Origin of the sequence: Anaerosporomusa subterranea, from assembly GCF_001611555.1 — a bacterium.
In the GTDB taxonomy this organism is placed as follows: domain Bacteria; phylum Bacillota; class Negativicutes; order Sporomusales; family Acetonemataceae; genus Anaerosporomusa; species Anaerosporomusa subterranea.
In genome coordinates this window covers 1-57671 of record NZ_LSGP01000005.1, presented here as the reverse complement: position 1 = coordinate 57671, position 57671 = coordinate 1, and the positions used below count along the sequence as shown (strand labels likewise).

General features: G+C 47.5%; 53 protein-coding genes, 6 tRNA genes and 1 other annotated feature (1 of these 60 running past the window's edge). Of the genes, 54 read left to right on the top strand and 5 right to left on the bottom strand.

Annotation, left to right across the window (positions count from 1 at the left end):
* From AXX12_RS02070 to AXX12_RS02020, 11 genes are all read left to right on the top strand, one after another.
* Positions 1 to 683, top strand: the 3' end of a protein-coding gene (locus AXX12_RS02070; RefSeq protein WP_066237469.1) for a tripartite tricarboxylate transporter permease. It extends 829 nt beyond the left edge of the window; only the last 683 of its 1512 coding nucleotides appear in the window; its start codon lies beyond the left edge, outside the window; the stop codon is at positions 681 to 683.
* A 65-nt stretch (positions 684 to 748) separates the two neighbouring features.
* Positions 749 to 1756, top strand: a complete 1008-nt coding sequence (locus tag AXX12_RS02065; protein WP_066237466.1) for a tripartite tricarboxylate transporter substrate binding protein — start codon at positions 749 to 751, stop codon at positions 1754 to 1756.
* Between the two features lie 25 nt (positions 1757 to 1781).
* Entirely contained in the window at positions 1782 to 3140 is a 1359-nt protein-coding gene (gene gudD, locus AXX12_RS02060) for a glucarate dehydratase (RefSeq protein ID WP_066237463.1), read from the top strand.
* A 107-nt stretch (positions 3141 to 3247) separates the two neighbouring features.
* Positions 3248 to 5650 (top strand): ASKHA domain-containing protein, encoded by a 2403-nt coding sequence (locus AXX12_RS02055; protein WP_066237458.1) that lies wholly within the window; start codon positions 3248 to 3250, stop codon positions 5648 to 5650.
* Between the two features lie 53 nt (positions 5651 to 5703).
* Complete coding sequence (locus tag AXX12_RS02050; RefSeq protein WP_082816653.1) at positions 5704 to 6900, top strand: uroporphyrinogen decarboxylase family protein; 1197 nt, start codon at positions 5704 to 5706, stop codon at positions 6898 to 6900.
* 13 nt (positions 6901 to 6913) lie between these two features.
* Positions 6914 to 7708 carry an IclR family transcriptional regulator gene (locus AXX12_RS02045; RefSeq protein ID WP_231881756.1) on the top strand — a complete coding sequence of 265 codons (795 nt, stop codon included), beginning with the start codon at positions 6914 to 6916 and terminating at the stop codon, positions 7706 to 7708.
* Between the two features lie 20 nt (positions 7709 to 7728).
* Entirely contained in the window at positions 7729 to 8646 is a 918-nt protein-coding gene (gene dapA / locus AXX12_RS02040; protein ID WP_066237451.1) for a 4-hydroxy-tetrahydrodipicolinate synthase, read from the top strand.
* Complete coding sequence (locus AXX12_RS02035; protein WP_066237445.1) at positions 8646 to 9959, top strand: nickel pincer cofactor-dependent isomerase, group 22; 1314 nt, start codon at positions 8646 to 8648, stop codon at positions 9957 to 9959. The genes dapA and AXX12_RS02035 overlap by 1 nt, the downstream gene beginning before the upstream one ends.
* A complete protein-coding gene (locus AXX12_RS02030) occupies positions 9949 to 11043 on the top strand; it encodes an iron-containing alcohol dehydrogenase family protein (RefSeq protein ID WP_066237443.1) in 1095 nt (364 codons plus the stop codon). Before AXX12_RS02035 ends, AXX12_RS02030 begins: the two co-directional genes overlap by 11 nt.
* A 187-nt stretch (positions 11044 to 11230) precedes the next feature.
* Entirely contained in the window at positions 11231 to 12076 is an 846-nt protein-coding gene (locus AXX12_RS19950) for a methyl-accepting chemotaxis protein (protein WP_066237441.1), read from the top strand.
* 555 nt (positions 12077 to 12631) lie between these two features.
* Positions 12632 to 13231, top strand: coding sequence for a hypothetical protein (locus tag AXX12_RS02020; RefSeq protein ID WP_066237440.1), 600 nt, complete (start codon positions 12632 to 12634; stop codon positions 13229 to 13231).
* A 386-nt stretch (positions 13232 to 13617) separates the two neighbouring features.
* Here AXX12_RS02020 and AXX12_RS02015 read toward each other — a convergent pair whose 3' ends face one another.
* Complete coding sequence (locus tag AXX12_RS02015) at positions 13618 to 14553, bottom strand: AEC family transporter (protein WP_066237437.1); 936 nt, start codon at positions 14551 to 14553, stop codon at positions 13618 to 13620.
* An 87-nt stretch (positions 14554 to 14640) separates the two neighbouring features.
* On the opposite strand from AXX12_RS02015, the gene AXX12_RS02010 reads away from it, so the two are divergent.
* From AXX12_RS02010 to AXX12_RS01985, 6 genes are all read left to right on the top strand, one after another.
* Entirely contained in the window at positions 14641 to 15078 is a 438-nt protein-coding gene (locus AXX12_RS02010; RefSeq protein WP_066237432.1) for a YaiI/YqxD family protein, read from the top strand.
* Between the two features lie 69 nt (positions 15079 to 15147).
* Entirely contained in the window at positions 15148 to 15795 is a 648-nt protein-coding gene (locus AXX12_RS02005) for an HAD family hydrolase (protein WP_066237429.1), read from the top strand.
* A gap of 378 nt (positions 15796 to 16173) precedes the next feature.
* Complete coding sequence (locus tag AXX12_RS02000; RefSeq protein WP_066237426.1) at positions 16174 to 16965, top strand: FAD binding domain-containing protein; 792 nt, start codon at positions 16174 to 16176, stop codon at positions 16963 to 16965.
* A complete protein-coding gene (locus AXX12_RS01995; RefSeq protein ID WP_066237423.1) occupies positions 16962 to 17417 on the top strand; it encodes a (2Fe-2S)-binding protein in 456 nt (151 codons plus the stop codon). The genes AXX12_RS02000 and AXX12_RS01995 overlap by 4 nt, the downstream gene beginning before the upstream one ends.
* Complete coding sequence (locus AXX12_RS01990) at positions 17414 to 19729, top strand: xanthine dehydrogenase family protein molybdopterin-binding subunit (RefSeq protein WP_066237420.1); 2316 nt, start codon at positions 17414 to 17416, stop codon at positions 19727 to 19729. Before AXX12_RS01995 ends, AXX12_RS01990 begins: the two co-directional genes overlap by 4 nt.
* A gap of 2 nt (positions 19730 to 19731) precedes the next feature.
* On the top strand, positions 19732 to 21072 hold the full coding sequence (locus AXX12_RS01985) for a nucleobase:cation symporter-2 family protein (protein WP_066237416.1): 1341 nt from the start codon (positions 19732 to 19734) through the stop codon (positions 21070 to 21072).
* A gap of 128 nt (positions 21073 to 21200) precedes the next feature.
* Here AXX12_RS01985 and AXX12_RS01980 read toward each other — a convergent pair whose 3' ends face one another.
* Both AXX12_RS01980 and AXX12_RS01975 read right to left on the bottom strand, forming a co-directional pair.
* Positions 21201 to 22520, bottom strand: a complete 1320-nt coding sequence (locus AXX12_RS01980; protein ID WP_066237410.1) for a CitMHS family transporter — start codon at positions 22518 to 22520, stop codon at positions 21201 to 21203.
* Positions 22521 to 22808: 288 nt separating this feature from the next.
* Positions 22809 to 23678 (bottom strand): LysR family transcriptional regulator, encoded by an 870-nt coding sequence (locus AXX12_RS01975; protein WP_066237407.1) that lies wholly within the window; start codon positions 23676 to 23678, stop codon positions 22809 to 22811.
* Positions 23679 to 23913: 235 nt separating this feature from the next.
* On the opposite strand from AXX12_RS01975, the gene citD reads away from it, so the two are divergent.
* The 8 genes from citD (at position 23914) to AXX12_RS01935 (ending at position 34974) form a co-directional block, all read left to right on the top strand.
* On the top strand, positions 23914 to 24195 hold the full coding sequence (gene citD / locus AXX12_RS01970; protein WP_066237404.1) for a citrate lyase acyl carrier protein: 282 nt from the start codon (positions 23914 to 23916) through the stop codon (positions 24193 to 24195).
* A gap of 4 nt (positions 24196 to 24199) precedes the next feature.
* A complete protein-coding gene (locus AXX12_RS01965) occupies positions 24200 to 25075 on the top strand; it encodes an aldolase/citrate lyase family protein (RefSeq protein ID WP_066237398.1) in 876 nt (291 codons plus the stop codon).
* A gap of 17 nt (positions 25076 to 25092) precedes the next feature.
* Positions 25093 to 26631: a citrate lyase subunit alpha gene (gene citF, locus AXX12_RS01960; protein WP_066237392.1), complete on the top strand. Its 1539-nt coding sequence runs from the start codon at positions 25093 to 25095 to the stop codon at positions 26629 to 26631.
* Between the two features lie 31 nt (positions 26632 to 26662).
* Complete coding sequence (gene citX / locus AXX12_RS01955) at positions 26663 to 28060, top strand: citrate lyase holo-[acyl-carrier protein] synthase (protein WP_066237389.1); 1398 nt, start codon at positions 26663 to 26665, stop codon at positions 28058 to 28060.
* Positions 28061 to 28162: 102 nt separating this feature from the next.
* On the top strand, positions 28163 to 29206 hold the full coding sequence (citC, locus tag AXX12_RS01950) for a [citrate (pro-3S)-lyase] ligase (RefSeq protein WP_066237387.1): 1044 nt from the start codon (positions 28163 to 28165) through the stop codon (positions 29204 to 29206).
* A 349-nt stretch (positions 29207 to 29555) separates the two neighbouring features.
* Entirely contained in the window at positions 29556 to 31157 is a 1602-nt protein-coding gene (locus AXX12_RS01945; RefSeq protein ID WP_066237385.1) for an ABC-F family ATP-binding cassette domain-containing protein, read from the top strand.
* Between the two features lie 411 nt (positions 31158 to 31568).
* Entirely contained in the window at positions 31569 to 33638 is a 2070-nt protein-coding gene (locus tag AXX12_RS01940) for a heterodisulfide reductase-related iron-sulfur binding cluster (protein WP_231881755.1), read from the top strand.
* A gap of 136 nt (positions 33639 to 33774) precedes the next feature.
* Positions 33775 to 34974, top strand: a complete 1200-nt coding sequence (locus AXX12_RS01935; RefSeq protein ID WP_066237383.1) for an MFS transporter — start codon at positions 33775 to 33777, stop codon at positions 34972 to 34974.
* 36 nt (positions 34975 to 35010) lie between these two features.
* Here the strand turns inward: AXX12_RS01935 and AXX12_RS01930 are convergent, their stop codons facing one another.
* Positions 35011 to 35427: a hypothetical protein gene (locus AXX12_RS01930; protein WP_066237380.1), complete on the bottom strand. Its 417-nt coding sequence runs from the start codon at positions 35425 to 35427 to the stop codon at positions 35011 to 35013.
* A 358-nt stretch (positions 35428 to 35785) separates the two neighbouring features.
* On the opposite strand from AXX12_RS01930, the gene AXX12_RS01925 reads away from it, so the two are divergent.
* The 4 genes from AXX12_RS01925 to AXX12_RS01910 all read left to right on the top strand — a co-directional run bounded on the left by AXX12_RS01925 (position 35786) and on the right by AXX12_RS01910 (position 39374).
* The gene (locus tag AXX12_RS01925; RefSeq protein ID WP_066237377.1) at positions 35786 to 37447 is read left to right on the top strand and encodes a glutamine--tRNA ligase/YqeY domain fusion protein; all 1662 of its coding nucleotides are present in this window, start codon (positions 35786 to 35788) and stop codon (positions 37445 to 37447) included.
* A 431-nt stretch (positions 37448 to 37878) separates the two neighbouring features.
* Entirely contained in the window at positions 37879 to 38127 is a 249-nt protein-coding gene (locus AXX12_RS01920; protein ID WP_066237376.1) for a GlsB/YeaQ/YmgE family stress response membrane protein, read from the top strand.
* A gap of 261 nt (positions 38128 to 38388) precedes the next feature.
* Complete coding sequence (locus tag AXX12_RS01915) at positions 38389 to 39072, top strand: NAD(P)H-binding protein (protein ID WP_197470620.1); 684 nt, start codon at positions 38389 to 38391, stop codon at positions 39070 to 39072.
* Positions 39073 to 39074: 2 nt separating this feature from the next.
* Complete coding sequence (locus AXX12_RS01910; RefSeq protein WP_066237372.1) at positions 39075 to 39374, top strand: hypothetical protein; 300 nt, start codon at positions 39075 to 39077, stop codon at positions 39372 to 39374.
* 32 nt (positions 39375 to 39406) lie between these two features.
* Here the strand turns inward: AXX12_RS01910 and AXX12_RS01905 are convergent, their stop codons facing one another.
* Positions 39407 to 40498 (bottom strand): PRK06851 family protein, encoded by a 1092-nt coding sequence (locus AXX12_RS01905; protein ID WP_066237370.1) that lies wholly within the window; start codon positions 40496 to 40498, stop codon positions 39407 to 39409.
* Between the two features lie 313 nt (positions 40499 to 40811).
* Here AXX12_RS01905 and AXX12_RS01900 point away from each other — a divergent pair, with 313 nt between their 5' ends.
* The 25 genes from AXX12_RS01900 to AXX12_RS01785 all read left to right on the top strand — a co-directional run bounded on the left by AXX12_RS01900 (position 40812) and on the right by AXX12_RS01785 (position 57518).
* Entirely contained in the window at positions 40812 to 41924 is a 1113-nt protein-coding gene (locus AXX12_RS01900; RefSeq protein ID WP_066237368.1) for a PIN/TRAM domain-containing protein, read from the top strand.
* A 199-nt stretch (positions 41925 to 42123) separates the two neighbouring features.
* Positions 42124 to 42834: a 2-C-methyl-D-erythritol 4-phosphate cytidylyltransferase gene (ispD, locus tag AXX12_RS01895; protein WP_197470619.1), complete on the top strand. Its 711-nt coding sequence runs from the start codon at positions 42124 to 42126 to the stop codon at positions 42832 to 42834.
* Between the two features lie 11 nt (positions 42835 to 42845).
* Positions 42846 to 43325: a 2-C-methyl-D-erythritol 2,4-cyclodiphosphate synthase gene (gene ispF / locus AXX12_RS01890; protein WP_082816655.1), complete on the top strand. Its 480-nt coding sequence runs from the start codon at positions 42846 to 42848 to the stop codon at positions 43323 to 43325.
* A gap of 87 nt (positions 43326 to 43412) precedes the next feature.
* The gene (locus tag AXX12_RS01885; RefSeq protein WP_066237359.1) at positions 43413 to 43682 is read left to right on the top strand and encodes a hypothetical protein; all 270 of its coding nucleotides are present in this window, start codon (positions 43413 to 43415) and stop codon (positions 43680 to 43682) included.
* A gap of 74 nt (positions 43683 to 43756) precedes the next feature.
* Positions 43757 to 45226, top strand: coding sequence for a glutamate--tRNA ligase (gene gltX, locus AXX12_RS01880; protein WP_066237356.1), 1470 nt, complete (start codon positions 43757 to 43759; stop codon positions 45224 to 45226).
* Positions 45227 to 45287: 61 nt separating this feature from the next.
* Positions 45288 to 45498 (top strand) — a binding site (T-box leader).
* Between the two features lie 65 nt (positions 45499 to 45563).
* Entirely contained in the window at positions 45564 to 46223 is a 660-nt protein-coding gene (gene cysE, locus AXX12_RS01875) for a serine O-acetyltransferase (RefSeq protein ID WP_066237353.1), read from the top strand.
* Entirely contained in the window at positions 46204 to 47643 is a 1440-nt protein-coding gene (gene cysS, locus AXX12_RS01870) for a cysteine--tRNA ligase (protein WP_066237348.1), read from the top strand. The genes cysE and cysS overlap by 20 nt, the downstream gene beginning before the upstream one ends.
* Positions 47640 to 48128, top strand: coding sequence for a Mini-ribonuclease 3 (locus AXX12_RS01865; protein ID WP_066237345.1), 489 nt, complete (start codon positions 47640 to 47642; stop codon positions 48126 to 48128). The genes cysS and AXX12_RS01865 overlap by 4 nt, the downstream gene beginning before the upstream one ends.
* Positions 48125 to 48823 carry an FAD-dependent thymidylate synthase gene (gene thyX, locus AXX12_RS01860; RefSeq protein ID WP_066237342.1) on the top strand — a complete coding sequence of 233 codons (699 nt, stop codon included), beginning with the start codon at positions 48125 to 48127 and terminating at the stop codon, positions 48821 to 48823. The genes AXX12_RS01865 and thyX overlap by 4 nt, the downstream gene beginning before the upstream one ends.
* 150 nt (positions 48824 to 48973) lie before the next feature.
* Entirely contained in the window at positions 48974 to 49720 is a 747-nt protein-coding gene (gene rlmB / locus AXX12_RS01855; RefSeq protein ID WP_066237339.1) for a 23S rRNA (guanosine(2251)-2'-O)-methyltransferase RlmB, read from the top strand.
* On the top strand, positions 49717 to 51090 hold the full coding sequence (locus tag AXX12_RS01850; protein ID WP_082816649.1) for a VanW family protein: 1374 nt from the start codon (positions 49717 to 49719) through the stop codon (positions 51088 to 51090). Before rlmB ends, AXX12_RS01850 begins: the two co-directional genes overlap by 4 nt.
* A gap of 16 nt (positions 51091 to 51106) precedes the next feature.
* Complete coding sequence (locus AXX12_RS01845; RefSeq protein WP_066237336.1) at positions 51107 to 51613, top strand: NYN domain-containing protein; 507 nt, start codon at positions 51107 to 51109, stop codon at positions 51611 to 51613.
* Positions 51614 to 51762: 149 nt separating this feature from the next.
* Positions 51763 to 52497, top strand: a complete 735-nt coding sequence (gene sigH, locus AXX12_RS01840; RefSeq protein WP_066237333.1) for an RNA polymerase sporulation sigma factor SigH — start codon at positions 51763 to 51765, stop codon at positions 52495 to 52497.
* A 378-nt stretch (positions 52498 to 52875) separates the two neighbouring features.
* Positions 52876 to 53334, top strand: coding sequence for a BREX-3 system P-loop-containing protein BrxF (brxF, locus tag AXX12_RS01835; RefSeq protein WP_082816648.1), 459 nt, complete (start codon positions 52876 to 52878; stop codon positions 53332 to 53334).
* Between the two features lie 89 nt (positions 53335 to 53423).
* Positions 53424 to 54512 carry a 6-phosphofructokinase gene (locus AXX12_RS01830; RefSeq protein ID WP_066237330.1) on the top strand — a complete coding sequence of 363 codons (1089 nt, stop codon included), beginning with the start codon at positions 53424 to 53426 and terminating at the stop codon, positions 54510 to 54512.
* Positions 54513 to 54581: 69 nt separating this feature from the next.
* Positions 54582 to 55118 (top strand): peroxiredoxin, encoded by a 537-nt coding sequence (locus tag AXX12_RS01825; RefSeq protein WP_066237327.1) that lies wholly within the window; start codon positions 54582 to 54584, stop codon positions 55116 to 55118.
* Positions 55119 to 55242: 124 nt separating this feature from the next.
* Positions 55243 to 55404, top strand: a complete 162-nt coding sequence (locus tag AXX12_RS19135) for a hypothetical protein (RefSeq protein ID WP_156478568.1) — start codon at positions 55243 to 55245, stop codon at positions 55402 to 55404.
* A gap of 56 nt (positions 55405 to 55460) precedes the next feature.
* On the top strand, positions 55461 to 55967 hold the full coding sequence (locus tag AXX12_RS01820) for an NUDIX hydrolase (RefSeq protein ID WP_066237325.1): 507 nt from the start codon (positions 55461 to 55463) through the stop codon (positions 55965 to 55967).
* 33 nt (positions 55968 to 56000) lie between these two features.
* Positions 56001 to 56795 (top strand): undecaprenyl-diphosphate phosphatase, encoded by a 795-nt coding sequence (locus tag AXX12_RS01815; RefSeq protein WP_066237323.1) that lies wholly within the window; start codon positions 56001 to 56003, stop codon positions 56793 to 56795.
* Positions 56796 to 56904: 109 nt separating this feature from the next.
* A tRNA-Thr gene (locus tag AXX12_RS01810) sits at positions 56905 to 56980 on the top strand.
* A 12-nt stretch (positions 56981 to 56992) separates the two neighbouring features.
* Positions 56993 to 57077, top strand: a tRNA-Tyr gene (locus AXX12_RS01805).
* 9 nt (positions 57078 to 57086) lie between these two features.
* Positions 57087 to 57162 (top strand) — tRNA-Met (locus tag AXX12_RS01800).
* Positions 57163 to 57270: 108 nt separating this feature from the next.
* Positions 57271 to 57346: transfer RNA gene (locus AXX12_RS01795), tRNA-Met, on the top strand.
* 9 nt (positions 57347 to 57355) lie between these two features.
* Positions 57356 to 57431 (top strand) — tRNA-Thr (locus AXX12_RS01790).
* A gap of 10 nt (positions 57432 to 57441) precedes the next feature.
* A tRNA-Met gene (locus AXX12_RS01785) sits at positions 57442 to 57518 on the top strand.
* Positions 57519 to 57671: the final 153 nt, after the last annotated feature.

The window sequence follows — 57671 nt, the reverse complement described above, 5'->3', positions numbered from 1 at the left end:
TGACGTCATATGCCTTGGAAAAGCGAGTGTCGAAGCACCCCGAAGAGTTTGGCGAGGGTGCGATAGCCGGAGTGGCCGGCCCCGAATCAGCCAATAACGGTGCTTCCAGTTCGTCGTTTATCCCGCTGCTGACATTAGGAATACCATGCAACGCGGCCATTTCGATGATTTTTGCGGCACTCCTAGTGCAAGGTATTACACCTGGTCCGTTTTTGATCAGCGAACACCCCGATATCTTCTGGGGCGTTATTGCGTCCATGTATATCGGCAATGTGATTTTATTGATCTTGAATTTACCGTTAGTCGGTCTTTGGGTGCAATTATTAAAAGTGCCTTTTGGTATTTTGGGCCCGGTCATCGTGCTGTTTACCGCCGTGGGTTGCTATAGCTTGAACAATGATACCTTCAATGTTTATGTATTCATTGCCTTCGGCGTGCTGGGGTATTTTCTCCGTAAAATGTGTTTTGATCCAGGTCCTATGATTATGGCTTTTATTCTTGCCCCACTTATTGAAAATGCTCTGCGTCAATCTCTATTGATGTCTGCTGGAAGTTTTACGATTTTTGTGTCACGGCCCATTTCCGGAAGCATCATGGCACTATTCTTCATTATCCTCATCGGTCAGATCTATGCTGCGTACAAGAGCAGGAAGAAAGCCCGTTGCGTGGTTACTGAGGAGTAAATCAGTAATTTCACACAGTAATTAAAGCGTGCTTTATCGAAAAAAGAAAACGAGGAGGAAAAAGAATGTTTCGCAAGAACTACTGGAAAGCCTTTATCGCGGTTCTGGTCGTACTGTCCATGCTGGTGATTGTGAGTGGCTGCGGCGGCGAGAAAAAAGCAGACGCTCCGAAAGCATTTAAACCTGATAAGCCCATTACGTTTGTTGTTCCAATGGCTGCCGGCGGATCTACCGACATGCTGGCTCGCGCAATCGAGAAGGTATGGTCCAAATATTGTCCCCAACCTTTACAGTTTGTCAATAAGCCTGGCGGCGGCGGTGTTGAAGGCTCGGCCTTTGTCGCCCGCGCTAAACCGGATGGCTATACTCTGCTAGTCGGTACCGGATCGGGTCATGATCTAGTTATGCCTCATATCCAAAAGGTTGAATACAATCCGTTCACCGATCTCACCTTTATTTCTCGGATGTCGATACATACTGTAGTGGTGTTAGCTCCGGCGAATTCTCCGTTTAACTCAGTTAAAGATGTTATCGACTGGGCGAAGAAAGAAAATAAACCAGTGACTGCTTCGGTATCAACCAAGGCTGGCGCTGTAGACCTTGTTATGCGCGGAATCGGTAAGGCGGCTAATATTACTGTTACTCCTGTGCCGCATGCCGGTGGTAATCAGGCAATGACTACTCTAATGGGCGCTCAGACTCTTATTGGCGGCGCTCATCCTGCTGAAGCTATTTCACAGCTAAAAGCCAATAGAGTAAAACCGCTTGGCATAGCCACACCTGACAGAGACCCGGCCCTTCCTAATGTCCCAACTCTTAAAGAGCAGGGAATCAATTTCCATACCTGGGGCTCAGTTAAGGGGATAGCGGCTCCCAAAGGCACGCCTAAAGAAGTAGTAGACTATTATGCTGACGTCCTTAAGAAGATATCAGAAGATCCTGACTTCAAAAAGGCTATGGGCGATATGATGCAGCCTGTTATGTATCAAGGTCCGGAAGACTTTGGCAAGTTCATGAAACAAGCTAGTGACGACTATGCCAAGCTGATCAAGGAACTGGGTCTCGATAAATAATAACGCGTTAAGTGGGAGAAACACTATGAATCATGAATTAATCGCAGCAGGTTTTTCCGGCGCACCGGTTGTTACCAAAATGTTAGTCATCCCGGTAGCAGGACAGGATAGCATGTTGCTCAATCTGAGCGGCGCACACAGCCCGTTTTTTACCCGCAATATCGTAATTTTGACAGATAGCTCAGGTCACACCGGAGTTGGCGAGGTTCCGGGCGGCGAACGTATCCGCCAAACGCTCGAAGATGCTAAAGAACTGGTCATTGGTCAATCCATCGGCAACTATAATAACATCTTGAACCGGGTAAGAACGAGTTTTGCCGACAGAGACTCTAGCGGACGCGGTCTCCAGACATTTGATTTGCGGATTGCCATCCATGCCGTGACCGCGCTCGAGGCGGCATTGCTCGATCTCTTGGGTCAGTTTCTTGGCGTGCCGGTTGCCGCTCTGCTTGGTGAAGGTCAACAGCGTAGCGAAGTGGAAATGTTAGGATATCTGTTCTATGTTGGCGACCGCAAGAAAACTGACTTGCCCTATCTCAGCGCTCCGGATGCAGATGACGAATGGTTGCGTCTACGCCATGAGGAAGCATTGACGGCGGAGAGTGTCGTACGGCTTGCGGAAGCGGCGCAGGAGCGCTATGGGTTTAATGACTTCAAACTCAAGGGCGGGGTCTTAAGCGGTGATGAAGAAATCGAAGCCGTAACTGCTTTGGCGGAGAGGTTCCCCGAGGCTCGTATTACGCTTGATCCTAATGGCGCGTGGTCTCTGGCTGAAGCGATCAGACTATGCAGCAATAAGCACCTTGTGCTGGCCTATGCCGAAGATCCCTGCGGTGCGGAAAACGGCTATTCCGGCCGTGAGGTCATGGCCGAATTCCGACGGGCAACCGGTTTGCCGACTGCTACCAATATGATCGCCACCGATTGGCGTCAGATGGGTCATACCATTCAACTGCATTCAGTCGACATCCCGTTGGCTGATCCGCATTTCTGGACTATGCAAGGCTCGGTGCGGGTGGCGCAAATGTGTCATGAATGGGGTTTGACCTGGGGTTCTCACTCCAATAATCATTTCGATATTTCCCTGGCAATGTTCACTCAGGTTGGGGCTGCTGCGCCTGGCAAGATTACTGCGCTTGATACGCATTGGATTTGGCAGGAAGAGCAGGAGCGCCTGACAAAAGAACCGCTGCAGATTGTTGGTGGCAAGATCGCCGTGCCCGATCGGCCTGGGCTTGGTATCGAGGTTGATATGGCGCAGGTGGAAAAAGCGAATAAAGTCTATGCTTCCATGTCGTTAAGCGGGCGTGACGATGCGATGGCAATGCAGTATTTGATTCCGGGGTGGAAGTTTGATAACAAGCGTCCATGCCTGGTTAGGTAGAATTGGGTAAAGCCTCTTATCCATGGATATCCATGGATAAGAGGCTTTACTAAAAACCGAATAATCAAGTATAGTAAGTGTAAGTGTTTTGGCTAGGTGGTGTTCATATGAAGCATAAACAAATAACTGTTGTAACAGATTTTCTATTCAGACCTGACAAAAAGACAATCATGGAGTCGTTGGATTGCTATGAACATAGCTCAGCCTATGGAGAAATGTCCAAGATTTACGACAAGATGACTGAAATAGCTGCAAGGGCGATTACGGCTAAAGCCGCTTATGTTTTAGATGAGAAGCTAGGGGGCTTTAATCCTAGCGGGGCAAACGGCTGCAATCAGCTAATTTATTGCTTACTTACTATCGGCAATACCTTAGCTGATGAAAGCGCCGCATGTTTTCAATCAGGCATGTACGCCGAAGGGCTAGTTTTGGACGCTATCGCCAATTTTGCATTATTTGATTGTTCTCGACAGTTATATCAAAAAGTCGTCTGTGAGGCGCAGACGGCTGGTTTGGGGCTAACCAGACGCCTGTCACCTGGCGAAGGTGATTTTGATGTGACCTGCCAGCAGTCTATACTCGAGCGCTTTACTGCAGAGGATGCGTTAGGTATTACGATGACTGGCGGCTGTATGCTTGATCCGGTAAAATCGTTAGCTTATGTTTACGGCGCAGATGTGGATCTGCCGATCAATCCGGTGGATCATGATTGTTCGACTTGCGGCAGGTCAGACTGCAAACTGCGAAAGTTTGATGGCCGGGAACAAACGGTTAGCCTGACTGTTGTAGACGGTGAGCGGCGACATACAATAAGCGCCAAAACCTCGCAGTCGATTATGACCGCATTGTCAGCACAGGGCTTACGCGTACATTCGCCCTGTGGCGGGCGTGGGACATGCGGTAAGTGTAGGATCAGCCTCATCAGCGGCAAGACAACTCAAGACGGGCTTGTCAATGATGGCATATATTTAGCCTGCCGTACTTATCCATTGACTGACTGTGAAGTTGATATTAGGCTATCGCAAGAAACGTCATATCAAACCGTTACCGAATTCCAGGCTAGCGCCTTCGTGCCAGACAGTGGCTTTCGAATTATGGGAGTGGACCTCGCGGCTGCGGATTGGAGAAATGGTGATAGCGTGACAAAGCTTATCCATCGCCAGCTGGGAAATGAGTATTCTTATTCGCTAAAGGCATTGCGCAAGTTGTCGCTGCTGAAAAACGAGGCCAAGGGTGAAGCGACTCAAATGAAACTTCTCGTCGATGGCAACAAGATTGTTGATTTGCTGCCGCCGAGCGCGAAACGAGTCTTCGGATTGGCGATTGATATCGGTACGACCACGCTGGTTTTAAGTCTGGTGGACTTATTGAATGGCGAGGTTGTCCAAACACACTCCTTGCTCAACAATCAGCGACGCTATGGTGCGGATGTGATTTCCCGCATCCAGTACAGTACAGGGAACAATGGCGCAGCTCTACGTTCGAGCATTTGCACAGATATCGTCAATTGTGTCCGTGGTTTCGACGCCCAGACCCGAGCTTTAATCGTCCATGTCGCCATTGCGGGCAATACCACAATGCTACATTTCTTGTTGGGACTGTCTGCGGAATCACTTGGCCGCTATCCTTTCCAACCGGTTACGACAGAATCTCAGCAATTTTCCTTTACGGAGCTGTTCGGCGATACCTCTCTGGATTGTCAGACAACAGTCCTACCTGGAGTGTCTGCTTTTGTGGGAGCCGATGTGGTGGCAGGCATGCTGCAGTGCGGGTTTGCAACCACTACTGAAATTGCCATGCTTATCGATATCGGAACCAATGGTGAGATAGTCATTGGCAATAGAGATAAAATACTCTGTCTGGCAACTGCTGCCGGGCCTGCCTTTGAAGGGGCTAACATAAGCTGCGGAACAGGCAGTATCAGCGGAGCAATAGCCAGTTTCCAGATGTCTGACGGTCAGCCAAGTTATACAACGATTGATGGCGGCGAACCTGTCGGCATTTGTGGTTCAGGTATCATTGACATTATGGCGGCTTGCGTGCGGGAACGAGTGGTAAATGCAACCGGCAAATTTGATCTAGAGCGATTTCCCAATGGAACCCTAGCTATCGCCCAGACGGCGCAGGGAGATTGGATTCATTTTACCCAGAAAGATGTGAGAGAACTGCAACTGGCGAAGGCTGCCATGCGCGCCGGAGCAGAGGTTTTGTTGGAAACTTACGGCTGTCGCTATGACGAGGTTGGTGCAGTGTATTTGGCAGGTAGTTTCGGCAGCCATGTTAACATTGACAGTGCGGTAGCTATCGGCCTTTTGCCTAAAGAACTGCAAACAAAAGTCAAAAGAGTGGGCAACAGTTCGTTGGGCGGAACAATTCAGTATCTCTTAGAACAGTCGAGTCAGCAAACAATTCGCGACTTGCTGGCAGTGTCTACCCATCTCGATTTAGCTGCAGATTCACGCTTCAATGAACAATTTATCGAGCAGATGATGTTCCCTAACCTTGAGTAAACCCTGTGCCGCAGGTCACGGTCTTAAATACGCTATCTGGAGGACGAATAGAAATGATGACTTATCGGGAAAGAATGCTGGCAACTTTGCAAGGTCGTCCGACTGACTGTATCCCGTTTGTGCCGCGCTTGGATTTATGGTATAAAGCGAACAAATATAAGGGAACTCTGCCGGATAAATATCGTAATGCTACTCTAATTCAAATCCTCGACGATTTAGATGTGGGTTATCATTCGGTGACTGCAGACCGTGATCTATTTGACGACTCGACAGATATTGTTGATCGGGCGTTGGGCATTTGGCGTTGCCGCACAAAACCGCATCATCCTAAATTCCGCAACATCAAACGTAACATTTCGTACCAAGGCGATGCGACTATTGTTGAATACTTGACCCCTTATGGCAACATTCGAACAAAGGTTATTTATGATGAATCAATGCGTAAAGCTGGCATAACCCTATCACATGTCAGCGAGCATGCTATTAAGAGCGTCAATGACTATGAGGCAGTTGCCTACATTTTTGAAAACGCGGAGGTTCACCCCAATTACGAAGGTATTGCCCGGCTAAAGGAAGAAGTTGGCGATCGCGCTTTAGTTGTCGGCACCGCCAGCATGGGGGCTTCAGCCATGCACCATATTCTGCACGAGCTCTTGCCTTATGATCTATTCTTCTGTGAGTATCATGACCACTATGATGAATTAGTGCGCCTTGCTGAACGCATGACGCCATATATAAACAAAGTTATTGATGTTGCCATCAATAGCCCGGCGGATATTATCCAGTCAGGAACCAACTATGATGTACAGTTAACCTGGCCGCCATTTGTGAAGAAACACATTGTTCCGTCTTTGGCTGAAACGGCGATGAAATGTCGTGCTGCTGGTAAGTTTCTTCTGAGTCACACTGACGGCGAGAACAAGGGGCTGCTACCCCATTTTCTTGCCGGTCAGATCGACATTGCGGATTCTGTCTGCCCGGCGCCCATGACTTCGCTGACACTGAAAGAGATCAGAACAGTATTTGATGGTAAGATAACCATCTGGGGCGGCATTCCGTCAGTCTCGGTATTGGAAAATTCCATGACCGACTACGAGTTTGATGCATTCTTGGATGATTTGTTTGTGCAGATAGGAGCCGGTGATCACTTGATTCTGAGCATTGCCGATACGGCGCCGCCTGGCATGAAGTTCTCCCGGCTAGAACGAATCGCTAAATTGGCTAAAGAATTCGGTCCGGTAAATCAGTAATGGTGATGCGACTATGTTACGGTTGGTGGTGATTTTAATGACAGATACCAATAAAGATATGTTAAACGGCAGTATTACTAAAGCAATTACGATTCTTAACTGCTTTTCCTATGATAAGACGAGACTGCGGCTAAAGGATATCAGCCAGATGACAGGAATTAACCAGGCGACCGCCCACCGCATGCTCAACACATTAAAAGAGTTTAATTTGGTTGAACAAAATGAATCTAGCTACTCGCTGGGCAGAGGATTTCTAAAGTATGAAGGCATTGTTCTCAACTCCATCGAAATTCGACGCATCGGGTTGCCATATCTGGAGGAATTATCGAACTCGCTGCGCGTCAACGTGAATCTGGCTATCCTCGATGAGAAGGAAGTGGTATATGTAGCTAGAGCCGAGACCCCGTACTCTTCTTACGCTTATTTTCACATCGGTATGAGACGGCCGATCCATTGTACGGCGTTAGGCAAGGTTTTGACCTGCAAGTCGCCTGAGATCGCCAGGGAAGTGATTCGCCAAGGAGTAACTCGTTTGACTATGAACACGTTTACTGACGAGGTCGAGTTCCTGGAAGAACTGGAGAAGGTGCGTTTGCAAGGCTACGCAGTTGACTTTGAAGAATTGAGCAACGGGATTAACTGTGTAGCTGTGCCGATTCGTAATGCCAGTGGCGAGATTGTTGCTGCGATTAGTATCTCAGGGCCAACTAGCAAATACCCTCGCGAAAAAATTTTAGAATATGTGCCAGGCTTAATGAATTGTGCGAATCGGATATCAGCCCGCATGGGCGCCCGGGGTAATTGGTAGAGTGAAAAGGAGAGTTGAAGATGAGTAAAGCAACAGCAAATAAGACCATGTTTAAGCCTTACGGAATTATTCCGGCAGTTGTTACTCCGCTTACTCAGGAAGGGAATTTTAGCGAACCTGCCATGCGAAAGTTAGTTAACTTTTTGATTGACGGCGGGGTGCATGGGCTTTTCATCACTGGAACGACCGGTGAGTTCTACGGACTAACGCCAGAAGAAAAACGGGAGATTTTTTCAGTTACTCTCGACGCGGCAAACGGCAGGGTGCCAGTGTATGCCGGAACGAATGGAATCACAACCCGGGAGAGTATCATACTGACCCAATTGGCCGAGGACTGCGGCATTGATGCGGTATCTGTTCTAACGCCGATGTTCATTACTCCGAACCAGGATCAGCTTATCGAACACTACAAAGCCGTTGCAGCCAGCACGTCGCTTCCTGTGCTGCTCTACAACAATCCTCCCAAAACTGGTGTGAATCTTGCCGCGCCAACAGTAGCGAAACTGGCGGAAGTCCCTAATATCGTCAGTATCAAAGACTCGTGTGGCGACTTGACCCTAACAGCCGAGTATATTCGCCTGACGCAGGGTCGGGATGACTTTAATGTACTGATGGGGCGCGACACGCTGATTTATGGCGCGCTATGCTATGGAGCGGCTGGTTCGATCGCATCCTGCGCTAACGTCGCCCCTCGGCTATGCGCCGATATCTATGATAAATTCATGGCAGGCGATTTGAAAGGATCATTAGAAGCACAGTTCACTCTGGCGCCTTTACGCCATGCCTTTGCCATCGGCACATTCCCGGCGGTTATTAAAGAGTCGTTGGCTCTGCTTGGCATTGATGTAGGACCTTGCATGGCGCCGGTAGGTCCGATGACACAGGAAGAGCGTAGTAAACTCCGTCAGGTACTGATTGGAATGGGACTGTTACAGTAATGAGCATTGTCAAAGAAATATTGCAGAATGTGGCATTGCCGAAAATGATTCCTATTCGCCAGCGGTTTTCGGCGGTTGAACTTGCCGATCCGGCTGCAACGCTCAGACAGCAGATTCGCCGACCGGATATCAGTAATCGCATCCGCAAAGGCATGAAGATCGCTGTGGCTGTCGGCAGCCGCGGCATGGCGGAAATTCCGTTAATTGCTCGGGTGGTTATTGAAGAGATCAGACGGCTTGGAGCCATTCCCTTTATTGTGCCAGCTATGGGCAGCCATGGCGGCGCCACCGCTGAAGGACAAAAACAGGTGCTGGCCAGTCTCGGCGTAACCGAGGAGACTGCTGGCTGTCCGATCATCTCCTCCATGGACGTTGTCGAACTTGGGGTTCTTGACAATGGTTTGGCGGTACTGATGGATAAACAAGCCAGCCAAGCGGATGGCATTATTGTGATCAATCGGGTTAAGGCGCACAATGCATTCAGCGGTCCGGTTGAGAGCGGCTTGACCAAGATCATCGCCATTGGTCTTGGCAAGCAAAAAGGCGCTGATTCCTGTCATACTTATGGCTTTAACCACATGGCTGACATGATTGTTGCAATGACCAAAATCAAACTAAAACGCATGCCGTTTTTGTTCGGTATTGGCACAGTCGAAAACGCCTATGACCGGATTGCTAAGATTGAAGTTGTACCTTCAGAAGCAATTATCGAGGCGGATAAGCGGCTACTGAGCGAAGCAAAAGCGAATATGCCCAAGTTACTGCTGCAACCAGTCGATGTGCTGATTGTCGACCAACTAGGAAAAGAATTCTCTGGCGGCGGCATGGATTCTCATACTATTGGGCGAGCTGCGACGACTTGCGTCTTTCCCGCCGCTCTGCCGCCCAAACGGCTGGTGGTGCTGGATATTACCAACAACAGTCACGGCAATGCCTGCGGCATGGGCTTAGCCGACCTAACTACACGCCGGCTGTTTGACAAAATTAATTTTGACTTTACATATGCTAACAACTTGACATCGACAGCGACCGAATCTGGCCGGATTCCATTAATCATGGATAACGACCAGCTTGCTATTCAGGGGGCGGTGAAAACATGCAATGTTCCAGATATCAGCAAACTCCGCATGATGCGAATTCCTAATAGTCTGCATCTGGAGCGAGCGTTCGTTTCTGAATCAATGCTAGCCGAGGCGCAAGCCTGCGCTGACATAACAATTGTCGGTCAAGCTGCCGAAATGGCGTTTGACGAAGCAGGCAATCTCGGCGACCTCGGATTTAATACTTGGAGGGCAGAAGACAATGAGCATTGACCGATTGCCATTCCCGGCTAAAGTATTTCGCGGTTCGGATGCTATTCGCCTACACTTAGGTGCGGCCTGTAAACCAAGCGGCACGAAAGGGTTTGTCATCGGCGGCAAAACGGCTTTGTCCAAGACGCAGGAAAATATTTTTGCCAGTCTTAAGGAGTCAGGCGTACAAACCATAGCAGTCGCATGGTATGGCGGCGAAGTTACTAAAGAGAACATTAGTAAACTGGCCAAACAGGCGGTTGAGCAGTCGGCTGACTTTATCCTTGCGGTAGGCGGCGGCAAAGCTCTCGACACAGGTAAGGCAGTTGCGGCGGAATGCCGCTTGCCGATAATCACTGTACCGACAATTGCCGCTACTTGTGCAGCAGCTACGCCTCTAACAGTGCTGTACAATGTAAAAGGCGAGTTTGCTGGCAATTTATTTTTGGAAGATTGCCCGGCCGCTATAGTCATTGACACAGAAGTTATTCTCGGTGCCCCAGCTATGTGGCTAATTGCAGGTATGGGCGACACCTTGGCGAAAATGTATGAATTACGGGCGGCTGCAGTGCGCCTGCCAGCTAACAGTATTACGATCTCGGCTGTTAGCAATGGGCAAATTTGCTATAATATCATCCAGCGCTTTGGTGGTGAAGCCCGTAAATCGGTAGAGAGAAAAACCCTTAGTAGTGAGTTTGCCTCTGTAGTGGATGCGATTATCCTGCTCGCCGGTTTATCTTCGATTTTTGGCGGTGATACATTGCGCAATGCCGCCGCCCACGCTATCTATAATGGTCTTACCAAAATTCCGGCTACCCACCAGGTTGCGCATGGTTCAATTGTCGGTTATGGGAACCTGTGTCTGCTGGCATTAGAAGACCGCTCAGACGACGAACTCATCGATGAGATCAAGCTTGCAGCCTGTTGCGGCATTCCGACGATGATTAGTCAGATTGCCGATCTTTCGGCAGATGAGCTGGCTATCGCCGCTCAGGCGGCTGTCGAGGCTAAAGCGATGTCGTGCATGCCCTTTGCAGTTAGCGCCGAAATGGTAATCAAGGCGATGCGCAGGGTTGACAAGCTAGCTGCTGCGTGTTTAGGGTAGGGAGATTAAGGGTCAGGCTAATAGAGTAAGAAGCTCGCTCCTGCATTTGGCGGAGGTGAGCTTCTTTGCTTTATACTTAAAGCTAACTATTTAATAATTCTAAATTGTATGTATATTAAACGATTGACGCTATATGTCTTGCATCTTATAATTGGTGTAAATTAATCTTTGTATTGGAGGCTCCACAATGCAAAATTCGGATCAGCAGATTTTGGAACAGTACGTCAATGTATTGTCCGGGTTAAATGATATGCAGATGGCCGATGTTGGAGTTTGCATTTCAAATCTAGAAACATATATTTTTTACCGGCCGTCCCGTACCCTGGATTTGCGGGTAAAACCAGGTGATGCTGTTAAACCTGGCAGTGCATTGTATCGCGCTATCCACGAAAAACGCCGGATTGTTGTCCAAATGGATGCCTCACTATACGGGGTTCCTTATGTGGGTATTGGCAGTCCAATTTATAATGAAGCGAAACAGGTTATTGGCGCTATTACTATATCTGAGGCCACCGCTCGTTATGAGTTGCTAAAAGAAGCTTCGGTACAGATTGGCTCGAACATCGCGACAATTGCTAGCACATCTGAGGAGATATCGGCTCAGACGGAAGAAATTGCCGCTGCTAGCCGTACTTTGACGGCAACGTTGGAAACCTCGCAAACGCGGGTTAAAGAGACCGACCAAGTGTTAGGGTTTATCAAGTCGATAGCCGGACAAACCAACTTGCTGGGATTAAATGCCGCCATTGAGGCCGCGCGGGTGGGTGATCAAGGGAGAGGCTTTGGAGTGGTTGCCGAAGAGATCCGAAAGCTGTCCGGGACGACGGCTGAATCGATAAAAAGCATCGAAAGTATCATTAAATCTGTGCAGGAAGACAATGCTTCAACCAGGACGCAAATGCTGCAAATCGCTTCGATGATTTCGCAAATTGCCAGCGCCATTACACAAGTAGCAGAGTCGACGCAAGAATTGAATGATATGTCGCGCAAATTAAACGGCCTAGCTGAAGAGTTAATCACGGTAGCTGGTTAAGAAAGTTTGTCAATAAAGAAAAGAGTCACCAGGCAATTAACCTAGTGACTCTTTTTGATGTGTAAATGTTGCGTCAAGGCTTATTACTTTTTCAAGAATAGATAAGCCCGGTGAGATAATGCAGCTACCCAAGCAATAGACGAAACGGCGAGAAACATAGCTACCTGATTATTCACTCGAATGCACCTCCAACAATATGAGGCGGACATCCGGTTAGTGAGAGTTTCGCGGGGCGGTATCAAAACCAGTCAAGATTTCTTGCAATTTTCTTTTTTCGAAAATTGCAGTCCTCCTGACAATGCCGTGAAGCCCATGCTGGTTGGTTGGCCGAGTATGTATACATTATACTCTGCACTGGAAAGATTATCAATAGAGCTTGATTATTTTTTCCGGAAATCCGCTAGAATCTTCGGGTTTAATCTTAGAAAGGACTGACGGTTACTTCATCTGAGGAATGGAATTCATATAAACTTTACCTGAATCAAGTCTTCTTTATCCTTCTAGCGGACATACTATTCGTGAGTCTCTTTGCGATTCGAAAGGAGTGTCCGGTTGGTGAATGTAGGCAGCCAGGGGGTAAACCAGAATTTGTTGAGGAAGATACTGGACGGTGTTTTTCTCGCCATACAGATAGCGTTGATGCTGGGGCTTGCGAACCAAGGATATCCTGCTTTTATCCGCAGCGTCGCGGCGACAACTGTTGCTTGGTTTGCTTACGTTTGGCTCGAGTCTAGGTGCTTTTTCTCCATAAGCAATTATGTACGGACAGCTGTTATGCTAACTATCGTTTTTGACAGCTTTTTTGGCTATTATCTTGGCTATTATGTTACGTCAACGATATTTGATAAACTGCTGCATATTTTTGGGGCCTATGCATTCTCTCTGTTTGCTTATGTATTAGTGGTACAGCGATTGAGTTCTCCGCTGCCGCACATTCTAAATTGTATTTTGATTATTTCACTAGGCATAAGCTTAGGCGCACTATATGAAATTGCGGAATTTCTGGTTGATAGCTTCGGTAATCCAGTATTACCAGGCCAACCAAGCCTGCTTGATACTGACTTGGATTTAATCTGTGATACAGTTGGCGCTATACTAGCTGCGATTCATTTTCAGTACGCAGAGTTTGTTAATAGGCATCCCTATCGCTTTTAAGTCTGGGGGGAAAAAAAGAGTCACTAGGTTGTCCTAGTGACTCTTTTGATGTACAATTGCTACGTCTAGTCTTGTTCTTTTTCGAGAAGTTTGTAAGCACGGCGAGATAATACAACCGTCCATACAATCGAGACGAGAGCGAGAAGAGAAATCTCTTGAACAGTCACTCGAATGCACCTCCATAAATTGAGGCGGACATCCGGTTAGTGAGAGCTTCTCGGGGCGGAATTAAATCCAGCCAAGATTTCTTGCCTCTTTCTTTTTTCTTCGAAAGATGCGGTCCTCCTGGCATCACCGTAAAGCCCATTCTGGTTGGTTGGCCGAGTATGTATACATTGTACTATCGGTCAACAGGAATTACAAGTATTTCTTTTGGAGAATGAGAGCTATAATAAAACCATATATACCGGAATTGCTAACATAGCGGCAAGAGTTGTCACCGAAGTCATTACTGCGGCGTACTCCGCATCGGCGTCATAGATTTTAGCGAGGATGGCGGTCTGTGTCATGGCAGGCATAGCTGATTGGATAACAAAGACCTTTTTCATTAAATCAGGGATAGGAAAAAAAGACGCAACCAAAAGAATGGCTAGCGGTGAAATAATGAATCGACCGATAAGCAAGGCGAACATGTCTTTGCTGAATTTAATTTCCCGCAAGTTAGAACTGTAGATGATGATGCCAATAAACAACATTGATAGAGGCGTTGTCATGCTACCTAGATTTTTAAACGTATGTGCCAAAACATCGGGTAACGGTATTTGCGCTAAAATCAAAATTGTAGCAATCGTAAATGCAGTTAATGGGGGAGAAAATAGGTTTTTCAGCGTAGTTAAACTAAAAATAGGGGTTCCCGATAGTTTTCCGTCTGTGCTGATCGAATAGGCGCCTAAGGTCCAGAAGAGAGCCGCGTTCGCTAAAAAGTATAGGAGCACAAAAGGGACACCGGCATCGCCGAAAAGGGCTAGGTTTACAGGAAGTCCTACAAAGATAGCGCTTGATACAAAAAACATGGAGCGAAAAGTCCCTCGCCGTCCAACAGGGATATTCAGTATAATAGAAAGGACATAGCTGATTACGAAACTAATTAGCATAGCAATAAACGGGACAATAGCGCCAGGCAGCATGGCGAGCAGCTTCTCGCGGCTAAATGTTGTCATCAGATTCCAGGTCATATAGGTAGGTAAGGCAACATAGTTTACCAGGCGCGGCAACAGTTTTTTGCTGTCATCAGTAAACCAGCCTTTATGGGTTAGAAAATAACCGACTGAGACCATGATCATAATTGTTAGTACACCTTGCAACGCATGTAAGAACGACATAGTTCGTCACCTGTTTCATCAATGATTATTCCATTATACCACCTGGCAGATGAAACGGCGATGTTAATCAGAAACAAGGAGACCAAAATGAGAGTTATTATTGACGCTGACGCTTGTCCCAAGGAAGTATTAGTTGGTTGTATAACACTGGCTGAAAGCTATGGATTGGAGATTTTCACGGTGGCCAATTTCAATCATGTAGTAAAGTCGCCCAATCATATTGTAGTTGGTGATAATTCGCAGGAAGCTGATATTAAAATCGCTAATCTTACCCGAGCGGGTGATATTGTCGTGACCCAAGACTGGGGTCTCGCCGCACTGGTGATTGGAAAAGGGGCGGTTTGCTTAAGTCCATCAGGTAGGGAGTATAAGCCGGAGACGATTGAATTCCTACTTGAGGAGCGGGAGGCTAAGGCGAAGTTTCGCCGTGGCGGCAACCGGACGAAAGGGCCTAAGAAGCGGCAAGCAGCCGATGATATCAACTTTCAGGTTGCACTGGAAGAGATTATTTCACGCAAAGGCTAACCTTCTCTGGTACTATGTACATAGGAGATTAATATGAGTCTCCTTGAATTTATTTTTAGGAGGACTATTGTGTATCCAATCATCTTATTTGATCTTGATGGCACGCTGACTGATCCTAAGCCTGGTATCACAAAATGTGTGCAATATGCGCTTGCGAAAATGGGAATCGAAGAGCCTGATTGTGACAAACTGACACCTTTCATCGGGCCGCCGCTTGCAAAGGCATTTATGGAGTTTTATCAGATGGACGAGCAGCAAGCGATACAAGCAATCGAATATTATCGTGAAAGGTTTTCCACAGTCGGTCTATATGAGAATTCGGTATATCCGGGCATCCCTGAATTGCTTGGACAACTGACGGCGAAGGGAAGTAAACTGGTTGTTGCTACTTCAAAGCCTACAGTCTTTTCGGTAAAGATCCTCAACTATTTCTGTCTTAGCTCATACTTTGCCCAGGTGATCGGTAGCAATCTTGATGGCACCCGCGTCGAGAAGAGTGAGGTCATCGCTTTTGCCTTATCTGAGATTGGGAATGTGAACTGTGAGTCTGTTATCATGGTAGGCGATCGTAAACACGATATACTTGGTGCCAAGGCCAATGGCATTGATGCAATCGCGGTTGGCTATGGCTATGGCTCTGAGGAAGAATTGCGGCAAGCTGCTCCGAAACAAATCGTCCAAACGGTAGAGGAACTGGCGGCTACTTTACTTAAATAGTGCAACGTACTTTATACGTTAAGATTCTAAGCCGCAATGCTAAACGCGTTGCGGCTTTTCTTGCGCCGTAAAGCGGATATTTAATATATAAAATCCCTTTGCGTTCTTCGATTCACTTTAACCGATCTTTGTGCTGTACGTTCATGTATTGTGGCGCTCGTATATCGTTAGTGACGCTTGAGTTCAGCGTACAATGGGCGTATCTCAAATATCACCAAAATCGTGCCACAATTTCTTATATTTACTAACGAACGATTGAGTGGTTTATTGAAAAAACGTTCGACAAATTATCGATTATTATGATATATTTCTTATAGACTTCTAAAGCATTTAAATAATCCATCAGGTTCGATGACTTTGTTTGTCAGGAGGAGAACGATGTTCACATTGCGTAGTGTGGCGCAGCCTCAAACGATTGAGGAAGCTTACAAGCTATTGATACAGAAAAGGACAAACGCGATATTGGGCGGTTGTGCTTTCTTGAAATTAGGATCGCAAAGAATTGATACAGGCATAGACCTGACGCATTTAGGACTCAACTTAATTCAGGAGAAAGACGGCTTTATCGAAATTGGTGCGTCAGCCAGTCTGCGAGATCTGGAAACCAATCCGGTTTTAACGCAGCGATTTTCTAGCCTTCTGACCAATGCTACAGCTAATATTATTGGCGTTCAATTTAGGAATCTGGCCACAGTTGGCGCTTCGGTTTTCTCAAAGTATGGGTTTTCCGATATTCTAACCGCTTTGTTGGTATTGGATACACAAGTATTGCTCTATAAGGGCGGTAGAATGAAACTGAGTGAGTTTTTAATGCGCCCTTTCGAACGTGATCTTCTAACAAACGTCTTCATCAAGGCGGATGATTGTCAGGCGGCTTACCAATGTCTGCGGAATTCGGCCAGCGATTATCCGGTCTTGAATGTTGCGGTAGCATGCTCGCAAGATCAGTGGCGCATCGCAGTCGGGGCCAGGCCGGGTAGAGCTGCTCTTGCACTGCAGGCGGCCTCGCTGCTGAACGCGGAGGCTTTATCTGATGCTACTATCGAGCAGGCGGCGAAACTTGCGTCGCTAGAATTGTCCTTTGGCACAAATATGCGCGGTACCGCAGAGTATCGTCGTGCGATGTGTCAAACGCTAGTTAAAAGGGCGATCCGGGAGGCAATTCGATGAAAGTAGAAACTATTCTTAATCAGAAACCAGTGATTCTTGAGGCTGCCAGTGACGAGTTGTTGATCGATAGCTTGCGCAACCATGGGCTGACCGGTGTTCGCCGTGGCTGTGATACCTCCTGCTGCGGGTTGTGTACCGTATGGGTCGATGGAAAGCCGGTATTGTCGTGCACTCTGCTTACGTTTCGGGTTCAGGGAAAGTCAATTGTAACCATTGAAGGTGTGCGCGAAGAAGCCGAGGAATTTGCCAAGATTCTTGCGGCTGAGGGGGCCGAGCAATGCGGCTTCTGCAGCCCAGGCTTCATCATGACCGTCTTAGCAATGAAACGCGAATTAACGGAGATCAATGACGCAGCCATTATTCATTATCTGACAGGAAACCTGTGCCGCTGTACAGGTTATATGGGACAACTTCGGGCTGTGAAAAAGTACCTGGGGGTTGTTGAAGCATGAATACTGTCGGCAAAAGCATACCAAAAATCGATGCAATTCCGATTGCTACCGGCCAACCGGTTTATACAGAGGACCTGGCGCCTGCCAATGCATTAGTTGTCAAGATTTTGCGCAGTCCTCATCCCTTTGCACGGATAAAGGCTATTGATATTTCTAAGGCACTAGCTGTGCCGGGAGTCGAATGCGTCTTTACCCATCAAGATGTTCCCAAAGTACGCTTTACCCTGGCTGGGCAGTCTTATCCAGAGCCTTCACCCTATGATAGATTGATTCTTGATGAATATGTCCGTTATGTCGGCGATGAAGTGGCAATCATTGCCGCAATTGATGAGAAAACCGCGCTGCAGGCAATGAGACTAATTAAAGTCAATTATGAGAAGCTTGAGCCAGTCCTTGACTTTGAGACTGCTCTGGGGCATAGTTCAGTCATTCACTCTGAGTCGGATGTTCACTGTAATTTCGATATTGGCATGGATGCGGCTCGCAATATTGTCTCAACCCACCAGGTACGGGTAGGTGATGTGGAAGCAGAACTTCGGCAGTGCGCGGTTGTGGTGGAGGAAACCTACTACACGCAGGCTCAGGCTCATGCTATGATGGAGACGTTTCGAGCTTTCACACAGTTTGATCACACTGGGCGGCTGGTGGTTGTTACTTCAACGCAAATTCCTTTTCATGTCAGACGGCAATTAGCCCGTGCCCTCCAGATACCTGCAAGTCGAATCAGGGTGATCAAGCCGCGGATTGGCGGCGGTTTTGGCGGTAAGCAAACCGGCGCTGTCGAAATGTTCGCTGCACTGGTTACACTGAAGACTGGCAAACCGGCAAAGATTGTTTACGAGCGTCAAGAAACCTTTAGCTGTACAACTAGCCGACATGCTATGCGTCTCAAGGTTCGGATTGGGGCAGACCCTGAAGGTTATATCCGCGCTATTGACATCCAAGGGCTTTCAGATACAGGCGCCTATGGTGAACACGCATCCACTGTGTTTTCCGTTGCCGGTGATAAGACACTGCCGTTGTATAATAAAACAAAGGCGGTCGCGTTTGGCGGCCATGTCGTCTATACCAATAAAATGCCTGGCGGTGCATTGAGAGGATATGGAGCTACCCAAGGCACCTTTGCTCTTGAGTCAGCTGTCAATAAATTGGCCGAAGTAATGGGTATTGACCCAACCGAGATCAGGTTAAAGAACCTAATTCGCGAAGGCGAATCCAGCCTCGTTTATAAGGGAAAGAAATTGGGCAGCTCGTCTCTTCATCGCTGTATTGAGACAGGCAAGAAGCTAATCCAATGGGATAGCAAATATCCTCGACAAGAATTGCCTAACGGCAAGGTAAGAGCGCTCGGAATGGCGGTTACCATGCAGGGTTCTGGGATCGCGGGTATTGATACTGCCTCTGCTGAAATCAGACTTAATGACGATGGCAACTATACTCTGCTTCTCGGCTCGACCGATATGGGGACAGGCAGTGACACTATTTTGGGTCAGATGGCAGCTGAGGTGCTGGAAACCTCACTGGAAAATATCATCGTAAACGCAGCTGATACTGATATATCTCCCTATGATCCTGGATCGTATGCGTCAAGCACCACCTATGTAACCGGGATGGCAGTTGTCAAAGCATCCGAAGAGCTGAAACGACAAATTATCGAACAAGCAGCACTATTGTTTAACGTCACGGTCAACGAGGTGGCTTTCGATGGCGAGCTGTTACGAACCGCTAGTGACGAGCAGCGAATTTCTCTCCGAAAGCTGTCCGAGCAAATTGTTGTCGGGCCAGGCAAACGGCAGCTTTCCGGTCATGCAAGCTATGGTAGCCCTGTGTCGCCGCCACCGTTTATTGCCGGCTTCGCCGAAGTGGAAGTCGATCCCGAGACGGGTAAGACGGAACTTATTGACTATGTTGCTGTCGTGGATTGCGGAACGGTAATCAATCCTAATTTGGCCAAAGTCCAAGTTGAAGGCGGTATCGTTCAAGGTATTGGTATGGCATTGTTTGAAGACGTAATATATGGTAGCAATGGCAAGTTACAGACAAACAGCTTTATGCAATATAAGATTCCCTGCCGCAAAGATATCGGTTCTATTCGCGTCGCGTTTGAAGAAAGCTATGAGCCTACAGGTCCCTTTGGTGCCAAATCGGTTGGCGAGGTTGTGATCAATACTCCCCAGCCAGCCATCACCCATGCTATCTATAATGCGGTGGGGGCAAATATTACCCGCCTGCCAGCAACGCCGGAGAGAGTCTATATAGCGATGAATCTTCCGGAAACCAAGCAAATAACTGAAGGAAAGACAGGAGTGTAAGCATGCAACAAGAAAAAAACGTTCATCCAGTAGACGAGATTTTACCTCTGGGGAAACTGTGCGCTTATGGTATGCAGCATGTCATGGCCATGTATGCTGGTTGCGTGGCTGTTCCACTCATCATTGCTAATGCGTTAGGCTTATCAAAAGATCAACTGATCTATTTGATTAATGCTGATCTTTTCACAGTTGGCATAGCTACTCTCATTCAATCATTTGGTTTTTTGAATATGGGCTCTAAGCTGCCCGTCGTGCAAGGGGTATCGTTCGCTGCTGTGACGCCAATGATTTTGATTGGCAAGAACTTCGGTATACAAGGTATTTTTGGTTCAGTCATTGTCGCTGGTTTAATCGCTTATCTGATTAGCCCATACTTTGGGCGGCTTATCCGCTTCTTCCCACGAGTCGTTACTGGAACGATCATTACGATCATTGGTATATCGCTTCTACCTGTCGCCGTGCGATGGGCTGGTGGCGGCGTTCCGGGAACGCCAGGATTCGGCAGTGTGCAAAATATTGGTTTAGCACTTACAGTGTTGGTCTTGGTGACGATTTTCTACCGCTACCTGAAAGGATTTTGGAGCAACATTTCTGTCCTGCTGGGATTAATAGTCGGTACGGTAATTGCAGTGGCTTTAGGAATAACCGACTTTTCCCGAGTAGCTTCAGCAGCCTGGTTCGGAGTAGCCACTCCTTTCGCTTTCGGTATGCCGATATTTGATCTGCCGTCTATCCTTTCCTTGACTCTGGTGATGCTAGTCATCATGACTGAGACGACAGGGGACATCATAGCTGTTGGTGAGATTGTCGGCAAACCAGTGAAACAGCAAGACTTAGTGCGCGGCCTGCGGGCTGACGGATTCTCCACCTTGTTGGGCGGGATCATGAATACTTTTCCCTATTCCGCTTTTGCCCAGAACGTCGGCCTGGTCAGCCTAACCGGTGTGCGCAGCCGTTTTGTTATCGTCTCGGCTGGCGTCATTCTGATGTTGCTCGGACTTTTCCCCAAAGCCGCGGCTGTTGTTGCTGCTATTCCGACTCCGGTATTGGGCGGCGCAGGTATTGCCATGTTTGGTATGGTTGCTGCCAGCGGTATTCGTTCTTTGGCGCAAGTAAACTTTGAAGGCAATGGCAATGCTATGATAGTGGCTATCAGTCTTGGGGTTGGTCTGATTCCACTGGCTGTGCCGACATTTTATCAGCATTTCCCGAGTTGGGCGCAGTTGATTTTGCATAGCGGTATTACGGTTGGCAGTTTGCTGGCCGTCCTGTTGAACTTCTGTTTCAATGAAATTGGCAAGAAGACTGTTGTTGCAGAACAAGGACAAACAGAAAATCACTAGCTAGTTAATATTGACGTAAGGACTGACCGGGGTATCCGGTTAGTCCTTTTAAATTTCCAATCTAAATTATATAATGATAGAAAAGAAGGGCAACAGACAGTTGTCTGTTGCCCTTCTTAGGGAATTTGTTATAGCGGGATCAATCCGAACACCACAGCATATGCCAGCCAGAGCAGCGAAATTCCAATTGCAGGCAGCAACGCGTATTTCTGGAAGTCACCGAATTCTACTTTATTCAAGCCAACCAGTAGATACGTGGAGGGAACCAGTGGGCTTAGCAGGTGGCAACCCTGGCCGATGAGGGCGGCGATGCCCATCTGTGGGGCGCTAATACCATAGGTAGAAGCAGCTTTGGCCAGTACTGGTAGAACCCCAAAATAGAAGGCGTCATTAGTTAGGAAGAATGTGCCGGGTAAACTGACTAAAGCGGTAATGAACGCAAAATGCGGACCCATAGAGGCTGGCACAGCGGCGATTAGGGTTTGCGCCATAGCATCAACCATTTTCGTGCCTGACATAATCCCCATGAAGATACCGGCTGCAAATACCATGGCGACAACCGGTATTGCATTAGCTCCGTTAGCGATTATGCGTTCATTTTGTTCTTTAACACTGCGGTAATTAATCAGCAGGGCGAGACCGGTGCCGATCATGAACAGAATGCCTAGTGGCAGGACTTCCTTGATCAAGCAGACCATTAGCAACACTGTCAAACCAAGATTAACCCAGAACATCTGTGGACGTTTCAGCTTTTCTGCATCAGGATCAGAGGAAACCGTCACAGAAGCGGCTGTCTCACCAATTGCTGCAGCAGCTTCTGGGTGTACGCCCAGTCTTGCCCGTTCCTTTTTGCCCCATCTATAGGCAATGAAAATGACCCAGAGAGAGCCGAGAGCCATCGCGGGAATCAGCGGAACAAATACATCGCCAGCTTCGACTTTCAGCGCAGCTAAGACGCGTCCAGTAGGACCGCCCCAGGGGATAATGTTCATGACGCTATTCATCATCAGTACGATCGACGGTAAAATGAGAGGGTGCATCCCGACCCGTCTGTGTACTGCCAGCATCGCGGAGCAGGTTACCATATAGGTAGTTGATCCGTCGCCGTCGAGTGAAACAATCATAGCGAGCAGTGCCGTGCCGACCGCAACTTTGACCGGATCGCCTTTAACAGCTTGCAGAATCTTGTTGATGAGCGGGTCGAACAGACCAGCGTCAATCATTACGCCGAAATACAGAATCGCGAAACAGATCATAATTCCTGTGGGGGCCACTTGTTTCACGCCGTCCCACATCATCTTTCCAAGCTTAGGATTAAATCCTGTTAGAGCAACAGCGAAAATAACCGGGATGAGCATAAGGGCAGTCATTGCCGACATCCGCTTAGACATAATAAGATACATGAAGACGACAACCATTAAAAATCCAGCAATAGCTAATGTGGACATTTCATAGCCTCCTTAATGTCAGTAAAAAAATTGCCATATTGCATACTGATATGAACTTCTCAAAACCTCCCTTCAATAATGTTTCAATTTTCACGCAAATCGATGCCCGTTGACTATGAGGATTTCCTGGCATCAGTATAGAGTGTATAGGGTAATTTGTAAAATTCGAACTATTGATATCTGGCTATCAAGTTTATCTATCTCAATGGCTATGATCTTGTCTTAAGCAAAACAAGACGCTTGTCCCTTTTTATAGGAATCCAAGCGTCTCAGATATAACGTGATTGTTCAGTGCTGTGTGAAGTCTACCGCTTTGATAAAGTCGACAAAGGCTTTCATGACATTTAAGTCCTGGTCTTCTTCATGGTAGATCATCCAGGTGCCGCGCAGGATGGGGTTGCCCTGTTGGTCGGTAAGCATGGTTTTGCGCATTGCTGGAAGATCATGCAGTATTCTGCTAGGCATGATGCCATAGCCCAGACCGTGCTTGACCATCTCCTTGCATGTAGCCAGCTTGTCCACTTCCATACTGATCGTCGGCGGCTGAGAAAAGTTTTCCCGCCACCATTTATCGATCATGGCTTTGATTAGGCCGTCAGTTTGGTAGTTAATGCGCGGCAAATTCGGCAGATTGGCCAGATCAATATCGTCAACAGAAGCAACATAAATCGGTTCCTCGAACAGCAGGTGTTTCTGACTTTGCCAACCGTAGTCGGCACTGACGAAGCCGATGTGAACCTCCTGGTTAAATACAGTGTTGAAGATATCTTTTGTCCAATTTGTATGAACACTAAATTCAACATTTGGATATTGCTGCTTGAACTGTTTGAGCAGTGGCGGCAGCGTGAAGGCGGTAAAATAACTCGATGCTCCCAGGCGTAGGGTTCCCATAACAGAAGCGTCGAGATTTAACACTTGTTCTTTGATTCGGCGAAATTTTAGTAACATTTCTGTAGAGGATTTAGCAAGGTACTCACCTTGCGGGGTAAATTGCACGCCTTTACTGGTACGGTTAACAATAGTAATGCCGAATTCTTTTTCAATTTGCCGCAACCGAGCTGTTAAGGCGGGCTGGGATATAAATAACGAATGGGCGGTTTTAGTGATATTCTTTTGCTCATAGAGGACTTCGAGGATTAACCAATCCCGAATTTCCATCAGGTCACCTCCTGCAAGTTAGTCCTTTTCGCTGTATTCGCAGTGGAGAGTAGATTCTCCTGTTTTGATTTGCCTTTCCGTCGTTATTCAATTTTTCTATTGTTAAGCATCGCAGAATTGTATTTTATGTTTTTCAGAAAATTAGCTATAATACGCACAGTGGTAAAAATAGAGTAAGTCTGTGGATCTCTGCAGGCAGAGTCATTGATAAATATGGCAACAGGAGGAGAAAAATATGGGGAAAATCATGCAAGCGGCACAGGCCGGGACGATTGAGTCGTCTGATATTCTGATTGCGTTGTCACCGGCAGAGGCAGGCAGCGGCATCCGCATTGAACTGGTCAGCCCGACCAGTAAGCAGTATGGCGCGAAAATGAAGGCTGTTATCACGCAAACACTCCTTGCTAACGGAGTTGAGGACGCACTGGTTCATGCCAATGACAAAGGTGCGCTGGATTATACAATTGAAGCCCGGACTTTGACTGCTCTTGAGCGGGCAGCCGGACTGAGGGGGTAGGAAAATGCAGCAAACAAAGTTACGCAGGGCAATGATGTTCATGCCTGGCAACAATCCCGCGATGTTACAAAGCGCAGGTATCTATGGAGCGGACACGGTTATATTTGATCTTGAGGACGCGGTAGCTATCACTGAGAAAGATGCCGCCCGTCATTTAGTCCATAATGCAATCAAGCAGCTTCGCTATCCGTGCGAGGTTGCGGTTCGCATCAATCATATCCAGACCCCTTTCGGTCTGGATGATTTGCGAGTGGTCCTGCCGGCAAAGCCTGACCTGATCCGTCTGCCGAAGGCAGAGACAGCAGAGGATATTCAAGAAATCGACAGGATCATCACCAAGGCTGAACAGGAGCAGGGATTCCCTGCGGGTTGTATCCGGATGATGGCAGCAATTGAAACCGCCAAGGGCTTAATGAATGCCTACCAGATCGCAACCGCTAGCCCGAGAATGGTTGCTCTGGCCATCGGCGGCGAGGATTTCATCGCTGATTTGCGGACTAGTCGCAGCAAGGAAGGTCATGAACTGTTTGTCGCCAGATCGCAATTGGTGCTGGCGGCGCGTGCGGCCGGGTTGATGGTGATTGATTCAGTTTTCACCGATGCGAATGATGAAGTTACCTTTATTGCTGAAACAAAGATGATTAAGCAACTCGGTTTTGACGGCAAATCGGTAATCAATCCGCGGCAAATCCGGATCGTGCAGGAGATATTTACCCCCACTGAGAAGGAAATTTTGCATGCGGAAAGGGTTCTGGCTGCCTATAAAGAAGCACTGGAACGCAAATCAGGAGTTATTGCGCTGGATGGCAAAATGATCGATACGCCGATTGTAACGCGGGCTGAACGCGTATTGGCTTACGCTGCCGCCGTTAGGCGATAAAAGGGGAGGGGATTGTTATGAAGAATGCAGTTGGAAGAATCATACCAGATGTGATAAAAGGGTTTAAGACAGTCCGTCCCTATGCGGGTCCTTTCGCGTTTACGCCTGAAGGCCGGATGGCAGGGGCGAAGATCCGGTCGCAGCGGCCAGGATCAGACAAGGTGCTGGAGTCGATCAGTCAGGCAATTGACGCCGCCGGGTTAAAGGATGGGATGACAATCTCATTTCATCATCACTTCCGCAATGGAGACTATGTTCTTAATCAAGTGATTGAGGCAATTGCCCGCAAGAATATTAAAGACCTGACTTTAGCGCCCAGTTCGTTGAATGATATCAATGACGCCATCTTGCCCTATATTGAACAAGGGGTTATCACTGCGGTGGAAACCAGCGGCGCCCGGGGCAAGCTGGGGAAACTTCTGACTTCAGGCAAACTGTCGCGACCGGCTATCATCCGCTCACACGGCGGACGGGCGAGAGCTATTGAATGCGGTGAACTGCATATCGATGTCGCGTTTATTGGCGCGCCTTGTTGTGACCGCTATGGCAATATGAATGGAATCAACGGCAAATCAGCGTGTGGTTCACTAGGCTATGCGATGGTTGACGCCGCCTATGCTGACAAGGTGATTGCCATTACCGATAATCTGGTTCCATATCCGGTTCGTCCGATTAGTATTCCGCAAACTCAGGTAGATTATATCGTTGTGATGGACAGCATCGGCGATCCGGCAGGCATCGCTTCCGGCGCTCTGCGCATTAGCCGCAATCCGCGTGAACTGTTAATCGCTGAGTACGCGGCCGGAGTGATTGAACACTCGGGCTATTTTAAGGATGGCTACTCGCTGCAGTTGGGCAGCGGTGGCGCTTCGCTGGCAACGGCAAAGTTTATTCGGGAAAAGATGATTCAACAAAATATTAAGGCAAGCTTTGGTGTAGGCGGCATTACGGCGCCATTTGTGCAAATGCTGGAAGAAGGTTTGATTGAAACAATTTTTGATACGCAGGATTTTGACCTTCCGTCTATCGAATCATTGAAGAATAATCCCAGGCATCTGGAAATGTCTGCTTCTTATTACGCTAATCCCCATTGCGGTGGACCGATTGTCAACAATTTGGATGTTGTCATTCTCAGCGCAACCGAAGTTGACGTTGACTTTAATGTCAATGTCATCACCGATTCCAATGGAGTAATCATGGGTGCTTCAGGCGGACATTCAGACACTGCCGCTGGCGCCAATTTGGCGATCGTTGTTGCACCGTTGCTGCGGGGCAGATTGCCGATGGTTATCGACGAAGTGAATACCATCGTAACACCGGGTGAGACTGTTGATGTCATTATTACTGAACGCGGCATCGCCGTTAATCCGAGGCGGACAGATTTGATCAATAATCTTAAAGGAACCGGACTGCCGGTTATGAGTATCCACGATTTGCAACAAATTGCCTACGATCTGGCAGGCAAACCTGAGCCTATTGAAGTTAGCGATGAAGTGGTTGCTGTTATTGAATATCGCGATGGCTCAGTGATTGATGTTGTACGCAAACCTATCTAAAGCCTGGTATTTTAGAATCTGAGGTGAGTGCATGCACGAACTCAAGTTGAACGACATACTGGCGGCGAAAGAGCGGCGGGCTGCGATTCGGGAAGAACTGAGGCTTTTGCATGCAATGCCTATTATCAGCATATCGCTGAATATCCCAGGGGCTGTGAAAGACAGTGAGCAAATCCGCGCCGTCTTTTGTCAGGCGGTTGATTCCTTTCGGACACAGGTGACTGCTAAGGGCTGGCGAATTGTCGAAGAGCGGATAGTGTATCCAAAGACAGGCCCGTTTGCCGTTATCGCCGTTAACGGAGAGTCGACTGAACTGAAGCAGATCTGCGTTGCCATCGAGACAACAAGTGATTCTGCGCGTCTCTATGATATTGATGTATTTGCTGCGGGCGGCGAACAAATATCTCGCAATAATTTCGGACTACCTGAACGTACCTGCTTTATCTGTGAAAAGCAAGCCGTAACTTGCATGCGAGAGCGGAATCACCATATTGATGAATTGATGCAAACTGTCAACAGAAGGCTAGCAATTTCTGCTGCAGAGCAAACGAACCCCTGGCCAAAGGCGGTCTGGAATATTGGCGCGTGGGCGGTGGAAGCGATGCTGATGGAGGCGGCTTGCACCCCTTCTCCGGGACTAGTCGACACCGATAATTCCGGTGCTCACCAGGATATGGACTTTTTTACATTTATCAAGAGTAGCAGCGCGTTAACCGGAGCTATGCTGCGCTGCGCAGTGGCGGGCTGGAATCACAGGGAAGGCGATGCTGATCTTTTGCCAGTTCTTCGCCAGATTGGTATCGAAGGCGAACACGCCATGTTCAGGGTGACCCAGGACGTAAATACACAAAAAGGGTTACTGTTTCTGCTGGGGATTCTGTCTGCCGCTGCAGCCATGAGCATCCGGCAGGACGCAAGAACGCGAGCAACAGACATCTTTTCGCGTGTTTCGACGATTTGCGAAGGAATTGTTGAACGTGAGCTTGGCAAGCTGCATCTGGGAAAACAGCCGGCACAGCTGACGGCGGGAGAGCGACTGTACCTCGAACAGGGAGTTACCGGTATTCGCGGTGAGATGGAGAAAGGACTTCCCAGCATCCAGTCGTATGGGTTGCCTGCGCTACGGCAGGCTTTAGAGCATGGCTTGACGCTGAACGACTCGTTAGTGCATAGCCTAATCCATCTAATGCTTGGTGTTGAAGATTCCACTGTGCTCAATCGTCATGGCATGAGCGGCTTGCTGGTTGTAAAACAAGAAGCGCAGCAAGCAATCAACGCCGGCGGGATGTTGACAGCGGTAGGCAGAGAACGCATTTTGGCAATGGATAAGCTATTCATAACTAAAAATATCAGCCCAGGAGGAACGGCCGACTTACTTGCAGCTACTTACTTCGTTCATTTGCTCTTTACGCGAGCGGTTAGTAGATGATTTCTAGTACCAGGAAAATCACCAAAGCCTCCGACATTAGAAACCACCTGGAGAGTACCCGGACTTTTTCCCCGGTGAACCCGTTAATAAGGCGGTGTAACCATGTTTAACGATGTAAAAATCGAGATCGTCAATCTTGCAAATACTCGCCAATTCAGAGAAGTCCAGGACTTTCTCGCTCAGTTTGATTTAACATTTGATGCCGATGTTGAATACACCGTCCTAGCGCGGCTGACTGAAAAGATGGTTGGCACTGGTTCATTCAAAGGCGAGATATTGCGAAATATTGCTATCGATGAGAATCTTCAAGGATTAGGACTGACAGCGACGATTGTTTCGGCATTGATGCAGGAGCAATCCCGCCGGGGCAGGATGCATTACTTTGTGTTTACCAAGCCAAGCAAAGCCCATCTGTTTGCCAACTTAGGTTTTACCGAGATCGTCCGCGCCGAACCCTATGTTGTGTTGCTGGAAACAGGACTAGGCTCTATTGAAGGCTACTGTAAAGAGGTCGAAATCGCGGCAGCCCACCTACCAGGCGAGCGGGCAGCAATTGTTGTCAATTGCAATCCGTTTACGAAAGGGCATCAAGCTCTTATTGAAAAAGCGGCTGGAGAAAATGCGGCGGTGATTGTCTTTGTCGTCAGTGAAGAATGTTCGCTGTTTCCTTTTGCTGACCGGTTAAAGTTGGTCAAAGCCGGTGCGACCCATTTGCCCAATGTAGCGGTCGTGCCCGCTGGTAAATATATCATCTCGGCGGCGACCTTCCCAACCTATTTTACTCGTGATGAGGACGCGGTTGTAGCACAAGCTCGGCTTGACATTACGTTGTTTGCAACCCAGATCGCCCGACGTCTTCATATCAATAGCCGTTACATGGGGCAAGAGCCGTACTGTCAGGTAACTAATGCCTATAATCAAGCTATGCTCGATATTCTCCCAGCTCATGGTATCAGCGTCAAAGTCATGGAACGCGTACAGGTGGCTGGTGAGATCGTCAGCGCATCTAAGGTTCGGGAGATGATCAAACGTGATGACTGGGAAGGAATACAAAGTTTGGTGCCCGAGACTACCTATGACTATCTGGTCTCTGATGAAACAAAGCCAATCTTGGCCAAAATCAGGTCGACAGATTCCCGGCATTAGCCGTGAATAGACATCTACTCTAAGATTTTTCGCTCTTTGTGGTTGCTAGTGCAGTTGGTGTGTCGTTTGTGCTATCGTACCCCATACTTTCTGAAAAGACCGCCATTCGGCGGTCTTTTCAGACCGTGTACGCCCGGCATGGGCGTCATCCATAGTGTGAAAGTCCTGAACGGCTGGCGAGCGCCTACCGTTAGCCAAGAGCAAGGGTTTCTGCCGCAGGAGGAGTCGCTTTTCGTTGCCGAAAGAGGAATAGACTTATCTATCCCGGTATGATATAATTCTTTCTTAGGGTCGTGGTGGCTTTACGATGTAGCCGTAGGCCTAAAAAATGGGAAAGACGGTAGTGTGAATGATTAGTACAAATGGATTGACTCTGCAATTTGGCAAGAGAAATTTGTTTAAGGACGTCAATATAAAATTTACGCCTGGTAATTGTTATGGACTGATCGGTGCGAACGGAACAGGTAAGTCTACCTTTTTGAAGGTTTTATCTGGTGAAGTGGAGCCGACAAAAGGCGATGTGGTCATTACTCCCGGCGAACGGCTGGCGGTATTAAAGCAGGATCATTATGAATTCGACGAATTTGATGTTCTAAAAACTGTTATTATGGGCCACGCCAGACTGTATGCTATCATGGAGGAGAAGGACGCGCTGTATGCTAAACCAGATTTCTCTGATGAAGATGGAATCAGAGCATCTGAGCTAGAATGCGAGTTCGCAGAACTTGATGGCTGGAATGCAGAGGTTGAGGCGGCCCGAATGCTAAACGGGCTAGGAATTACCGAACAACTACATGGCCAGAAGATGGCAGATTTGAGTGGTAATGAAAAAGTGCGAGTGCTGTTGGCTCAGGCGCTTTTTGGCAACCCGGACATACTGCTGCTTGATGAACCGACAAACCATCTGGATATTCAGTCAATCAACTGGCTTGAGGATTTCTTATACGATTTCCCTAACACGGTCATCGTTGTTTCTCATGATCGCCACTTTTTAAATAAGGTCTGTACTCATATCGCCGATATCGATTTTGAAAACATCCAATTATATGTTGGCAACTACGACTTTTGGCTTGAATCTAGCCAGTTGGCTCTGCAGTTGGCCAAAGACGCTAATAAGAGAAAAGAAGATAAAGCTAAAGAGTTGCAAGCCTTTATTCAACGCTTTAGTGCCAATGCCTCAAAATCTAAGCAGGCAACCTCGCGCAAGAAGCAATTGGAAAAGCTGACTCTTGATGACATCAAACCTTCTTCTCGCCGCTATCCGTATATTGCATTTAAGTCAGACCGGGAAGCCGGGGCGCAACTGTTGACTGTCGAGAATCTTTGCAAACAAGTGGATGGCGAAACAGTCCTCTCTGATGTGAGCTTTACAGTGACTAAAGGTGATAAGATTGCCTTTGTTGGACCTGATGGACTGGCTAAGACCACGTTGTTTAGAATTTTAGTTGATGAGTTGACTCCTGATAGTGGTGAGTTCCGCTGGGGAGTAACCACATCACAGACATATTTCCCTAAGGATAATTCCAGCTTCTTTGATGGGGTCGAACTGAACCTGGTCGATTGGCTGAGACAATTTTCCCGTGATCAGGAAGAGACCTTTATTCGCGGCTACTTGGGAAGAATGCTATTTGCGGGTGAGGAAAGCCAAAAGGAAGCAAATGTGCTCTCCGGCGGCGAGAAAGTCCGCTGCATGCTGGCCCGGATGATGCTCAGCGGCGCCAATGTCCTGTTGCTCGACGAACCAACTAATCATCTGGATTTGGAGTCAATTACTTCGCTCAATAATGGCTTGATGAGTTTTGACGGTACGATACTGTTTGTCTCCCACGACCATCAGTTTATCCAGACAGTAGCGAATCGGATTATTGAAATTACACCCGAAGGTGTAATTGACCGCCGCATGACGTATGATGAATATTTGGAGGGTAAGGCAGCCGGACGTATTGCCTAAGCCTAAGTTAGTTTGCTCTTTACTCCGCTACTTTCTTCTGTGGCTGAGTCATTCTGTCTATCTAAAGCCGCCGCTTGGCGGTTTCTTTTTTTGTAGAGATAACTGACTATTTAAATATGCTGTTGCGGTCGGATTGGGGAATGATTTAGCGGTTGAATATCGAGGCGGCAAGTTTAAGTCTGGAAACTTCTATGACATTAGATAGTTTATGGTAAATCCAGCCATCAGGAATTTAATCTTATCCATAAGAATCATCCTAGTTTGTCGGCTGTAGTTGGTTAGGACGCATATTTTGGAAGCTGGATTTTCACGGAAGTTAGCTAAAGACACTGATCTTAATGTCTCATATACACGTCGAAAGTCTGTCTCCCTTCAACAAATGAGCATATGTGTTTGAAGGGAGAATTTTTTTTGGAAAAAAGGGAAAATTCAGTTGTTGGCGAATCTTTACTTGTTACATATAACGGAAGGACGGTGTTGCATTTGACCGCTTCAAGACAGCTAGGTATGTACCATGATAGTTATTTATTTATGTACGTTCTGATGGTGGTTGCATTCGCGATTTTTGCTAAGGGGATGTATGACCGTTACCGACTATGGCAGCTCGGTGTGCCTGAGGATCGATTGAAGCACGGCAAGATTGGACTTATTCGTTTCTTTTCCCATAGTTTTGGTCACCTGCGACTCTTACGGGAGACGTATCCTGGAGTAATGCACTGGTTTTTCTTTTGGTCGTTTGCTGCTTTTACTCTCGGGACTTTGTCCATTGCGGCTACCGAAGATTTAAAAATTCCCTTGTTTCAAGGTGCGTACTATCTAATATTGTCTTTGATCATGGATTTACTTGGCTTGGGTGCGATGATTGCCATCGGCATGGCACTTTGGCGCCGCTATGGCAATAAGCCGGAAGGAATCGACAATACGCCAGACGATCTCATCTCATTGCTGCTGATAGGAGCCATTTTGGTGACCGGCTTCATGTTGGAGGGGCTGAGGATTGCCTTCGCTGGCGACCTCTGGGTGGCATGGAATCCCGTCGGTGCATCCTTTGCAGCCTTGTTTACAGGTTCAGAGCCTGCGGGTTTACGCTCGATGCATCGTGCGGTGTGGTGGATTCACCTGTTAATGAGCTTTGGCCTTATCGCCTATATTCCCTATTCCAAGCTGTTCCATTTGATCACTGGGCCGATGAATCAGATTCTTGCTAAGGGACGAGCGGCGCAGAGTCTATCCCCCCTTGATATGGAAGATGAAACCGTAGAACAGTTCGGCGTTAATGAGATTCAGCAATTTACCTGGAAGCAGCTTTTGGATGGCGATGCCTGCGTCCGCTGCGGTCGCTGTCAAGATCGTTGTCCCGCCTACCTGAGTGGAAAGCCGTTATCACCAAAGCAATTTACGCAAGATCTCAAAAAACATCTTGATGCCAAAGGGCCGCTTCTGTTAAAGGGAGGCGAGCAGGATGCGGAGTCGTTGAGTCAGCCGATTGTGCCTGGAGTTGTTGCCGAAGAAACAGTATGGGCTTGCACAACCTGCGGCTCTTGTGAGGAACAGTGTCCAGTGTTTGTCGAGCATGTGCCCAAAATCGTTGATCTGCGGCGTAATTTGGTGATGACGGAAAGCAATTTTCCACATGAACTCGTACTGACTTTCCGTGGCATGGAAACTAACGGCAATCCCTGGAACATTAGTCGATCGACCCGGGCGGAATGGACCAAGGGGCTAGATGTACCAACCTTAGCGAATAGCGAATCTGTAGAATATCTGTATTGGCCAGGCTGTAGTGGCGCCTTTGACGAGCGAAACAAAAAAGTTTCTACAGCCATTGTCAAACTGCTGCAAAAAGCTGGCGTATCATTTGCCATTTTGGGAACAGAAGAAATCTGCTGCGGCGATTCTGCCCGCCGTTTGGGCAACGAGTATCTCTATCAGACATTAGCCGCACAGAATATTGAAACGATGAACGGCTATGGAGTGAAAAAGATTATCACCTCTTGTCCCCATTGCTTCAATACTCTTAAGAATGAATATCCTCAATTCGGCGGCAACTATGAAGTTATTCACCATTCTGTTTTGATGGCATCACTGGTTCAAGCCGGAAAGCTGAAGCCAGAGACGCCGATTACTGGCAGCTATACCTACCATGACTCCTGTTATTTGGGAAGATATAACGACATTTATGCTGAGCCCCGAGCCGTACTGGCAGCGATCCCAGGTCTGCAAGGCAAAGAGATGGTTGAGAGTAAAGCTAACGGGTTCTGTTGCGGTGCCGGCGGTGGCCGAATGTGGATGGAGGAGGAGCCAAACCAGCGCATCAACGTTAAACGGACTGAACAGGCCCTAGCTACAGGAGCAGGTTTATTTGTTACTGCTTGTCCTTACTGTCTGACGATGCTAGAAGATGGGACGAAACTGAAAGATGTCGATGAAACAATTAAAACTAAAGACATTGCTGAGATACTGTGGGATAGTGTGAAGTAGCAAGAAAACCGCCGTTTAACGGCGGTTTTCTTGCTAAATAGAAGATTTCTGGCTCTCACTGGCCGGTTAAATGTGATAGAATACAAAGTTGTAGCCGATAGCAGGCTTCAAGTTTCTGCTTTGAAAGGGGTTTGTCATGTTTAGTAATTCGCGTCGGAGAAGCGCATTTTCGGTTGCCTTATTGACGGCCGGACATTTTTTTAGTGACTTTTATGTTACGTTCCTGCCAGGATTGCTACCTATGCTGATTGAAAGGCTTGGACTTTCGCTTACTGTTAGTGGTTTACTGGTTATGGTTTATTCAGCTGCATCGAACATTTTGCAACCGGTATTTGGCTATTTTGTCGATAAAAGCGGCTATACCTGGATTGTGTTGCTGACCATTCCGTTGGCTGCCTTGTTTATCAGCCTCGCGGCAACTGCAGACAGTGTTAGTAGTCTATTTGTTTATATTACCTTGGCCGGACTGGCGTCTGCACTGTTTCATCCGTTGGGATCAGCTTTGTTGGGAAAAGTCTCTACCGAAGAAAATAAAGGACTTTCGATGTCGGTATTTATCGGTGGTGGCAATATCGGTGTAGCTTTGGCGCCTGCGGTTGTTATCTATTTTCTTTTGAATTATGGCGCACATAACTTGATTTGGTTGGCCATCCCCGGCTTTCTACTATCGATGGCATTCTATCTGACTGGCATACATAAGGTGAAGCTCGTCTCACCTCAAAAAGCGGCTGCAGTAATTGGCGGTACCCCGTGGTATCGTTCCGCGAGCTTGATTAAGCTGAATTTAGTTATGGGACTACGTTCATGGCCGCAAGCGGTTATTCCTAACTTTTTGCCTGTGTGGCTTGTGCAAAAGGGATTTCCTCCCACTCTTGCGGGTACGATGCTTACCGTTTTCCTCGCCGGCGGGGCGATTGGCAGTGTCTTCGGCGGATATGTAGGGGATAAGCTAGGGCGAAAACGTTGCATCATCGGCGCATTGGCGCTTTGTGTCCCCGCGCTTTATGTGTTCTTGATGAGCCATGAGGTTACTAGTTTGACCTGGATTGCATTAGGTGTAAGTGGCGCAGCGCTGCAAGGAACATTACCTTCGTCCATCGTTTGGGCGCAAGACATGTTGCCTACGAATGCCGCCATGGCATCAGGCATGATGTTAGGCCTCTCCTTCGGTCTGGGGGGATTAGGAGCAGCTGTAACCGGAGCCGTTGCCGACAGCATCGGCCTCGAGCAAGCGTTGATTTGGATGATCGCTCCGCTCTTGTTGGGGCTGGCAATCACTATTTCTATTCCCGAAAAGACTACAGAATCGCCGGCAGTCGCCACAACTGTGAAATAACTAATAATAAGGACTTGGCGGTTGCCAAGTCCTTATTTACAGGGCGCTCCAGATAATTTTGCCTTTATGGATCAAACTTTTTAGCTTTTTCGCCATGCCGGGCTTGCGTTTTACTGGCTTTTTCTGACGTCCTGTCAAGTCCTCCAGTAGCTTTTGCTGCGCATAGAGAATGGTGGTTTGCTGCTCCAGCAGATGTGTCATCTCGCTTAACTGCTTCAGCAATTTTGCTTCCGGCAGCTCGCGCGCATCGCTGGGAGACGGTTCGGCCAGCTGTTGGATCTGTTTTTCTCCTTGTTCCTGTTCCAGATCCTGTTTCTGTAGGGCTATTTCCGGTTCTGGCACAGCACAATCAGCACTAATGTCACAAGCAGGCGCTTTTTGGAGGATATCCCAGAGGCCTTTGCGGCTGTTCTCTGTTGGTTCTGCCTCCGGTGTCCCCACTTGACTATTCAATATGTTAGTCACCTCCCGGTCTAGTGTGATTTCTTTCAGTGAGTTCATTATAGTATATGAAGTTTCCATAATAATGTGTTTTGTGATATTAAGTAAGACTTGATTCAGGCGGAGTTTTGACCGCACTTGTTATTGAGGTTAGAAATCATCAACATCGCGAAGCTGCAGGCCCCCTTTAGGGTTCAATTAACAGTCTGTTAATTCTCAGCCTAAGAGGGCGGGGCCTTACAGGTTGTGCGAAGGATAATCACAGATTTTGTATAAATCTGGCTATCATCGGTAATTGTATAAGCAGGAATTGCCAAACGTGAGAGCGAAAATTATACTGTTCTGATTCTAAATACAAAGGAGTCCGACTATGAGCACACCGAACCCTGTTATATCTACTAACTTTATTCAATCTATTATCGATGAGGACAACAAGACCGGAAAATATGGAGGACGGGTTCATACCCGCTTTCCGCCTGAGCCTAACGGCTATCTTCATATCGGACATGCTAAGTCGATATGTCTGAACTTTGGCATCGCAGCCGCTAATGACGGGTTGTGCAATTTGCGGTTTGACGACACCAACCCGAGCAAAGAGGATATCGAATATGTAGAATCAATCATGGAGGATGTCCGCTGGCTCGGATTTGACTGGGATGAACGGATGTTTTACGCTGCTGACTATTTTGAGCAACTGTATCAATATGCTGAGCAGCTTATCCGAAGCGGTAAGGCATTTGTTTGTGACTTGACTGCGGCGCAAATCCGCGATCATCGCGGCACACTGGTCGAGCCTGGTAAGGAGAGTCCATACCGCAATCGTTCAGTCGAAGAAAACCTCGATTTATTCCGCCGTATGCGCGCGGGGGAATTCCCGGATGGTTCCCGCACTCTTAGGGCAAAGATTGATATGGCTTCGCCGAATTTTAACATGCGCGATCCTGTTCTCTACCGGATCTTGCGTGCCTCGCATCACCGAACTGGCGACACGTGGTGTATCTATCCGATGTACGATTATGCGCACCCTATTTCTGACTCGATTGAGGGGATTACGCACTCTGTCTGCACGTTGGAGTTTGAGGATCACCGCCCTCTCTATGATTGGGTGTTAGATGCACTTGCCATTTATCATCCGCAACAGATTGAATTCGCCCGCCTAAACCTGACTAATACCGTTATGAGCAAACGCAAACTTCGGGAATTGGTGGAACAGAGTTATGTAAGCGGCTGGGATGATCCGCGCATGCCAACAATCTCCGGGCTGAGGCGCCGGGGGTATACCCCCACGGCTATCCGTGATTTCTGTGACAGAATTGGTGTGGCAAAATCCAATAGCCTCGTTGATGTCGGCTTGTTAGAACACTGCATTCGCGAAGACCTGAATACAAAGGCGTCTCGGGTGATGGCAGTTCTTAAACCGCTTAAGCTGGTCATTGAAAATTATCCTGAAGATATGGTTGAGGAGCTTGAGGCAGAAAACAATTCGGAAAATCCGGAAATGGGGACGCGCAAGATTCCGTTCTCCAAAGTTATCTATATCGAACAAGACGACTTTATGGAGAATCCGCCGAAGAAATTTTTCCGTCTTACGCCTGGACAGGAAGTCCGCCTGAAGCATGCTTATATCATTAAGTGTGAACAGGTAATTAAAGACGACGCAGGTGAAATAACAGAACTTCGCTGTACGTACGATCCAACGACTAAAAGTGGTGAAAGCGGCAGCGCCCGTAAAGTAAAAGGAGTTCTGCATTGGGTCTCTGCCGCACATGCGATTTCAGCTGAAGTCCGTTTGTATGATTATTTATTAATGGATGATCAAACCAACGATGACGAATACAATATGAATCCTAATTCACTTATTACCTTATCTGAGTCGCTTGTAGAACCCTCGTTGGCGCAGGTTAAGCCAGGAGATAAATTCCAGTTTCTGCGTCAAGGCTACTTCTGTATGGATCGTGATTCAATACCTGGTAAACCAGTATTCAACCGCATCGTAGGGTTGCGCGATACATGGGCGAAACTGCAAAAATAGTAGTACAGACCGTTGATAAACGTCCATCTGCGTTGCACCCGTAAAGGGCAGGCCGCCAACTCTATGGCGCTAAAGCGCCGAGAGTTGCGCACTTGGCCCTGCGGGAGCGCGCTTGCCGTACCCTGCGAACGTACTGATGCTAAAATACTTCTTCCCTCAACTAGCATCAAGTCTCATAGGTAACAAAGCCTTCGCGCGCTTCCTCGGGGCGCCTAGTGATGCTACTCCGTTTTCCTGCGTCAGATAGTTGCTAGTCTCGTAGGTAACAACATCTGGGCATTTCTCAACGGTCTGGAAAATAGGTTTCCTCAACAAAAATAGTACAAACAAAACGGCTGCCTTTTGGCAGTCGTTTTGTTTGTACTATGCGCGTAATAGAATTCGTAACACAAGGATAAGATAAATATAGAATGTTAAAGGAGGTAATTTGCATGCTGTGGTCTCTGTTTATTGGATTAGTGGCCGGATGGCTTGCGGGACAATTTTTTAAAGGAAGCGGATTCGGCCTTCTGGGGAACATCGTGGTTGGCGTTGTCGGCGCATTTATCGGCGGCATATTGTTTAACCTCTTGGGGATTAATGCGTATGGGACAATAGGGTCAATCATCATGAGCACCATTGGTTCAGTTGTATTGTTGTGGATAGTCGGAGCATTGACCGGTAACCGCACCCGCACCTAACAGGGCGTTGATATGCCCCCATCTACGTTGGCACCCGTAAAGGGTATGCCGCCAACTCTAGGGCGCTGAAGCGCCAAGAGTTGCGCAATCGCCCCGTCACCCCATTGCTAGCGTACCCTTTAGTACGCGTCGCGGCTGGGGCGGCGGGGCTGCCTAGTATCTGGGGGCATCTGAACGCCCTGGGACAAGTAGTTTATCGAAGAAAAGCAGGAAATAGGAACAACGTCGTGGAAATTATGTATAAACTGGAGGATGATGCCGATGCAAAGAACTGCACTAATAGCTGGCGCGACAGGGCTGGTGGGTTCGTGCTTGCTGCCGCTGCTGTTGCAGGGCGGGCGATATGAGCGGGTTGTAGCGTTAGTGCGCACCTCGACAGGTGTTGTTCATCCCCGCTTGCAGGAAGTGCAGACAGACTTCAGCCGCTTGGCTGATCTCGCGGAGGAACGCACTCATCCGTTTGCTGTTGACGATATATTTTGCTGTCTGGGGACGACGATAAAAAAAGCAGGAACACAGCAAAAATTTCGCGAGGTTGATTATGACTATCCGCTGGTTTTGGCCAAGTTGACACAGCGTGAGGGTGCCTCACGATTTAGTCTGATTTCCTCAGTCGGGGCAGATGAGCACTCGCCGTTTTTTTATAGTAGAGTAAAAGGGGAACTGGAGACTGCGCTACTTGGGCTCGCTTTTCAAGATTTGCAGGTGTTTCGCCCGTCATTGTTGTTGGGTGATAGGAAGCAAAGACGTTTCGGCGAAGGTGTTGCCGGTTGGCTGGCTCCGATCTTCTTACCATTCTTGGTCGGTTATTTGGCTAAGTACCGGCCAGTTCAGGCAGTGTCTGTGGCGCGAGCTATGGTTCAGGCTGCTGAAGACTGTGAGCAAGGTGTGCAGTACTATGATTCCTCCGCTATTGTTAGGATGGCGGCAAAGGTGGGAGAATAACGATGAGTAAAGCTAAAATTAAACGCGGATTGAGCGATCAGGACATGGTCGGCAAATGGCAAGAAACAGCCACTTTCGAACATGGAATTGAGGAACCGCCAATGCTGAAGCCGACTCAACCTGCCAAGAAAGAGTCATTCTTTTCAACTGAATTGCAGGAAAAGGTCGCCAAAAACCTGTTGGAAATTAAACTCAGTTTATTTCAGCAAGGTATTTTGGACTATGATATCAAGGTATCGCGGGATGACAACAAGGTAATTTTGACAGCAGTTCCAACAACACGCAAGACTGGTGGAAAATAATCAAGAGGCGCTGTAGCGCGCCTCTTGATTATTTAGTTTGCATAGGCAAGCACGCGATCCAGCGTCTTTTTCCACAAAATTTCTATGCCTGCAAAGTCCATGTAGGGTATGTAATATTGTTCCAACTCGTCATGGAGTTGTTTTGCTTGGTAAATTGACGAAACTGCTTTGCTAAACAGTTCGTGATACATGGTCTTATCGTATTTTGTGGCCTCTTGGTTATTGGCAAGAACGGTCTGGTCAAGACAATTATCCATATCGACTATCTTCGCTGCGCCGTCTGTGGAAACGGTATGCGGTTCAATTGAGGTAGCCACTGCTATGCCCAAGGCTGGAATAATCAGATGTTCTGGCTTGAGAGGATCAAATGGACAGTAGAATAGTTCTACATCTAACCCTTTCTCATTGGCCGCATTGGCGATCTTCTGCACAATGGTAGATTTGCCGCTGCCAGGAGCGCCTGTAATGATATAACGGGATGGCATGGTGCCAACCAGAGAGTTCAAATAATTTACTGATCCGTTTGGGGTAATTGCCGAAACAAACAATTTGCGCGTTTTTCCCGAACCGACAGTCTGGACGCTCGGGAAGAGTGCTGCCGTTAAGTCGGCAGCCATGACGTTAGCTGTGGCAGTGTTTAGTGCTGCTGTATTGACTGCTTCCCAATCATCATACAAGGCCCTGGCTGAACGCAACAAGCGATATGCTCGCTGAAAGCTCGTTTTAATTTTTGCATTACAGGCAAGAATATCTGTTTTATGTTTCACAATGTCTGACTCATTCCAGTAGTCGCCTAGGTGAATGATTTCATCGACACAACCAGGATTTTTGGGGTCTGTAATATGTGGGGCAGTTCCATCGATAAACGCGATCTCGAGCGCCGGAATGACGATGCCGTCGAGCGAGTTATTATCGCTGGAACAGTGGTGGTGTTCAACAGCAAACCCAGCAGCATTCATCTCTGCCCCGATCCGCTTCATGAATGTGGATTTTCCCGTGCCTGGCCCTCCTTTTAAAATAAATATTCGTTTGGCATTTGGGCTGATTATATAGTCATAGTAAGAAACAAATCCTTGCGGGGTGTTACCGCCGGGGAAAAAGTGTCGGACTGAGCCTGTTGGCATGATTGCATTCCTCCTCTATCCGATTAGCGATCCTGACCATATTCACCATATGATATGCAGTGATAGTGAAAGTGTTATCTGGGAGCAGATAGAGGCATATAGGGGCGAAGTCCTAATTTAATCGGCTTAAATTTACAATAATGCTAGGGTATGATAAGATGATATATAATCAGGCAATCTCAATTAAGAGTTGCTTGCTGGATGTATGGTTCCCCTTTGCCCGGACATACTAGAATTAATGGAATTTATTGGGGCATTGCCTTGATCAGTAATTAGAAGTTAGATATAATGGAATAATTAAGGAGGTGGGGATTTGCTTGATAAAATTTTGCGTTTTATCATCATCGTTTTGTCAGTTATTGCTGGCTTGATGATGACAGACCGGATTATCCCATTGCTGGCTCCTTGGGTCAGTGAAGAATTTTTCTCAGTCGGGATTTTTGGCATTACAGTGGCGACGATTTTCTCTTTTGTTGGTGGGGGTCTTATTGGCGGATTTATTGGTTTTATCATCTCTCCCTTTTTGTTAAACAGTCTATGGCAATTCACGTATTGGGTTGAAGCTAGGCTTAACCGGATGCCGGTCAATGATGTACTGGCAGGCGCCCTTGGTCTTTCTATCGGACTTATTATTTCTAATTTATTGGGGTCAGCTTTTCTTCCTATCCCGTTTGTCGGCAGATACATACCGATTGTTCTCAGCATTATTTTGGGCTATCTCGGCCTAAATATTGCTATTCGGAAACGGGAAGAACTATTTAGCTTTTGCTCGACGATTCCTTGGCTGAATAAGGATAAAGGCAAAGAAGCAAACAAGCCTGCGAATATGTATCAATACAAGATTCTTGATACCAGCGTGATTATTGATGGGCGTATTGCTGATATCTGCCAAACCGGATTCATTGAAGGAACGCTTCTGATACCTCGCTTTGTTCTGGCCGAACTGCAGCACATCGCTGATTCGTCCGACTTGCTAAAACGGAATCGCGGACGACGTGGGTTGGATATTCTCAACCGGATTCAAAAAGAGCTCGGCATGTATGTGCAGATTGATAATCATGATTTTGATGATATTGCAGAAGTCGATGCTAAGCTGGTTAAACTGGGACAGCAAATCAAGGGTAAACTTGTCACTAACGATTATAATTTGAATAAAGTAGCTGAATTGCAAGGTGTTCCGGTTCTAAATATTAATGACCTTGCCAATGCCGTAAAACCGGTTGTGCTGCCTGGTGAAGAAATGATTGTCCATGTTGTCAAGGATGGAAAAGAATTCGGGCAAGGAGTTGCCTATCTTGATGATGGAACGATGATTGTCGTCGACGGCGGCAAGAGACATATCGGAGAAACGATTGGCGTCATGGTTACCTCGGTATTGCAAACAGCGGCAGGACGAATGATCTTTGCCAAGCCGAAAGCAATCTAGCAAAAAATAAGTGCCGGGGCAACGTTTTACCACAGAGTACACAGAGGTCGCAGAGTGGACACAGAGGGAACGAATGGGTAAGGTATTTTTAATCGTATTCGGTAGCCCTCTGCGGGTACCCTCTCTGAACTCTGCGCACTCTGCGGTTAACGTTCCTTATCCCCGAATTTCCTAAAAGACCGCTGTAGCGGTCTTTCTTATGAGGCGAAAGGAGCTGCTAGTCATGGTTTGCGCGATTATTGCTGCAGCAGGCTATGGTCGCCGGATGGGTGGCGATCAGAGCAAACAGCTTATCATATTGAATGGAATGCCCGTAGTGGCTCGCAGCTTGCGCGCTATTGCGACTTGTCCACAAGTCGATCAGCTAATCCTTGTTACAGCACCTGAGCAAATAGCAACACTGGAGACGCTTGCCGCCGAATTGGACTTGGGCAAGCCGTTTCAGGTTATAGCTGGCGGCAGTGAACGGCAATATTCAGTCGCAAATGCGTTGAAAGCAGTTCCAACTGACGCAGAAATTATCCTCGTTCATGATGGCGCTAGACCGCTGGTTCGCCCAGAACAGGTCGGGGCGGTTGTCGATGCAGCCCGTGTTTTCCGTGCCGCAGGTCTGGCTGCTCCTGTGAAAGATACAATCAAGACTGTGAATGCCGACGGCTTTGCCGTCGGAACGCCTGATCGGAATTGTCTCTGGGCAATTCATACACCACAGGCGTTTGCGGCTGATCTATTACGCCATGCTTATGCGCAAGCAGAGACTGATCAGTATTTAGGTACAGATGACGCTTCACTGGTTGAACGTGTGGGCGTTTTTATCAAATTGGTGAACGGTGGTTATGAAAATATCAAAATTACAACTAGCGAAGACGTGTGCTTAGCGGAAGCGCTGCTCGCACGCAGGATGGAGTGAAAACAATGGATATACGTTTCGGTATAGGCTATGATGTGCATCAGTTGACAGAAGGTAGAAAGCTGATCCTTGGCGGGGTAGACATTCCTCACTCTCTCGGGTTGGATGGACATTCAGACGCAGATGTATTGCTGCATGCTATTAAAGATGCTTTGCTTGGCGCTGCCGGTATGGGCGATATCGGCAAGCTGTTTCCAGATACCGATATGACGTATAAAGGCGCTTCTAGCATCTGGCTGCTCGAACAGGTTTGGCAACGACTAACAGAGAAGGGCTGGCGGGTAAACAACATTGATGCAACAATCGCGGCGCAAAAACCAAAGTTGGCGCCGTTTATCCCGACGATGAAACAAAATATTGCTCAGACCCTGCGCATCTCTCCCGAGCGGGTGAATGTCAAGGCGACTACCACTGAGGGCTTAGGTTTCGTGGGCAGACAAGAAGGCATTTCCTCTTATGCGATTGCGTCGTTGATCAATGATGCTAATTAGTCCTCTCTAAGTTGGGCGCATAAATCTGCTTATCTGAAGCATATTATTCATACAAGCCGTATTTGTCGGCAAAGCGAGGTGAAGGATATGCGCAGGATTATCGGATTATTGGTGGTTATCGCTCTGCTAAGTATAACAACAACGACGTTCGCAGCCGATTGGCAGGTAAATATTCATCTGTCGCCTGAAAACGGCGGTTTGCTTTCTGGTGAAATGTGGTACAATAATGACATGGTCTGGCGACTGAAAATCCAGGCAGACGGTGCAATTCCGGCGATTAGCGGCAACGATCCTCGCGTGACGGTGCTTGTTCCGGATATCGTGGACGGTCTGTTTGTACTGAAAGTTCACCGCTAAGCGGGGAATTTACTCATGACGCCTGGCAAATGCCGGGCGTTTTCGATTTTTTTAATATTGGAGGGAGTTATTCCATGCAACATGAGAATTTTCGGGTGCGTTTTGCTCCCAGCCCGACAGGGCCGTTTCATATTGGTGGGGCACGCTCGGCTTTGTTCAACTGGTTGTTAGCCAAGCGTTACGGCGGCAAACTGATTTTGCGCATTGAGGACACTGATCTTGAACGCTCCAGCAGGGAATCAGAAGAAAACATTATGAATGCTCTGCGCTGGCTGGGGATTACTTGGGATGAAGGAACTGATGTCGGCGGTCCATATGGTCCGTATCGGCAAACAGAACGTCTTGATACATATCGCCGCTGTACTGAGCAACTTATTAATTCTGGGAAGGCCTACCATTGCTATTGCACAGAAGAAGAACTGGATGCAGAGCGTCAGCGACAGATGGATAAGGGGGAAACTCCTCGTTATGCAGGACACTGCCGTCACCTAACTCCTGCCCAGCAAAAGGAACTAGAGGCAGCAGGCCGTAAACCGACAGTACGTTTTTGGGTTCCTGAACATCAGCAGATTGTGTTTGCCGATTTAGTGCGGGGAACGGTTAGTTTTGAATCAGATGGAGTAGGCGACTTTGTCATTGTGAAGTCAGATGGAATTCCAGTCTACAATTACGCTGTTGTCGTTGATGATGCGATGATGGCTGTCAGCCATGTCATTCGAGCCGAAGAACATTTGTCAAATACGCCGCGACAGATCCTTTTGTACCAGGCGCTTGGTTTTACTATTCCGGAATTTGGCCATGTTTCGCTGATACTAGGCAAAGACAAAACCAAAATGAGCAAACGCCATGGCGCTACTTCTGTCGATCAGTACCGCAAACTGGGCTATTTGCCGGAAGCGATCGTCAATTTCCTTGCCCTTCTAGGCTGGTCGCCGATTGGTGAACAGGAGATTTTCTCCTTAGAGGAACTGATCGAGCAGTTCTCGATGGATCGCGTAGCGAAGAATCCAGCGGTTTTCGATATTGATAAGCTCAATTGGATCAATGCGCAATATATGAAAAGGTTATCGGCAGCAGAGCTGACTGCCTTGGCGTTGCCGCACCTGCAGGTAGCTGGATTTGTTGACCAGGAGCCGGATGCCGGACAAATGGTCTGGCTGGAAAAGGTTATGGATGCGGTTCGCGAATATATTAGCTATGCGGCGCAAATCGTAGACGTTGTGCCAATGTTTTTTGCCGAGCATATTGAATTTGAGAACGATGCTGCCAAACAGATTTTGCTTGATGTGGATGTAGCCAAAGTAATGGAAGTATTTTGTTCTAAGCTGCAGGCGCTAGAAACGCTGGACTCCTCCAGCGTGCAAGGCTTGTTAAAGAGCATTGTCAAAGAAACTAAACTCGGCGGCAAGAAAGTGTACATGCCGTTGCGGGTAGCTCTTACGGGGATGGTACATGGGCCAGAGCTAGACCAAATTATCCCGCTTCTCGGCAAGGAAAAAGTTCTATCCCGGATTACTGCATCAATGTCGCTAGCCCAGAGCTAAAGCCGTTGACAAGGTATTTGTCCATTCGCTATAATTACAGATAATTATACAGACTTTGTATGTAAATGCTATGAATGGGAAGAGTAGATACATTTCCCTCCGACAGAGAAGGGCGTCACTGGCTGAGAGCGTCCTCGGAACAATGTATTGAAGTGCGCCCTGGAGCAGGACGACAGAAATTCAGTATGTCGTCACGGCGGCAGTCGTTATCGATGCTGAGCGGGGCGGTTTGCCGCCCAAGCAGAGTGGGACCGCGGACCACCGCCTCTGTACGAGACGGTGGTCTTTTTCTGTAATCGAGCTGAACGAAAGCTCAAGCAATAGAAGGGGATGGGGCATGTTTTCGCGAATAAAACGGGATGTTGATGTGGTCTTTGAACGCGATCCAGCCGCCAAGAGTGTCTTAGAAGTTGTTCTTTGTTATCCAGGTCTTCACGCACTTTGGCTTCATCGGGTTGCTCACTACTTTTATCTGCGAGGCTGGGTAGTATGGCCTCGCTTGATACAAACCTTTAGTCGTTTTCTGACGGGAATTGAAATTCACCCAGGCGCGAAAATCGGGGAAGGATTCTTCATCGACCATGGCATGGGAATTGTAATCGGTGAGACAGCCGAAATAGGTGAGAATGTCACCTTGTATCAAGGCGTTACATTGGGCGGTACAGGTAAGGAGAAAGGCAAGCGACATCCGACAATTGGCAATAATGTTGTCATAGCGTCTGGTGCAAAAGTGCTCGGTTCCTTCGTCGTGGGAGACAACTCTAAAATTGGCGCAGGTTCCGTCGTTTTAAGCACTGTTCCCCCTAACTCGACAGTGGTCGGTATTCCAGGAAAAGTCGTGGCCCGTGCTGGTGAAAAGATTGATCTGCAGCATGACCGCCTGCCTGACCCGATCAATGAGATGCTTTTCTGTTTGCAGAGAGAGCTGCGCCAAGTTCATCGTCAGGTGGCCAAATTGGAGGAGGAACTGAAGAAAGATGAGTCTCAAAGTATTTAATACGCTGACCAAAAAGAAAGAAGAATTTATTCCGCTTGAACCTGGTCGGGTTAAAATGTACGTGTGCGGTGTAACTCCTTATAATCATCCGCATATCGGCAATGCTCGTCCCTTTATCACCTGGGACGTCATTCGTCGCTATTTAGAGTATTCTGGTTATCAGGTTACCCACATACAGAATTTTACCGATGTGGATGATAAAATTATCCATGCCGCCAACTCAGAGGGAGTTGCCTGGGATTCCATAGCGAACAGGTATATCGCTTCTTATTTTGAAGTCATGGATCGACTCAATATCCGGCGCGCCAACGTGTATCCACGCGTATCAGACCACATACGGCAGATAGTCGATATGGTTGCTAAACTTGTAGATGACGGATTTGCTTATGAAGCAGATGGCGATGTCTACTTTAGTGTTGAGAAGTTTTCTGGCTATGGCAAGCTGAGTGGTCGCTCGCTTGATGATATGAAAGCCGGCGCCCGGGTGGAAGTGGATGAACGCAAAGGTCACCCCATGGATTTCGCTCTCTGGAAGAGCGCCAAACCTGGAGAACCCTCCTGGGATAGCCCCTGGGGTAAAGGCCGGCCAGGCTGGCATATTGAGTGTTCAGCAATGTCGTTTCACTATCTGGGTGCCAGCTTTGATTTTCACGGTGGCGGCAGCGATTTGGTGTTCCCGCACCATGAAAATGAAATTGCCCAATCAGAGGCGTTTACCGGTTTAGAACCGTTTGTGCGTTATTGGTTGCATAACGGCTTTATTACTGTCAATGAAGAAAAGATGTCCAAATCGCTGGGCAATTTCTTTCTCGTCAAAGACATCTTAGAGCATTTTGCGCCTGATGTGTTGCGATTCTTCATTTTATCAACACACTATCGTAGTCCGTTGGACTTCAGTGATGAACGTCTGAGTGAGGCTGCTCGCGGCTTAGAACGCTTAAAAACTGCAATGGAAATGTGGAATCTGCTGGAAGCGTCAACTCCGGGTAAGCCAGGAGAAGCTGCAGCTGCACTCACGCAAGCGGCTATGCAGGCGAAGGCAGACTTTGTTGCTGCCATGGACGATGACTTTAATACAGCTCTGGCCATCAGCGTCATGTTCGGCTTGGCTAAAGAGCTTAATATTTACCAGAATGCTGTGGTCAGCGGTAAGGATTTTCATGACCAGACGGCATTTTCCATTGCCAAAGAAACGTATCTGCTGATGGGCGATATACTGGGCATTTTTGGCGGCGGCAAAGTTCAGGAGACCGACGACAGCAAATTGATTTCTCAATTGATAGACTTAATCATCGAATTGCGTCAGCAGGCTAGGCAGAAGAAGGATTGGGCAACGGCCGATCAACTTCGTGATCGTTTGGGAGAAATCGGAATTGTGCTTGAGGACACTCCGCAAGGCGTGAGGTGGAAACGACATTGAAATTCAACCAGTTTCAGAAATTATTGACAGGGGCAATCGAACGCGTCGGGGAGGCTCCGGCCTCCCTGGCCCCTGTAGCGCCAGATACCCTGCCCCCCTTAGTGCTTGCATACATAGGTGATGCTTGGTTTAGCCTATATGTTCGCACCCAATTACTTAGCTATGAATGGCGTCAGGTTAGGGTGCTTCATACTCTTGACGCGACTGTCATTTCGGCTACCATGCAGGCCTACGCTTTACGGTTGCTAGAGCCTATCCTGAAATCTGAGGAGTTGGAAATTGTCCGACGAGGCAGAAATGCGAAATCGCGAACTCCTAAAAGCGCTTCTGTCCAGGACTATCACTCCAGCACAGGTTTCGAGTCCTTGCTGGGTTATTTATTTTTAAAACAAGAACAAGAACGTTTAGAAGAATTGGCCGCTGCAGCCTTTTCAGTTATTGCCCAGGAAATCACAGCCAAAATGCAGCAAGGAGGTAAAAAATGAAAGTAGCGTTAATTCATCATACCCCTGCTCCTGAGAGAACGGTGGCCATGGCTGCCAGGCTCTGTTATTCGCCTGCCGGAGCGGAAGAATTGGCAGAATCGATGTCAGAACAGCAGGTAAGCCGCTTAGTTGGCAAAATTACCGACCTCGGACATTTATCTACACTCGAACACGTCAGCTTTACCTTTGCGGTTGAAGGGGTGTCTCGTGTATTAACCCATCAACTGGTCAGGCACCGCATCGCTTCATATTCCCAGCAGTCGCAGCGCTATGTAAAGGAACATGATTTTGAGTATATTGTTCCTCCCACGATTGCCGCGAATCCAATAGCCAAGGCGAAATTCGATGCTCTTATGGGAACGATTCGTCATTCGTATGATGAATTGGTTTCTCTCGGCGTGCATCAAGAGGATGCTCGATATTGTTTGGCCAATGCCACTGAAACTAAGATCGTAATTACGATGAATGCCAGAACATTGCTGCATTTCTTCCAGTTGCGCTGCTGCAGCCGCGCCCAATGGGAAATTCGCCGCTTGGCAGAAGCCATGCTGGCAGCGGTTCGGCAGGTCGCACCGCTTCTGTTTGCCAAGGCAGGGCCAATGTGTGTTACTGACGGCATTTGCTCTGAGGGAGAAATGACGTGCGGACGCTTGGCTGCAATTAAAGGGAAGGCCGAAAAAACAGTCCGCGAATAAAAGGATAATATACGGAATGACAGCACCTGACACTTTATATACTTATAGCAAGACGCTCCAAATTAAGAGGAAAAACCATCCTCGGATCGAAAGCATCTGAATAACTGAATTTCACAACCTTCATTAAAGAATGTGGAAAGAAGGACAGTCATGACTGAAGAATTTATTGCAGGCCGAAACAGCATCCTGGAAGCATTACAGAGTGGTCGAAGCATCAACCGAGTTTTTGTCGCTAAAGGAGAACGCCAGGGATCAGTCATCCAGATAGTAGCGCTGGCTAAGGAAAAGGGCCTGGTTGTTCAAGAAGTGGATAAAGCAAAATTAGATGCGATGTCTGGCGGCATTCGGCATCAAGGGGCTGTCGCGTCAGTTGCGCCTGTCGAGTATGCAGAATTGGAGGATATCCTTGCTTGTGCATCTGAACAGGGTGAGCATTCCTTTCTTGTTTTGCTTGATGAATTGGAAGATCCGCATAATGTCGGAGCTATATTGCGAACTGCCGATGCCGCCGGTGTGCATGGCGTTCTTATGCCGAAGCGACGCAGTTGTCCGCTGTCAGGTGCTGTTGCCAAAACATCAGCCGGAGCGGTTGAGTATGTTCCGGTTGCCAGAATCGGCAATGTTGTGCAGACAATCAAACAGCTGCAAAAACAAGGGTTTTGGGTTGTTGGCGCAGATATGAGCGGAGAAAAGGACTATTTTGATGCAGATTTAAGTGGACCAATTGTGGTCGTGGTCGGGAGCGAAGGCCAAGGTCTTGGTCGTTTAGTCAAGGAGTCTTGTGACTTGTTGGTACGGATTCCCATGTTGGGGAAAATTTCCTCGTTAAACGCTTCTGTAGCCTGTTCACTTATGCTGTATGAAGTGATGCGACAACGGAGGGTGAAGGCCAAGTGAATTTGCCTAATCTCCAACTGAAAAGTAAATATGTTCTGATCCTTGCACCGCTGTTGTTGGTCAGCATCGGGTTGACTTTTGCCGTGTATCCCCTGTTTCATGATCAGGTGTATGCAGGAGTCATGTTGGAAGATCAAAACGTTAGTGGCAAAACGCGGACGGAATTGATCGAGATGCTTAGCCAATCGAACGAACGCAGTCGCGAGAAAACCGTTTCAGTTTACTATGGTGATCAGGCATATTCAATTCAGGCAAGAGATGTAGGATTCTCTATCGATGTGGAATCCACTGCAGCAGTAATATGGAATTATGGAAGAGTTGGCTCCTGGTGGGATCGAATCCAAAGCATACGTACTGCAAGTAGCAGGGATCAGAATCTACCGGTGCACATTGTTTTTGACCAAGAGAAACTAAATGCTATTGTGGCTACCTGGAAACGTCAGCTTGAAAAACCGCCGCAGAACGCGACCTTGAGTTTGACAACAGGTGGGCCAATTCCTGAAACCAAGGGCGTCAGGCTGATGGAGGAAGAACTGAAGACTTCTCTGCTACGGTCCTTTTACCGTGATGATATTCAGTATATACCTATGCCTATGGTTGCAGTTGAGCCCAAGGTAACCGCTGAGTCTTTGCGGCAGGCAGGCATAGTTGTCATGCAGTCCATTTTCTCCACACAGTTTAATACCGAAGACGCTAAACGATCGATCAATGTTAAACTGGCTGCAGATAAGATAAATGGTCAAATCTTGCAGCCAGGTCAGACATTTTCTTTTAATGAAACAGTCGGTCCTAGGGATAAGGCGAGCGGGTTCCAAGAAGCGCTGGAGTTTTTTGACGGAGAACTAGTGCCGGGGATAGGCGGCGGTGTATGTCAGGTCTCATCTACTATATATAATGCGGTTCTGCTAGCTAATTTGGACATTAAAGAACGGCTAAATCATGGTAAGCCACTTTCCTATATCGGTCTTGGTCGGGATGCCACCGTGGTGTACGGGGTACTAGATTTTAAGTTTGTTAACTCGTCAAATTCGCCGATTATGCTCATGTGTGAAGTGAAGGGCAACACGTTATATGCCGCAGTTTTTGGCCGTGAAAAACTGAAAGAAACTATTGATATTATTATAATTGATCAAAAGGAAATACCACCAGTGACTGTCAAAAAGCCTGATCCAGATTTACTAGTCGGTGAAACTAAGGTTGAAAATAAAGGCGCTCCTGGCTATGACCTTAAGGTTTACCGATTGGTCAGCACGGAGGGCAAGGTCATAAAACGGGAATTTCTCAGTAAAGACCAGTATATGGCTGATAATATCATCATCAAAGTGGGCGTAAAACCTAAACCGGTAGCTCTAATAAAAGATAAAAAATGACGGAGGCCCCTCCAAAATGGACATTTTGCTGGTTGATGGATATAATGTCCTTCACTCGGTGTACCAGGAGCTTTTAGCTGAGTTGGGACACGCAAGAGACAAATTCGCGGCAGATCTGGCAGAATATGCCGCCTTTGAAGGGGTGCAGGCGATACTGGTTTTTGACGCTCATTCGGTTGTCGGAGCGGCAGACCGCTCTGAATTATTGGTGGAGGGACTCGAAATCGTTTATACATCTGAAGGGGAAACTGCTGATAGCTTCATTGAAAAACTTGCGTATAGGCTTGTTCGACAGGGCGAACGAGTTTTTGTCGTGACATCTGACCGGATGGAGCAGACAGTTGCATTAGGGACAGGGGCGTACCGCATTACCGCCCGCGAACTTGGCATACGGGTCAAACAGACAAAGCAAAAGCTACGTGATGAAACGCAAGCCGCAACACGGCGTGATCGCCGCGAACTCGCCAGCCACCTCAGTGAAGATGTCGCAGCTAGGCTGGACAAGCTGCGGCATAAGCGCTGAGGGCTGTTGCAGACAAGATTAGCTTGACTTAAGAGAACCCTGTGGGGTATAATTTGATAGAAAAGTGGCATGTACTAAAGCATATACAGCTTCGCTTTAGTGCATTTTCTTTTTACGACCGGCGATAATTGAAGAGTGGGGGCGATGCGATGCGGGTTAGTGCTCAACGCGATGGATATAGTTGTTTTGAGAACATGACCGACGAGGAAATCGTGCTAGACGCTAAGGATAATGATAGCACGATCGCGCAAGAGTATCTGATTGGCAAATACCGCAACTTCGTTCGGGCGAAAGCTAGGTCGTACTTTCTGATTGGCGCTGATCGTGAAGACATCATTCAGGAAGGCATGATTGGCTTATACAAAGCAATCCGTGATTTTCGCAATGACAAACTTTCTTCTTTCCGGGCATTTGCCGAGTTGTGTGTGACCAGGCAGATTATTACCGCTATTAAAACTGCTACTAGGCAAAAACATATTCCGCTGAACTCATATGTATCTCTTAATAAACCCATTTATGATGAGGATTCTGACCGGACGCTTTTGGATGTTCTTTCTGGATCAAAAATTTCTGATCCGGAAGAATTAGTGATTAACCGCGAAGAATTTGTTGATATCGAACAGAAAATGGGCGAAATTTTGAGCGAACTTGAGTGGAAAGTGCTCATGGCCTATCTAGATGGTAAATCATATCAGGAAATTGCTGTTGAACTTGAGCGACACGTAAAGTCAATTGACAATGCGTTACAACGAGTTAAGCGGAAATTAGAACGATATCTTGACAATCGGGCTGATGATAGCGATATTCGCGGCATGTATAAAGGCTTGGTCGGGCTTAATCGGGAAATGCAAGAGATCGAGTATTGCGGTTCGGTAGAAGAATAAAGTGGTTTCGTATTTGAAAGGCATCCGTAAGGATGTCTTTTATTATTTGAAAGAGGCTGTTAGAAAACGCCCATCTGCGTTGCACCCGCGAGGGGTATGCCGCCAACTCTACGGCGCTAAAGCGCCAAGAGTTGCGCAATCACGACTACGTTTGATTGCTTGCGTACCTTTTGTACGCGGCGCGGCGCAAGCCTCGCTGTTCCTAGCATCTGGATATTTTCTAATAGCCTCCCTTTTCTATGGTTGCGTGTTTCTTTGAAACACGCTCTAAAAGGTAAAATATTGGGCAATTTTTCTCGCATTATCGAAAAGGAATATGGCGATTTTCGCCGAATGATAGAACAGAGAAACAGGTGAGCACTATGGGAGGTGATACCGATGATGGTGCAACGTATTGTGAAATTCGTACATGATACCAAAACACTTGATGAGAAACTGGTATTGATAGTCGGACAGCCAGGTAGTGGTAAGAGTAACATCATGCGAGAACTTAGTGCTATGCGTGGCTGGGAATATATCGACTCTCGCATTCTGGTAACTGAAGAGCTACTCGAGTTAATGCCAAAGGTAAGGCCAGTGGAAGCGCCTCAGATTATGGATAGTGTTTTGACCAAGCTGGAGGCAGAGGTTATTTTACTGGATGGTATTCAGGCGCTTTTTGCCCCGGTCCTGCAACTAGATCCGCTGAGTATGCTGCGCCGGCTTAGCCGTAAGCACACGATTGTGTCAGCCTGGCCGGGACAATTTGAAAATGGGAAATTAGTCTTTAATCAGGACGGACGTTTGCCATACCGAGAGTATGATGCAGAAGGACTCAGTCTTGTTCAAGTGGACTAAGTGCAATTGGTCGGTTCATCTTGTGGTGATCCGGCCTTTTTCACATGCACAGGTGCTAATAGGGGTAGAATCATGATTGAGGTGAGAGAATGACGACGGTTAAAACTATTGGTATTCTAACAGGCGGCGGTGACTGCCCTGGTCTAAATGCTGTAATCCGGGCGGCTGTAAAAACAGCGTTGAGACGCGGGATTCGGGTATGGGGAGTCCAAAATGGTTTTGGGGGACTTGTCGAAGACCAAATGGTTGAACTTGATGACCGGAGCGTTTCAGGCATTTTACCGCGCGGCGGCACAATTCTCGGCACGACAAACCGTGATAATCCTTTTGCGTATGCTGTAGAGATTGACGGAAAAACTCAGTATCAGGATATGTCGGCGAAAGCGCTGGAAAATCTGAGGAGCAAAGGTATTGAGGCACTCATTGTTATCGGCGGTGACGGTAGTCTGGCCATTGCGGCTAAGTTCAACGCCCTGGGGCTTCCAGTTGTAGGAGTTCCGAAAACTATTGATAATGATATTCCTGGCACAGAAAGAACCTTTGGTTTTGATACTGCTGTTAGCATAGCTGGAGAAGCACTCGACCGTCTTCATACCACTGCTGAATCGCATCATCGGGTAATGGTGCTAGAGGTAATGGGTCGTTACGCCGGCTGGATTGCTTTGCACGCAGGATTGGCCGGAGGTGCGGATTGCATCCTAATTCCTGAGATACCTTATCGCATGGAGTCTGTATTGGAGAAAATTAGCCGACGGCGACAAGTTGGTAAACATTTTAGCTTGATTGTCATCGCTGAAGGGGCAAAGCCTGAGAATGGCGAGGTCACCATTTCCCGAATAGTTGAAAACAGTCATGAGAAGATACGCTTAGGCGGGGTCGGAGAGAAACTAGCAAGAGAGGTCGAGTCCTCGACAGGACTTGAGTCTCGTTGCACTGTACTGGGCCATGTGCAGCGTGGCGGCACGCCAACAGCCTTTGATCGCGTTCTATGTACTCGCTATGGTGTAGCGGCGGCTGAGTGTTTAGTCGAGGGCGTTAGTGGTTGCATGGTAGCTCTGCGACAAGACCGGATTATCCGATTGCCGATAGTGGATATCGCTGGCCGCAGTCGCCAAATTGAGCCTGATGACGAATTAGTTTGCGCTGGGCGCGCTATCGGGATCTGCTTTGGTGATTGATGAAGAATAGCGTGAAAGTCTTTTGCCATACTAAAGAATATGTGTAACAAAAATGAAGGAGGGGTTATTATGCTCGCTAAAGTGAGCCAAAAAGCTCCTGATTTCTCCATGTCGACAACAAAAAACCTTGATGAACTTGACCACCTGGCTCGACTTTCGGACTATTGTGGCAAGTGGCTGATCATGTTTTTCTATCCAATGGATTTCACGTTTGTCTGCCCGACAGAAATACGCGGCTTCAATTCACGGCTAGAGGAATTCAAAAAAATGAATGCTGAGGTGCTGGGGGTTAGTACAGACAGTATTTTCAGCCATCGCGCTTGGATCAAAACGCCACCGACTGCTGGTGGACTTGGCGAAATTCGCTATCCGCTTGCTTCAGACATAACAAAGCAAGTCGCCCGCGATTATGGGGTTTTGTTGGAAGAGAAGGGTGTTGCATTACGGGGTCTGTTTATCATTGATCCTGAAGGTGTTTTGCGCTACCAGGTAATTACCGATGAAAACATCGGGCGTAGTGTGGATGAGACGCTACGGGTGTTACAGGCCTTGCAGACAGGCGGACTCTGCCCGATCGACTGGCATCCTGGTGACAGAACCCTGTAAGTTATATTTTACACTCAGCCGCACTCCAGATTTTCTGTGGGTGTGGCTTTTTCTTCAAATGTATAAATGATAGTTTGCGCGGCAATGATTACAGTGTTCTCAAATTTTGTGAGGAGGTTGTAACATGGGCGCGACAGACTTTTACGCACAGCAGTCAGATATATTGAATAAGTTGCGGGTATTGCGTGAAAATAATCCAGAACGCAGTGTATCTTCTATTCTTAAAGACTGGCGCTTGACAGCTATTAAAAATCGTAAGAAAATTCCCCCAATAGGGCTTCATTGACGAGCTTTTCGGTAAGTGATATGATTAGCAGGATAATTTTACCCGAAGGAGCAAGTATGAAGCAGAGGTTTTCTTTTTGCCCTAAATGTGGTGGAAAACTGGATTATGTACCGCGTGGTGGAATCGATCGTCTTACATGTGAGTCTTGTGATTATATAATGTATGAAAATCCGGTAGTTGGCGTGGCGGGAATTTATCTACAGGAAGGCAGAATCTTGCTGGGCCGACGTTCCCAAACATCTACATATCCTGGCTTATGGTGCATTCCCTGTGGCTATGTAGAATATAATGAGGATGTACAGGAAGCTGTGAAAAGGGAATTTCTTGAGGAAACAGGACTACGTATCAAACCGGAGTGTGTTTTCACCGTACTTTCTAATTTTCATAATCCCCAAATGCATACAGTCGGGATTTGGTTTTCGGTCAGTGTGCTGGGCGGGAGTATCAAACCAGGCGACGACTTAGACCAAGTAGCTTTTTTTTCACTTGACTCTGTTCCGGATTTGGCGTTTCCTACAGACCATACGGTCCTTGCCATGCTCCGTGATCGCATGATAAAATAGGGGAACGTATCCAAATTAGAAAGGGATGACATAGTGAGCGAGACGCTTATTGCAATTATTATCGGTATTGTAGAGGGAATAACAGAATTTCTGCCCATTTCTTCGACCGGGCATATGATTTTGGTTGGTTCGCTTTTGGGATTTGAAGGTGAGAAGGCCAGTGTGTTCGAAGTATTTATCCAGTTAGGTGCAATTCTATCAGTTCTTATCCTTTATCGCCAGACCTTCTTCAACCTATTTCGACCGCGCAAACTTCAAGGCGGCGGATTCACTATTTGGCATATCTCGGCAGGAATTTTGCCAGTCTTGGTTGTGGGATTTTTGCTGCATAAGCCAATTAAAACATATCTCTTTTCTCCGTTAACTGTCATTATTGGCTTGATTGCTGGCGCGATCCTTATGCTGGCGGCTGAAAAATTTTCTGGCAGACCGATGACTCGCCAACTTGATGAAATTAGTATTCGCCAAGCGACGATAGTCGGTTTATTTCAGATGTTATCTCTCTGGCCTGGGTTTTCGCGCTCTGGTTCAACTATTGCTGGAGGGTTGTTTTTTGGCCTAAGCCGTAAGGCTGCAGCTGATTTCTCATTTGTTATTGCGGTACCGCTAATGTTTGCCGCTTGTTTATACGACTTGCTAAAGATTTGGCATACCTTAAGCATGGCTGATCTGAGCATGTTCGCTACTGGATTTGTTGTTGCGTTTTTTGTTGCGTACTTGTCAATCGTCTGGTTTCTGGGTTTCCTCAACAAATCCACTCTGGCTGCGTTTGCCTATTACCGCTTCGTAGTCGCTGGACTATCCTATTATTATTTCTTTGTTCGGTAGCAGTATCTGACAATAGTAAAGTGAAAAAGTAAATAAAAAGGTGTTGACATACCGAATTTAGTATTATATAATAAGTTTCGTCACTAAGACAGCAAACAATGTTTTCAGCGCTGGCGTAGCTCAATTGGTAGAGCAGCTGACTTGTAATCAGCAGGTTGGGAGTTCGATTCTTCTCGCCAGCTCCATGAATTTCATACGGAGGGGTTCCCGAGTGGCTAAAGGGAGCAGACTGTAAATCTGCCGTCGACGACTTCGCTGGTTCGAATCCAGCCCCCTCCACCAATTTTACATCGCGGGATGGAGCAGCTGGCAGCTCGTCGGGCTCATAACCCGAAGGTCGCAGGTTCAAATCCTGCTCCCGCAACCATTTGATTTCACGAGAGGTGAGGGGTTAGAAGTGTGAATAACATTTCTACCTTGATCCCAATATTTTTTTCTTATCTTGCATCTAGCATATCACTGTCCTAATTCACATCGCGGGATGGAGCAGCTGGCAGCTCGTCGGGCTCATAACCCGAAGGTCGCAGGTTCAAATCCTGCTCCCGCAACCAGAATTTTTTGCTGATGTAGCTCAGTCGGTAGAGCGTATCCTTGGTAAGGATAAGGTCACCGGTTCAATCCCGGTCATCAGCTCCAGCATATAATCGGCGGCGTAGCTCAGTTGGCTAGAGCAATCGGTTCATACCCGATCGGTCCGCGGTTCGAATCCGTGCGCCGCCACCAAAACCTTGTATTTTACAAGGTTTTTTTATTTTTGGCAGGAATTTTTATTTGCAACTAGAATATGTTACTGGTACACTGGAAACATTGAATTTTATGGGCACTGTTCTATGTTCGCTAATATCTCGGATAGCAGGAGGAATTGAGAATGGCAAA

What these genes read in the sequence shown, in the direction of transcription:
- AXX12_RS01920 (WP_066237376.1), top strand. Translation starts at nt 37,879, where the DNA reads ATGCTGTGGTCTCTGTTTATTGGATTAGTGGCCGGATGGCTTGCGGGA.
- AXX12_RS01845 (WP_066237336.1), top strand. Translation starts at nt 51,107, where the DNA reads ATGGACATTTTGCTGGTTGATGGATATAATGTCCTTCACTCGGTGTAC.
- AXX12_RS01915 (WP_197470620.1), top strand. Translation starts at nt 38,389, where the DNA reads ATGCAAAGAACTGCACTAATAGCTGGCGCGACAGGGCTGGTGGGTTCG.
- citF (WP_066237392.1), top strand. Translation starts at nt 25,093, where the DNA reads ATGAAGAATGCAGTTGGAAGAATCATACCAGATGTGATAAAAGGGTTT.
- AXX12_RS02030 (WP_066237443.1), top strand. Translation starts at nt 9,949, where the DNA reads ATGAGCATTGACCGATTGCCATTCCCGGCTAAAGTATTTCGCGGTTCG.
- sigH (WP_066237333.1), top strand. Translation starts at nt 51,763, where the DNA reads ATGCGGGTTAGTGCTCAACGCGATGGATATAGTTGTTTTGAGAACATG.
- AXX12_RS02000 (WP_066237426.1), top strand. Translation starts at nt 16,174, where the DNA reads ATGTTCACATTGCGTAGTGTGGCGCAGCCTCAAACGATTGAGGAAGCT.
- AXX12_RS01925 (WP_066237377.1), top strand. Translation starts at nt 35,786, where the DNA reads ATGAGCACACCGAACCCTGTTATATCTACTAACTTTATTCAATCTATT.
- AXX12_RS01820 (WP_066237325.1), top strand. Translation starts at nt 55,461, where the DNA reads ATGAAGCAGAGGTTTTCTTTTTGCCCTAAATGTGGTGGAAAACTGGAT.
- AXX12_RS01885 (WP_066237359.1), top strand. Translation starts at nt 43,413, where the DNA reads ATGCGCAGGATTATCGGATTATTGGTGGTTATCGCTCTGCTAAGTATA.
- dapA (WP_066237451.1), top strand. Translation starts at nt 7,729, where the DNA reads ATGAGTAAAGCAACAGCAAATAAGACCATGTTTAAGCCTTACGGAATT.
- AXX12_RS01905 (WP_066237370.1), bottom strand. Translation starts at nt 40,498, where the DNA reads ATGCCAACAGGCTCAGTCCGACACTTTTTCCCCGGCGGTAACACCCCG.
- AXX12_RS01995 (WP_066237423.1), top strand. Translation starts at nt 16,962, where the DNA reads ATGAAAGTAGAAACTATTCTTAATCAGAAACCAGTGATTCTTGAGGCT.
- gltX (WP_066237356.1), top strand. Translation starts at nt 43,757, where the DNA reads ATGCAACATGAGAATTTTCGGGTGCGTTTTGCTCCCAGCCCGACAGGG.
- AXX12_RS01830 (WP_066237330.1), top strand. Translation starts at nt 53,424, where the DNA reads ATGACGACGGTTAAAACTATTGGTATTCTAACAGGCGGCGGTGACTGC.
- AXX12_RS02010 (WP_066237432.1), top strand. Translation starts at nt 14,641, where the DNA reads ATGAGAGTTATTATTGACGCTGACGCTTGTCCCAAGGAAGTATTAGTT.
- AXX12_RS19135 (WP_156478568.1), top strand. Translation starts at nt 55,243, where the DNA reads ATGGGCGCGACAGACTTTTACGCACAGCAGTCAGATATATTGAATAAG.
- AXX12_RS01935 (WP_066237383.1), top strand. Translation starts at nt 33,775, where the DNA reads ATGTTTAGTAATTCGCGTCGGAGAAGCGCATTTTCGGTTGCCTTATTG.
- AXX12_RS01975 (WP_066237407.1), bottom strand. Translation starts at nt 23,678, where the DNA reads ATGGAAATTCGGGATTGGTTAATCCTCGAAGTCCTCTATGAGCAAAAG.
- AXX12_RS01945 (WP_066237385.1), top strand. Translation starts at nt 29,556, where the DNA reads ATGATTAGTACAAATGGATTGACTCTGCAATTTGGCAAGAGAAATTTG.
- AXX12_RS02055 (WP_066237458.1), top strand. Translation starts at nt 3,248, where the DNA reads ATGAAGCATAAACAAATAACTGTTGTAACAGATTTTCTATTCAGACCT.
- ispD (WP_197470619.1), top strand. Translation starts at nt 42,124, where the DNA reads ATGAGGCGAAAGGAGCTGCTAGTCATGGTTTGCGCGATTATTGCTGCA.
- AXX12_RS01985 (WP_066237416.1), top strand. Translation starts at nt 19,732, where the DNA reads ATGCAACAAGAAAAAAACGTTCATCCAGTAGACGAGATTTTACCTCTG.
- AXX12_RS02050 (WP_082816653.1), top strand. Translation starts at nt 5,704, where the DNA reads ATGATGACTTATCGGGAAAGAATGCTGGCAACTTTGCAAGGTCGTCCG.
- AXX12_RS02065 (WP_066237466.1), top strand. Translation starts at nt 749, where the DNA reads ATGTTTCGCAAGAACTACTGGAAAGCCTTTATCGCGGTTCTGGTCGTA.
- rlmB (WP_066237339.1), top strand. Translation starts at nt 48,974, where the DNA reads ATGACTGAAGAATTTATTGCAGGCCGAAACAGCATCCTGGAAGCATTA.
- gudD (WP_066237463.1), top strand. Translation starts at nt 1,782, where the DNA reads ATGAATCATGAATTAATCGCAGCAGGTTTTTCCGGCGCACCGGTTGTT.
- cysE (WP_066237353.1), top strand. Translation starts at nt 45,564, where the DNA reads ATGTTTTCGCGAATAAAACGGGATGTTGATGTGGTCTTTGAACGCGAT.
- AXX12_RS02045 (WP_231881756.1), top strand. Translation starts at nt 6,914, where the DNA reads ATGTTACGGTTGGTGGTGATTTTAATGACAGATACCAATAAAGATATG.
- AXX12_RS01825 (WP_066237327.1), top strand. Translation starts at nt 54,582, where the DNA reads ATGCTCGCTAAAGTGAGCCAAAAAGCTCCTGATTTCTCCATGTCGACA.
- thyX (WP_066237342.1), top strand. Translation starts at nt 48,125, where the DNA reads ATGAAAGTAGCGTTAATTCATCATACCCCTGCTCCTGAGAGAACGGTG.
- AXX12_RS01990 (WP_066237420.1), top strand. Translation starts at nt 17,414, where the DNA reads ATGAATACTGTCGGCAAAAGCATACCAAAAATCGATGCAATTCCGATT.
- AXX12_RS19950 (WP_066237441.1), top strand. Translation starts at nt 11,231, where the DNA reads ATGCAAAATTCGGATCAGCAGATTTTGGAACAGTACGTCAATGTATTG.
- AXX12_RS01910 (WP_066237372.1), top strand. Translation starts at nt 39,075, where the DNA reads ATGAGTAAAGCTAAAATTAAACGCGGATTGAGCGATCAGGACATGGTC.
- AXX12_RS02035 (WP_066237445.1), top strand. Translation starts at nt 8,646, where the DNA reads ATGAGCATTGTCAAAGAAATATTGCAGAATGTGGCATTGCCGAAAATG.
- citC (WP_066237387.1), top strand. Translation starts at nt 28,163, where the DNA reads ATGTTTAACGATGTAAAAATCGAGATCGTCAATCTTGCAAATACTCGC.
- AXX12_RS02015 (WP_066237437.1), bottom strand. Translation starts at nt 14,553, where the DNA reads ATGTCGTTCTTACATGCGTTGCAAGGTGTACTAACAATTATGATCATG.
- AXX12_RS01965 (WP_066237398.1), top strand. Translation starts at nt 24,200, where the DNA reads ATGCAGCAAACAAAGTTACGCAGGGCAATGATGTTCATGCCTGGCAAC.
- AXX12_RS01980 (WP_066237410.1), bottom strand. Translation starts at nt 22,520, where the DNA reads ATGTCCACATTAGCTATTGCTGGATTTTTAATGGTTGTCGTCTTCATG.
- citD (WP_066237404.1), top strand. Translation starts at nt 23,914, where the DNA reads ATGGGGAAAATCATGCAAGCGGCACAGGCCGGGACGATTGAGTCGTCT.
- cysS (WP_066237348.1), top strand. Translation starts at nt 46,204, where the DNA reads ATGAGTCTCAAAGTATTTAATACGCTGACCAAAAAGAAAGAAGAATTT.
- brxF (WP_082816648.1), top strand. Translation starts at nt 52,876, where the DNA reads ATGATGGTGCAACGTATTGTGAAATTCGTACATGATACCAAAACACTT.
- citX (WP_066237389.1), top strand. Translation starts at nt 26,663, where the DNA reads ATGCACGAACTCAAGTTGAACGACATACTGGCGGCGAAAGAGCGGCGG.